Source organism: Kitasatospora sp. NPDC023118 (genome assembly GCF_055560875.1).
In genome coordinates, this window is the sequence record NZ_JBVHHW010000038.1 from 1 (window position 1) to 55092 (window position 55092).

General features: G+C 72.8%; 54 protein-coding genes and 2 pseudogenes (1 of these 56 only partly in view). 35 read left to right on the plus strand and 21 right to left on the minus strand.

What is annotated here, in order from left to right; all coding sequences use genetic code 11:
- Nucleotides 1–148: 148 nt before the first annotated feature.
- Nucleotides 149–967, minus strand: a complete 819-nt coding sequence (locus ACZ3UD_RS33230) for an anti-sigma factor family protein (protein WP_465596261.1) — start codon at nucleotides 965–967, stop codon at nucleotides 149–151.
- 7 nt (nucleotides 968–974) lie between these two features.
- On the minus strand, nucleotides 975–1577 hold the full coding sequence (locus ACZ3UD_RS33235) for a sigma-70 family RNA polymerase sigma factor (protein WP_465596264.1): 603 nt from the start codon (nucleotides 1575–1577) through the stop codon (nucleotides 975–977).
- Nucleotides 1578–1786: 209 nt separating this feature from the next.
- On the opposite strand from ACZ3UD_RS33235, the gene ACZ3UD_RS33240 reads away from it, so the two are divergent.
- The 4 genes from ACZ3UD_RS33240 (at nucleotide 1787) to ACZ3UD_RS33255 (ending at nucleotide 7362) form a co-directional block, all read left to right on the plus strand.
- A complete protein-coding gene (locus ACZ3UD_RS33240; protein ID WP_465596267.1) occupies nucleotides 1787–3070 on the plus strand; it encodes a vanadium-dependent haloperoxidase in 1284 nt (427 codons plus the stop codon).
- Between the two features lie 742 nt (nucleotides 3071–3812).
- Nucleotides 3813–4286 (plus strand): hypothetical protein, encoded by a 474-nt coding sequence (locus ACZ3UD_RS33245; RefSeq protein WP_465596270.1) that lies wholly within the window; start codon nucleotides 3813–3815, stop codon nucleotides 4284–4286.
- Nucleotides 4283–5878: a multicopper oxidase family protein gene (locus tag ACZ3UD_RS33250; protein ID WP_465596273.1), complete on the plus strand. Its 1596-nt coding sequence runs from the start codon at nucleotides 4283–4285 to the stop codon at nucleotides 5876–5878. Before ACZ3UD_RS33245 ends, ACZ3UD_RS33250 begins: the two co-directional genes overlap by 4 nt.
- Before the next feature lie 125 nt (nucleotides 5879–6003).
- On the plus strand, nucleotides 6004–7362 hold the full coding sequence (locus ACZ3UD_RS33255; RefSeq protein WP_465596276.1) for a DUF2252 domain-containing protein: 1359 nt from the start codon (nucleotides 6004–6006) through the stop codon (nucleotides 7360–7362).
- Between the two features lie 156 nt (nucleotides 7363–7518).
- Here the strand turns inward: ACZ3UD_RS33255 and ACZ3UD_RS33260 are convergent.
- Nucleotides 7519–7674, minus strand: a pseudogene (locus ACZ3UD_RS33260) (Cmx/CmrA family chloramphenicol efflux MFS transporter); the annotation flags it as partial.
- Nucleotides 7675–7836: 162 nt separating this feature from the next.
- On the opposite strand from ACZ3UD_RS33260, the pseudogene ACZ3UD_RS33265 reads away from it, so the two are divergent.
- A pseudogene (locus tag ACZ3UD_RS33265) lies at nucleotides 7837–8752 on the plus strand (DUF6891 domain-containing protein).
- Between the two features lie 207 nt (nucleotides 8753–8959).
- Here ACZ3UD_RS33265 and ACZ3UD_RS33270 read toward each other — a convergent pair.
- Together ACZ3UD_RS33270 and ACZ3UD_RS33275 are read right to left on the minus strand one after the other, a co-directional pair.
- On the minus strand, nucleotides 8960–9868 hold the full coding sequence (locus ACZ3UD_RS33270) for a diacylglycerol kinase (protein WP_465596279.1): 909 nt from the start codon (nucleotides 9866–9868) through the stop codon (nucleotides 8960–8962).
- A complete protein-coding gene (locus ACZ3UD_RS33275; protein ID WP_465596282.1) occupies nucleotides 9865–11487 on the minus strand; it encodes an FAD-binding oxidoreductase in 1623 nt (540 codons plus the stop codon). The genes ACZ3UD_RS33270 and ACZ3UD_RS33275 overlap by 4 nt, the downstream gene beginning before the upstream one ends.
- 20 nt (nucleotides 11488–11507) lie before the next feature.
- On the opposite strand from ACZ3UD_RS33275, the gene ACZ3UD_RS33280 reads away from it, so the two are divergent.
- Together ACZ3UD_RS33280 and ACZ3UD_RS33285 are read left to right on the plus strand one after the other, a co-directional pair.
- Nucleotides 11508–12107 carry a TetR/AcrR family transcriptional regulator gene (locus ACZ3UD_RS33280; RefSeq protein WP_465596285.1) on the plus strand — a complete coding sequence of 200 codons (600 nt, stop codon included), beginning with the start codon at nucleotides 11508–11510 and terminating at the stop codon, nucleotides 12105–12107.
- Nucleotides 12104–13684, plus strand: a complete 1581-nt coding sequence (locus ACZ3UD_RS33285; protein WP_465596288.1) for a glycerol-3-phosphate dehydrogenase/oxidase — start codon at nucleotides 12104–12106, stop codon at nucleotides 13682–13684. Before ACZ3UD_RS33280 ends, ACZ3UD_RS33285 begins: the two co-directional genes overlap by 4 nt.
- 487 nt (nucleotides 13685–14171) lie before the next feature.
- Here the strand turns inward: ACZ3UD_RS33285 and ACZ3UD_RS33290 are convergent, their stop codons facing one another.
- Nucleotides 14172–14465, minus strand: coding sequence for a hypothetical protein (locus tag ACZ3UD_RS33290; protein ID WP_465596291.1), 294 nt, complete (start codon nucleotides 14463–14465; stop codon nucleotides 14172–14174).
- A gap of 283 nt (nucleotides 14466–14748) precedes the next feature.
- Here ACZ3UD_RS33290 and ACZ3UD_RS33295 point away from each other — a divergent pair, with 283 nt between their 5' ends.
- Nucleotides 14749–15324: a TerD family protein gene (locus ACZ3UD_RS33295; protein ID WP_355672404.1), complete on the plus strand. Its 576-nt coding sequence runs from the start codon at nucleotides 14749–14751 to the stop codon at nucleotides 15322–15324.
- Here the strand turns inward: ACZ3UD_RS33295 and ACZ3UD_RS33300 are convergent.
- Complete coding sequence (locus ACZ3UD_RS33300; RefSeq protein ID WP_465596295.1) at nucleotides 15306–16598, minus strand: FAD binding domain-containing protein; 1293 nt, start codon at nucleotides 16596–16598, stop codon at nucleotides 15306–15308. The genes ACZ3UD_RS33295 and ACZ3UD_RS33300 overlap by 19 nt on opposite strands.
- A gap of 236 nt (nucleotides 16599–16834) precedes the next feature.
- On the opposite strand from ACZ3UD_RS33300, the gene ACZ3UD_RS33305 reads away from it, so the two are divergent.
- On the plus strand, nucleotides 16835–18877 hold the full coding sequence (locus ACZ3UD_RS33305) for an oxidoreductase (protein WP_465596297.1): 2043 nt from the start codon (nucleotides 16835–16837) through the stop codon (nucleotides 18875–18877).
- A gap of 449 nt (nucleotides 18878–19326) precedes the next feature.
- Here the strand turns inward: ACZ3UD_RS33305 and ACZ3UD_RS33310 are convergent, their stop codons facing one another.
- Complete coding sequence (locus ACZ3UD_RS33310) at nucleotides 19327–20541, minus strand: alpha/beta hydrolase family protein (RefSeq protein WP_465596299.1); 1215 nt, start codon at nucleotides 20539–20541, stop codon at nucleotides 19327–19329.
- A gap of 132 nt (nucleotides 20542–20673) precedes the next feature.
- Between ACZ3UD_RS33310 and ACZ3UD_RS33315 the strand changes: the two genes are divergently transcribed.
- A complete protein-coding gene (locus ACZ3UD_RS33315; protein WP_465596302.1) occupies nucleotides 20674–21177 on the plus strand; it encodes a P-loop nucleotide/nucleoside kinase family protein in 504 nt (167 codons plus the stop codon).
- Nucleotides 21178–21401: 224 nt separating this feature from the next.
- On the opposite strand, the gene ACZ3UD_RS33320 is transcribed toward ACZ3UD_RS33315, so the two are convergent.
- Entirely contained in the window at nucleotides 21402–24623 is a 3222-nt protein-coding gene (locus ACZ3UD_RS33320; RefSeq protein WP_465596305.1) for an EAL domain-containing protein, read from the minus strand.
- A 329-nt stretch (nucleotides 24624–24952) separates the two neighbouring features.
- Between ACZ3UD_RS33320 and ACZ3UD_RS33325 the strand changes: the two genes are divergently transcribed.
- The 4 genes from ACZ3UD_RS33325 (at nucleotide 24953) to ACZ3UD_RS33340 (ending at nucleotide 28217) form a co-directional block, all read left to right on the plus strand.
- Entirely contained in the window at nucleotides 24953–25663 is a 711-nt protein-coding gene (locus ACZ3UD_RS33325) for a transposase (protein WP_465596308.1), read from the plus strand.
- A 535-nt stretch (nucleotides 25664–26198) separates the two neighbouring features.
- Nucleotides 26199–26357 carry a hypothetical protein gene (locus tag ACZ3UD_RS33330; RefSeq protein ID WP_465596311.1) on the plus strand — a complete coding sequence of 53 codons (159 nt, stop codon included), beginning with the start codon at nucleotides 26199–26201 and terminating at the stop codon, nucleotides 26355–26357.
- Nucleotides 26336–26593 (plus strand): hypothetical protein, encoded by a 258-nt coding sequence (locus tag ACZ3UD_RS33335; protein ID WP_465596314.1) that lies wholly within the window; start codon nucleotides 26336–26338, stop codon nucleotides 26591–26593. Before ACZ3UD_RS33330 ends, ACZ3UD_RS33335 begins: the two co-directional genes overlap by 22 nt.
- A 67-nt stretch (nucleotides 26594–26660) precedes the next feature.
- Entirely contained in the window at nucleotides 26661–28217 is a 1557-nt protein-coding gene (locus tag ACZ3UD_RS33340) for a hypothetical protein (RefSeq protein ID WP_465596317.1), read from the plus strand.
- Nucleotides 28218–28292: 75 nt separating this feature from the next.
- On the opposite strand, the gene ACZ3UD_RS33345 is transcribed toward ACZ3UD_RS33340, so the two are convergent.
- Entirely contained in the window at nucleotides 28293–29522 is a 1230-nt protein-coding gene (locus ACZ3UD_RS33345) for a serine hydrolase domain-containing protein (RefSeq protein ID WP_465596320.1), read from the minus strand.
- Between the two features lie 233 nt (nucleotides 29523–29755).
- On the opposite strand from ACZ3UD_RS33345, the gene ACZ3UD_RS33350 reads away from it, so the two are divergent.
- Nucleotides 29756–30487, plus strand: a complete 732-nt coding sequence (locus ACZ3UD_RS33350; protein ID WP_465596323.1) for a GbsR/MarR family transcriptional regulator — start codon at nucleotides 29756–29758, stop codon at nucleotides 30485–30487.
- On the opposite strand, the gene ACZ3UD_RS33355 is transcribed toward ACZ3UD_RS33350, so the two are convergent.
- Nucleotides 30488–30790 carry a hypothetical protein gene (locus tag ACZ3UD_RS33355; RefSeq protein WP_465596326.1) on the minus strand — a complete coding sequence of 101 codons (303 nt, stop codon included), beginning with the start codon at nucleotides 30788–30790 and terminating at the stop codon, nucleotides 30488–30490.
- Nucleotides 30791–31006: 216 nt separating this feature from the next.
- Nucleotides 31007–31474 carry a hypothetical protein gene (locus tag ACZ3UD_RS33360; RefSeq protein ID WP_465596329.1) on the minus strand — a complete coding sequence of 156 codons (468 nt, stop codon included), beginning with the start codon at nucleotides 31472–31474 and terminating at the stop codon, nucleotides 31007–31009.
- A 368-nt stretch (nucleotides 31475–31842) separates the two neighbouring features.
- Between ACZ3UD_RS33360 and ACZ3UD_RS33365 the strand changes: the two genes are divergently transcribed.
- The 3 genes from ACZ3UD_RS33365 (at nucleotide 31843) to ACZ3UD_RS33375 (ending at nucleotide 33612) form a co-directional block, all read left to right on the plus strand.
- The gene (locus tag ACZ3UD_RS33365; RefSeq protein WP_465596332.1) at nucleotides 31843–32532 is read left to right on the plus strand and encodes an alpha/beta fold hydrolase; all 690 of its coding nucleotides are present in this window, start codon (nucleotides 31843–31845) and stop codon (nucleotides 32530–32532) included.
- Between the two features lie 147 nt (nucleotides 32533–32679).
- Complete coding sequence (locus ACZ3UD_RS33370; RefSeq protein WP_465596421.1) at nucleotides 32680–32826, plus strand: DUF397 domain-containing protein; 147 nt, start codon at nucleotides 32680–32682, stop codon at nucleotides 32824–32826.
- Between the two features lie 24 nt (nucleotides 32827–32850).
- On the plus strand, nucleotides 32851–33612 hold the full coding sequence (locus tag ACZ3UD_RS33375) for a serine hydrolase (protein WP_465596335.1): 762 nt from the start codon (nucleotides 32851–32853) through the stop codon (nucleotides 33610–33612).
- On the opposite strand, the gene ACZ3UD_RS33380 is transcribed toward ACZ3UD_RS33375, so the two are convergent.
- The 6 genes from ACZ3UD_RS33380 to ACZ3UD_RS33405 all read right to left on the minus strand — a co-directional run bounded on the left by ACZ3UD_RS33380 (nucleotide 33599) and on the right by ACZ3UD_RS33405 (nucleotide 39534).
- The gene (locus ACZ3UD_RS33380; RefSeq protein WP_465596338.1) at nucleotides 33599–34045 is read right to left on the minus strand and encodes a VOC family protein; all 447 of its coding nucleotides are present in this window, start codon (nucleotides 34043–34045) and stop codon (nucleotides 33599–33601) included. The two genes, ACZ3UD_RS33375 and ACZ3UD_RS33380, sit on opposite strands and share 14 nt — an antisense overlap.
- Nucleotides 34046–34106: 61 nt before the next feature.
- Entirely contained in the window at nucleotides 34107–35240 is a 1134-nt protein-coding gene (locus ACZ3UD_RS33385; protein ID WP_465596341.1) for an FAD-dependent monooxygenase, read from the minus strand.
- Between the two features lie 18 nt (nucleotides 35241–35258).
- The gene (locus ACZ3UD_RS33390; RefSeq protein ID WP_465596344.1) at nucleotides 35259–35861 is read right to left on the minus strand and encodes a GTP-binding protein; all 603 of its coding nucleotides are present in this window, start codon (nucleotides 35859–35861) and stop codon (nucleotides 35259–35261) included.
- A gap of 2 nt (nucleotides 35862–35863) precedes the next feature.
- Complete coding sequence (locus ACZ3UD_RS33395; RefSeq protein WP_465596424.1) at nucleotides 35864–36229, minus strand: DUF742 domain-containing protein; 366 nt, start codon at nucleotides 36227–36229, stop codon at nucleotides 35864–35866.
- A gap of 105 nt (nucleotides 36230–36334) precedes the next feature.
- The gene (locus ACZ3UD_RS33400; RefSeq protein ID WP_465596347.1) at nucleotides 36335–36781 is read right to left on the minus strand and encodes a roadblock/LC7 domain-containing protein; all 447 of its coding nucleotides are present in this window, start codon (nucleotides 36779–36781) and stop codon (nucleotides 36335–36337) included.
- Nucleotides 36778–39534 (minus strand): sensor histidine kinase, encoded by a 2757-nt coding sequence (locus tag ACZ3UD_RS33405; RefSeq protein WP_465596350.1) that lies wholly within the window; start codon nucleotides 39532–39534, stop codon nucleotides 36778–36780. Before ACZ3UD_RS33405 ends, ACZ3UD_RS33400 begins: the two co-directional genes overlap by 4 nt.
- Before the next feature lie 456 nt (nucleotides 39535–39990).
- On the opposite strand from ACZ3UD_RS33405, the gene ACZ3UD_RS33410 reads away from it, so the two are divergent.
- The 15 genes from ACZ3UD_RS33410 to ACZ3UD_RS33480 all read left to right on the plus strand — a co-directional run bounded on the left by ACZ3UD_RS33410 (nucleotide 39991) and on the right by ACZ3UD_RS33480 (nucleotide 52357).
- Complete coding sequence (locus ACZ3UD_RS33410; protein ID WP_465596353.1) at nucleotides 39991–40476, plus strand: YbaK/EbsC family protein; 486 nt, start codon at nucleotides 39991–39993, stop codon at nucleotides 40474–40476.
- A gap of 40 nt (nucleotides 40477–40516) precedes the next feature.
- Entirely contained in the window at nucleotides 40517–40771 is a 255-nt protein-coding gene (locus ACZ3UD_RS33415; RefSeq protein ID WP_465596427.1) for a DUF1330 domain-containing protein, read from the plus strand.
- A gap of 167 nt (nucleotides 40772–40938) precedes the next feature.
- Nucleotides 40939–42147 carry a hypothetical protein gene (locus ACZ3UD_RS33420; protein ID WP_465596356.1) on the plus strand — a complete coding sequence of 403 codons (1209 nt, stop codon included), beginning with the start codon at nucleotides 40939–40941 and terminating at the stop codon, nucleotides 42145–42147.
- Between the two features lie 248 nt (nucleotides 42148–42395).
- Complete coding sequence (locus ACZ3UD_RS33425) at nucleotides 42396–43154, plus strand: alpha/beta fold hydrolase (protein WP_465596359.1); 759 nt, start codon at nucleotides 42396–42398, stop codon at nucleotides 43152–43154.
- Between the two features lie 272 nt (nucleotides 43155–43426).
- Nucleotides 43427–44101, plus strand: coding sequence for an ArsR/SmtB family transcription factor (locus tag ACZ3UD_RS33430; protein WP_465596362.1), 675 nt, complete (start codon nucleotides 43427–43429; stop codon nucleotides 44099–44101).
- Nucleotides 44098–44835: an SRPBCC family protein gene (locus ACZ3UD_RS33435; RefSeq protein WP_465596365.1), complete on the plus strand. Its 738-nt coding sequence runs from the start codon at nucleotides 44098–44100 to the stop codon at nucleotides 44833–44835. The genes ACZ3UD_RS33430 and ACZ3UD_RS33435 overlap by 4 nt, the downstream gene beginning before the upstream one ends.
- A 347-nt stretch (nucleotides 44836–45182) precedes the next feature.
- Nucleotides 45183–45935, plus strand: coding sequence for a dienelactone hydrolase family protein (locus ACZ3UD_RS33440; RefSeq protein WP_465596368.1), 753 nt, complete (start codon nucleotides 45183–45185; stop codon nucleotides 45933–45935).
- A gap of 388 nt (nucleotides 45936–46323) precedes the next feature.
- Nucleotides 46324–46521: an urea transporter gene (locus tag ACZ3UD_RS33445; RefSeq protein WP_465596371.1), complete on the plus strand. Its 198-nt coding sequence runs from the start codon at nucleotides 46324–46326 to the stop codon at nucleotides 46519–46521.
- A gap of 82 nt (nucleotides 46522–46603) precedes the next feature.
- A complete protein-coding gene (locus tag ACZ3UD_RS33450) occupies nucleotides 46604–46909 on the plus strand; it encodes an urease subunit gamma (protein WP_316524538.1) in 306 nt (101 codons plus the stop codon).
- Between the two features lie 3 nt (nucleotides 46910–46912).
- Nucleotides 46913–47776, plus strand: coding sequence for a sirohydrochlorin chelatase family protein (locus ACZ3UD_RS33455; RefSeq protein WP_465596375.1), 864 nt, complete (start codon nucleotides 46913–46915; stop codon nucleotides 47774–47776).
- A 23-nt stretch (nucleotides 47777–47799) separates the two neighbouring features.
- Entirely contained in the window at nucleotides 47800–48276 is a 477-nt protein-coding gene (locus tag ACZ3UD_RS33460; protein ID WP_465596378.1) for an urease subunit beta, read from the plus strand.
- On the plus strand, nucleotides 48276–50000 hold the full coding sequence (gene ureC, locus ACZ3UD_RS33465) for an urease subunit alpha (RefSeq protein ID WP_402939342.1): 1725 nt from the start codon (nucleotides 48276–48278) through the stop codon (nucleotides 49998–50000). Before ACZ3UD_RS33460 ends, ureC begins: the two co-directional genes overlap by 1 nt.
- Nucleotides 49997–50731 carry an urease accessory protein UreF gene (locus ACZ3UD_RS33470; protein WP_465596382.1) on the plus strand — a complete coding sequence of 245 codons (735 nt, stop codon included), beginning with the start codon at nucleotides 49997–49999 and terminating at the stop codon, nucleotides 50729–50731. The genes ureC and ACZ3UD_RS33470 overlap by 4 nt, the downstream gene beginning before the upstream one ends.
- A gap of 40 nt (nucleotides 50732–50771) precedes the next feature.
- Nucleotides 50772–51392: an urease accessory protein UreG gene (ureG, locus tag ACZ3UD_RS33475; protein ID WP_465596385.1), complete on the plus strand. Its 621-nt coding sequence runs from the start codon at nucleotides 50772–50774 to the stop codon at nucleotides 51390–51392.
- Nucleotides 51389–52357 carry an urease accessory protein UreD gene (locus tag ACZ3UD_RS33480; protein WP_465596389.1) on the plus strand — a complete coding sequence of 323 codons (969 nt, stop codon included), beginning with the start codon at nucleotides 51389–51391 and terminating at the stop codon, nucleotides 52355–52357. Before ureG ends, ACZ3UD_RS33480 begins: the two co-directional genes overlap by 4 nt.
- On the opposite strand, the gene ACZ3UD_RS33485 is transcribed toward ACZ3UD_RS33480, so the two are convergent.
- Nucleotides 52354–52821, minus strand: coding sequence for a MarR family winged helix-turn-helix transcriptional regulator (locus ACZ3UD_RS33485; protein WP_387614433.1), 468 nt, complete (start codon nucleotides 52819–52821; stop codon nucleotides 52354–52356). The genes ACZ3UD_RS33480 and ACZ3UD_RS33485 overlap by 4 nt on opposite strands.
- 70 nt (nucleotides 52822–52891) lie before the next feature.
- Between ACZ3UD_RS33485 and ACZ3UD_RS33490 the strand changes: the two genes are divergently transcribed.
- Both ACZ3UD_RS33490 and ACZ3UD_RS33495 read left to right on the plus strand, forming a co-directional pair.
- Nucleotides 52892–53761 carry an NmrA family NAD(P)-binding protein gene (locus ACZ3UD_RS33490; RefSeq protein WP_465596393.1) on the plus strand — a complete coding sequence of 290 codons (870 nt, stop codon included), beginning with the start codon at nucleotides 52892–52894 and terminating at the stop codon, nucleotides 53759–53761.
- Nucleotides 53762–53925: 164 nt separating this feature from the next.
- Nucleotides 53926–54276, plus strand: a complete 351-nt coding sequence (locus tag ACZ3UD_RS33495) for a hypothetical protein (protein WP_465596396.1) — start codon at nucleotides 53926–53928, stop codon at nucleotides 54274–54276.
- An 11-nt stretch (nucleotides 54277–54287) separates the two neighbouring features.
- On the opposite strand, the gene ACZ3UD_RS33500 is transcribed toward ACZ3UD_RS33495, so the two are convergent.
- A complete protein-coding gene (locus ACZ3UD_RS33500) occupies nucleotides 54288–54734 on the minus strand; it encodes a protein-tyrosine phosphatase family protein (RefSeq protein ID WP_465596399.1) in 447 nt (148 codons plus the stop codon).
- A gap of 39 nt (nucleotides 54735–54773) precedes the next feature.
- Nucleotides 54774–55092, minus strand: partial view of a helix-turn-helix transcriptional regulator gene (locus ACZ3UD_RS33505; RefSeq protein ID WP_465596402.1) — the 3' end only. The gene runs 1013 nt beyond the window's last position; only the last 319 of its 1332 coding nucleotides appear in the window; its start codon lies off the right edge, out of view; the stop codon is at nucleotides 54774–54776.

The following is a 55092-nucleotide window of genomic DNA, read 5'->3' on the forward strand; positions in this document are numbered from 1 at the left end:
TACTGCAGGGGGGACCCTGTGGGAGAGTAGGACGCCGCCGAACAATCATTCAGAAGAACCCCCATCCGGATTCCGGATGGGGGTTCTTCGCGTTTACCGGTCGGTTGTGGAGTCGACCATCGGGTCAGGTGCCGACCAGGCCGGGGCGTCACGCCGGGACGGTTAGCAGCCTCTGGCCGTTGCCGGCGTAGATGTCGAAGTGACTGATCATTCCCGGGGACATGGGTACGGTCCCGGAGATCTTGGCGCCACCCGGGTACTCGCCGGCCTGCCAGGTGGCGGCGGTCGCTGTGGTGCCCGTGATCCCGACGGCTTGCAGGCTGCATGTGATCCCGGCGGGCGCTCCCTTTGCTGAGACCTGCAGGACGCTTCCCCAGGCGGCGGGCGAGACCTCGACCGAGGCGGACACGCCGGTGGTGGGGTCGGTTCCGGAGAAAGTGCGGACCGGGGCCGGTGACGTCGGTGCGGGCTGCGCCACCTGGCTGCTCGTGGACGCGACGGTAGCCAGCCACGTACCGCCCGACGCTGCCGCAGCGATGAGCGTCGCGGCGGCTGTGACCCCGACCAGTTGCCTCCGCACGGCCGTACGACGTCGGGACGCGGCCTGCTGGAGCAGCCGGTCGAGCCGGCTTCGCTCGGTTCGCTGCGGTACGCCCGGCACGGCAGTGGCCGCAGGCTCCGGCTGCGCTCGCTCGCGTGCGGCGGCCCGCTGTACCAACCGGTCGGCCAGTTCCTCGCTGGGCACGGGCGGTGCCTCGCCTGCGCCCTCGGCCTCGGCCTCGCTGACCCTCGCGAGTAGCGCGGGCAGTCCCGCCAGTTCAGCATGCTCGGCCTGGCACTCGGCGCATTCTGCGAGGTGGGCGCGGACCTGCTCCGTCTCTGCCGGGGACAGCCTTCCCAGCACGTATCCACCCAGGGACAACCGGATGTCGTCACGGTCGCCGTTCACGGTCCGCACCTCCTCCACGACGCTGTCACGGCTCGATACCTCGTTCCTGCAGCGCCAGCCGCAGCGCCTTCAAGGCGTAGTACGTGCGCGACTTCACGGTCCCCACCGGAATGCCGAGCACCTCCGCGGCCTCGACCATCGTCCGGCCTCTGTAGTACGTCTCCAGCAGCACGGCCCGGTGTTCCGGGGAGAGGGTCCGGATGGCCTCGGCCACCGCCCAGCTTTGCAGCGTCCGCTCGATTTCGTCTTCTCCGGGCGTCTGCTCCGCGAGCCGTTCCAGCGCCTTCCCATCGACCTCGGTCGGTCTGGCCCGGCGGGCCCGGTGGGCGTCGATGACCAGGTTCCGGGCGACCGTGCACAGCCACGCCCGGGCCGGTCCGCGCTCGGGCTCGAACGCCGCCGGGTGCTGCCAGGCCCGTAGCAGTGTCTCCTGCACGACATCCTCGGCCCATTGCCAGTCTCCTGAGGTCAGTCGCAGGACGAAATGAAGCAGCGGCCCGGCATGCTCCGCGTACAGAGTGCGGAGTAGTTCCTCGTCCGCGCGGGAGATGGTCCCCGTACCAGAGACACGGTCCCCGGAGCGATCCGGCTCACTCGATGGACCGCGTTTCCGAAGACTCCACGGCATAAGTCGATCATCGCATATGCCGCCAATCAGTGAAATCTCGCAAAAGGTGCTTACGTACCGAACCGTACAGCCGCCGGCACCCGTGGAACCTGACGAGCACCGATCCTCGGAATCCCCTCCTTCCCCCGTCCCGCAAGGAGTGAGCCGAGATGACCGAGGCCGGCAGCTGTCTGCGGGCAGCCCGCCACCAGCGAGAAGGAGCCACCGAAATGAGTGGAAAGCAGAAGACGCTCGCCGTCCTGACCGGCACCGTGCTGGCGGCCGGGCTCACCAGCCCGGCCTTCGGTTCCACCGCCATCGACGCTACGCCACCGACCACGAGCACCGCCGCCAACGCGTCCGGGACGTCGGTCGTGGCGTGGAACCGCGAGCTCATCACCATCCTGAGCGATCCGAAAGCCCAACCGTCCACCGTCCAGCCCACGCGCAGCTTCGCGCTCCTCCAGGCCGCCGAGTACGACGCGGTGGTGTCGATCACCCGGGCGGATCCCCCGTACGTGTTCTCGGTGTCGGCACCTCAGGGCGCACGTGCGGACGTCGCAGCGGACCAGGCGGCGCACGATGTGCTGGTCGCCCTGTACCCCACCAAGCGGGCAGACGTGGACCGGCAGCTGAGCAGCCAGTTGTCCGCGATCGCCGACGGCACCGGTAAGCAGGCGGGCATCGGCGTGGGAGCGGCGGTCGCGCGCCACCTGATCAGTCTGCGCTCCGATGACGGGTCCTCGGCCAAGCCGCCACCGTTCACTCCCGGCGGCCTGCCCGGCGACTACCGGCCCACGCCGCCCGACTTCCCCGCGCCGGTGTTCACCGACTGGGGCTCGGTCAAGCCGTTCGTGCTGACGAGCGGAAGCCAGTTCCGCCCGGCAGCGCCGCCGGCCGTGGGCTCCGCCGAGTACGCCGCCGCCTTGAACGAGGTCAAGGGCCTGGGGAGCAAGACCAGTACCACCCGCACTCCCGATCAGACCGCGGCCGCGAGGTTCTGGGCGGCGGCGCCCCTCTGGAACGTCTGGAACCAGGTCGCGCAGGGTCTTGTCACCTCCGAGAACGCGAGCCTGGAGAAAGCGGTGAAGGTCTTCGCCCGGCTCGACCTGTCCCTCGCCGACACCGCGATCGCGATGTACGACGCCAAGTACGCCTACCACGTGTGGCGGCCCGTGACCGCGATCCGGCTCAGTGACTCGCACGACAACGCGGGCATCGTCGGCGATCCCAACTGGACCCCCCTCCTGCCGACCGCCCCGGACCCGTCCTACCCCGGCGCTCACAGCGCTCTCAGCCAGGCGGCGGCAACGACGCTCGCCGGATTCTACGGTGCGCAGCACCGGCTCACGGTGACCTCGAAGGGCGTCACCCGAACCTTCGCCGGCTTCCAGGACGCCGCCACCGAAGCCTGGCTCAGCCGGGTCTGGTCCGGCCAGCACACCTCCATCGACAACCAGGCCGGTCAGCAACTCGGCACGCAGGTAGCCGAGTTCGTGGCGCACGGCCTCTGACCGTCCGCGCGGCGCCAGGGCGCCGAAACCAGGAGCCGGCTGCACCCGATACCTCGGGTGCAGCCGGCCGCCGATACGCGCCCGGGGTTCTTTGTGGCACCCGAATGGGGGGCAAGGTCCCCGAATACGACACCGGGCAGTAGGAGGGCCCTGCACGGGGCCTCGCACGGCGTCTGCCCGCGCCCCGAACAGTGACCCGTTCCTACGGCCGAACGTAGTAGGTACCCGGAGTGACGTAACCAGGCTCACGCTCCGAAGGCGCGGAGGGCGACGGAGCGTCGTCGACCGAACACGTCTGGTCTGGCATCGGCCGCGCAGGCTGATTCCGGGCCCGCACCCGCCGAGCCACCGACCCGGCCTGCCGCCGGGCCCCTGCGCTCGACCATCGCCAGCGGGCGGCCGGCTCCCGATCCCGGACCGCAGGCCGATCCGGTGGCCGGACAGCCCGCCGAACCCATCCCGGCCCGACCCGTTGTCCCGCCGTCCGCGGCCGACGGGGCCCAGGACGGCCCGCCCTGCCCCGGGCCCGTCCCGTCGTCCTGTCCCCGGATGTCACGGCCGCAGACGGAGCGCGGCACCGGTAGCAGATCACGCCCACCCGTACGGGTGACAAACCCCGGGGAGCTGGCGCAAACGGGGTGCTGGGCGCCGCCGAATCCCTTTGGTTCAACAGATCATGATGGTTGATCAGCTACGCTCTCGCCCGCCCCGCCCGCCCCGCCGAAGCAGAGAGTAGCCTGACATGAGCAGTCCCCCTGCCGCCGCCGCGCCCCGCTGGCCGCTGATCCTGCTGCGCATCTCCACCGCCACGCTGGCGCTGCTGTCCCTGCTCCAGGTCATGCTGGCCGGCAGCTTCCTCAACGGCACCTACGAATCCCTCAAGGACCACGAGGGCACCGCGATGACGATCGGCACCGTGGTCGTGCTCCAGCTGGCGGTGGCCGCCCTGGTGTGGCGGCCCGGCCGCGGCCCGCTCTGGCCGCTGTGGACCACCGCCGTGCTCGCCGTCGCCGTGGTCGGCCAGATCGTGGCCGGGTACACCCGGGCGGTCGGGGTGCACGTCACCCTGGGCGTGCTGCTGGTCAGCGGCGTCCTGTTCGGCCTGGTCGGCGCCTGGCGGCTGCCGCTGCCGGCCCGGGCGGGCCTGACCGAGCGCGGCGCGGACGGCAGCGGGCGGCTGCCGCGCCCCGGCGGGCCGGTGGAGGTGAGCCAGTGAACCGCCGCCGGTTCCTGGGCATCGGAGCCTCGGTGTTCGGCGCGGGCGCGCTGGCCGCCGTCGCCGTCCCCTCGGCGGCCCGGCTGCTCACCGAGGGCCGCCCCGGGCGGCTGCTCAGCAGCGAGCTCGACCTGCCGGGGCCCTTCCAGGTGACGCTGCCGGTGCCGGCCGTGCTCCAGCCGGTGCGCACCGACGGCACCAACGACTACTACGAGATCACCCAGAAGGTCGCCAAGCTGGAGATCCTGCCCGGGGTGCGGACCGAGGCCTGGACGTACGGCGGCAGCTACCCCGGGCCGACGGTGGTCACCCGGTCCGGGCGGACGGTGGTGATCAAGCACCGCAACGAGCTGCCGGTGCCGTCCGTGGTCCACCTGCACGGCGGGCACACCCCGGCGGACAGCGACGGCTACCCGGTGGACCTGCTGCTGCCGGTGGGGTCCTCCGGCGCGGCCGCGGCCGTGTCCTCGGGCCCCATGTCCCCCGGCGCCATGGACGGAATGCGGGGGATGCGGCACGCGATGGGCCGCAACGTGGTCGGCGAGCGCACCCACACCTATCCGGGCAAGCAGCGCGCCGCCACCCTCTGGTACCACGACCACCGGATGGGCTTCACCGGCCCCGGCGTCTGGCGCGGCCTGTCCGGCTTCCACCTGGTCCACGACGACGAGGAGGACGCGTTGCCGCTGCCGCGCGGCGAGCGCGACCTCCCGCTGATGCTCGCCGACCGCTCCTTCGCCGCCGACGGCTCCTTCCGATACCCGTCCACCGATGCCGCGCTCTCCGTGCCCGGTGTCACCGACGACTACATGAACGGCGTGCTCGGCGACGTCATCCTGGTCAACGGCGCCCCCTGGCCGCGCCTGGACGTCGACCGCGCGCACTACCGGCTGCGGCTGCTCAACGCCTCCAACGCCCGGCTCTACCGGCTCGAACTCGACCCCCAGCCCTCCGGCGGCGACGCGCTGGTCCAGATCGGCTCCGACGGCGGCCTGCTCGCCGCCCCGCTCGCCCACGACGCGATCGAGATCGCCCCCGCCGAACGCTTCGACGTGGTGGTCGACTTCTCCCGCTACCAGCCCGGCACCCAGGTACGGCTGCTCAACCGCTTCGGCAGCGGGCGGACGGCCGAGGTGATGCGCTTCGACGTCTCATCCCGGGCGGTGAGCGACGACGCCACGGTGCCCGACAAGCTGTCCACCATCGAGGAGTTGGACGCCTCGTCGGCCGTCACCACCCGCGACTTCAAGTTCCGCCGCAGCCGCGACGACGGCTGGACCATCAACGGCGACCCGTACGAGTCCGGGCGTAACCTCGCCACCCCCGCGCTCGGCAGCGTCGAACGGTGGCGCTTCTCCTCCGACGTGCACCACCCGGTGCACCTCCACCTCGACCACTTCCAGGTGGTCGGGCGCAACGGCGAGGACCCCGGCCCGTGGGACAGGGGCTGGAAGGACACCGTCGACCTGCGCCCGGCCGAGGCGGTGGAGGTGCTGGTGCGCTTCACCGACTACGCGGGGACGTACATGATGCACTGCCACAACCTGGAGCACGAGGACATGGCGATGATGGCCGACTTCACCGTGGGATGACCGGGCGGCCTCACCCGCTCGGCCGAGTGCCGGAGGGCGCGTGCTGCGCCCTCCGGCACTCTTGTCCTAGCGTCGCGGTCAGGTGTACTCGTTGAAGGTTGCCTGGTGACGGACGGAGCCGCCGCATGACTACCCCCGCCGAACGCCGCCGCACCGGGCGGGCCGCGCGCGAGCGCGTCTCCCGCTCCGACCACGGCCGGTGGATCCCGGCCGCGGACCGGCCCGACCCGCTCCGCGTCCTGGAGGCGCAGGGCGCCGACCGGGTCACCCGGCTGCTGCCGATCCGCTACGGGCGGATGGCCGACAGCCCGTTCAGCTACCTGCGCGGCGCCGCCGCGGTGATGGCCGCCGACCTCGCGGCCGTCCCGAACACCGGCCTGACCGTCCAACTCTGCGGCGACGCCCACCTGTTGAACTTCGGCGTGTACGCCTCGCCGGAGCGCGTGCTGCTCTTCGACGTCAACGACTTCGACGAGACCTACCCCGGGCCCTTCGAGTGGGACGTCAAGCGCCTGGCCGCCAGCGTCGCGGTCGCCGCCCGGGACAACGGCCACGGCGACGAGCGGGCCCGGCGTGCCGCGCTCACCGCCGTCCAGGGCTACGCCACCGCGATGCGCCGGCTGGCCGGGAGGGGCGAACTCGACGTCTGGTACAGCCGGATCGACGCCGCCGAGCTGCTGCCGCTGGTCGGCAGGTCCAAGCGGCGCAGCCGGGCGGAGGCCGAACTCGCCCACGCCCGGCGCCGCACCAGCCTGCAGGCCTTCGGCAAGCTCACCGAGGAGCGGGACGGGCGGCGGCGGATCATCAGCTCGCCACCGCTGATCGAGGAGCTGAAGCGGACCGAACTGCGCGGCATCGGCAAGGTGTTCAGCGACTACCGGGCCGCCCTGGCCGAGGACCGCCGGGTGCTGCTGGACCGCTACCGCTTCGTGGACGCGGCGATGAAGGTGGTCGGCGTCGGCAGTGTCGGCACTCGCTGCTTCATCCTCCTGCTGGAGGGCCGGGACACCCGCGACCCGCTGTTCCTGCAGCTCAAGGAGGCCGGCCGGTCGGTGCTCGAGGACCACCTGCCGCCCACCCGGGTGGACGCCGAGGTCGCCGCCCACCACGGCGGGCGCCGGGTGGTCACCGGGCAGCACCTGATGCAGGCCGCCAGCGACATCTTCCTCGGCTGGACCACCGACCCGGCCGGGCGCCACTTCTACGGCCGCCAACTGCGCGACATGAAGGGCTCGGTGGAGGTCGACTCGATGACCCCCTCCGGCCTGCGCGGCTACGCCGACCTGTGCGGGCGCGCCCTCGCCCGCGCCCACGCCCGCACGGGTGACCGCCTCGCCATCGTCGGCTACCTGGGCGGCGCCGACACCTTCGCCGAGGCGGTCGCCGACTTCGCGCTGAAGTACGCGGAGCGGACGACGGCCGACCACGCGGAACTGGTCGAGGCCATCCGCGCCGGGCGGGTCACCGCGACGCGGGGCGTGTGAGGGTGGGTCACCGCGACGCGGGGCGCGCGAGAGCTGGGGCCGGCGCGAACGGCGCGAACGGCGCGGTCGGCACGGAGGGCGCCACGAGGTCCGCGAGCCTTTCCAACTGCTCCTACTGGCCCGTGAGTTCCAGCGCGCCGAGCCGGCTGCTGCGCCCGGCCGGTTGCGGGCGAGCGCGGCCGTCAGCGGGGCGCCGACCACCATGCCGAGCGCGAAGGCGGAGGTGAGGGTGCCGGCCGTCCCGAGGGGGACGTCGAGATCGGCGGCGAGGTCCGGCAGCAGGCCGGCCAGCATGAACTCCGAGGTGCCCATGGCGAACACGGCCAGGGCGAGCAGGTAGAGCGGGAGGGCATCGAGATGATCCGCCGCTGGCGGGGGTCCGACCTCGCCCCCTGGGCCGTGATGACGGCAGCACCGGGCCTGACCTGCCCGGGCCCGGCGTCGATTGTCACAGGGGTGTGCAAGGGTGACGGCATGCTGGCGATCGCGGTGCAGACGAACGAGACGCGGCACCTGAGGGTGACCGCGGACGAACTGGCGGGGCTGGTCCGGCGCGTCGGCGCGGGGGCCGACTCCTTCCTCGTCGTGCAGCGGATACCCGACCTGCCGGACGTGTACATCCAGGTGTGGCACGCCGACGGCGACGACTACGTCCTCGAACACCGCGACGGCTCCGCCGCCCGGCACTTCGAGGTGCGGCTCGACGGGCCCGGGCCGGTGATCGCGGCGATGACCGGGTGGGCGCGCCGCGAGCCGGGCTGGGGCGGCGGTCTGGACTGGCAGCCGCTCGACCTGGGGCCTGCGCCGGAGCCCGTGCCCCCGCTGGCGCTGGAGGCCGAGGAGCACCGGGAGTTGGAGGAGCGGTTGCGGCTGACCCTGGCCTGCGGCTACACCGACCGCGCCCGGCTCGCCGAGGAGGCGGAGGAGTACCTGGTGTCGGCCGAGCGCCGCCCGGTCTCCCGCCCGCAGGCCGAGCAACTGGCCGACCGGCTCTGGCTGGCGGGTCGGCGAGCAGAGCGGCTGGGTCGGCGAGACGGACCCGGAGCGCCTCGCCCGTGCGTTCGCCGCCCTGGAGGAGAGCGGCATCACCGCGCGGGAGCACTTCACCTGCTGCCGTTCCTGCGGCGAGGCCGAGATCGGCGCGGCCGGGGAGCCGGAGGCCCGCGGCTTCGTCTACTTCCACCTCCAGTGCACCGAGTCCGCTGCTGGCGGGCATGGCCTCGCGCTGCTCTACGGCGGCTTCGACGGTTCGGCGGCGACCACCACGGCGGTCGGTGAGGAGGTGGTCGCCGCCCTCACGGCCGTCGGCCTGCCGACGGTGTGGAGCGGGGACCCGTCCGACGCGGTCGAGATACGCCCGCTGCTGTGGCGTCGCCGCCTGGTGGGGTGAAGCCGGGGCCGCCGGGGTACTGGCGTCGGCGGCGTGATCGGGGGAGGGGTGGGTCTCGTGGTGAAGCCGGGGCAGGTGCCGCGGAGCAACGCCCGGGAGTTGTGGCGGGGGTTGCCGAGGAAGGTCCGGCGGCAGGTGATCGCGGCGGCCAGGCGGGGGCGCACCTGTGAGCCCCCGGGCGACCGCCGCCCGGGGAGGCCGGGTCGCTCACGGCACGAGCAGCCGCAGTGCCTCCCGTACGACGGTGACCTCGACCGGCAGGGCTGCGATGAACTCCCCGTCGGCGTAGGCGGTGATGCCGGGGGACTCGATCCGCAGGGACTGCGTGCGCAGCGTGGTGACCTCCGGGTGGCTGATGTGGGTGCCCTTGAAGAGGGTGGGGAAGAAGCGGGCGATCCGCAGTCGGGGCATGGCGTCGACCAGGGTGACGTCGAGCTGGCCGTCGTCCGGGAGAGCGGAGGGGCAGATCAGCATGCCGCCGCCGTAGCTGCGGGTGTTGCCGACGGCGGCCAGCGTCAGGTCGCGTTCGATGACGGTGCCGTCGGCGAGGGTGATCCGGAACGGCAGCGGGCGCAGGTTGGCGAATTCGGCGAGGATGGCGAGGTTGTAGCGCATCCGGCCACGCGGCCAGCGCAGCCGGTTGGCGCGGTCGCTGACCAGCGAGTCGAAGCCGGTGGCGAGGACGGAGCCGTACCAGCGGACGGCGCCGTCCGGGCCGGTGATCCGGCCGAGGTCGACGCCGCGCACCCGTCCGGCGGCGATGACGTCGGCGGCGGCCTCGGGGGCGGCGATCGGCAGGCCGTACTCGCGGGCGTGGTCGTTGCCGGTGCCGGCCGGTATCACGCCGAGCGGGACGGGGGTGCCGGCCAGGGCCTGGAGGGCGAGGTTGAGCATGCCGTCGCCGCCGACCACGACCACCGCGTCCACGCCGTCCGCCGCGGCCTCGCGGGCCAGGCGGACGGCGTCCTCGGCGGAGCGCCCGGCCTGCGGTTCGACCTCGACGCCGAGGGCGCGCAGGCGGGCGACGGCCCGGCGGGCGGCGGGTTCGGCGTGGCCGACGCCCGCCGCCGGGTTGGTGAGAACGGCGACCCTGCGGACGGTTCTCAGGCCGGTCATGGGATCAGCTTGCAAGGGTTGAGGATGCCTGCCGGGTCGAGTTCGGCCTTGACGGCGCGCAGGATGCGCACGCCCAGGTCGCCGATCTCCTCGGTCATCCAGGGCCGGTGGTCGGCGCCGACCGCGTGGTGGTGGGTGATGGTGCCGCCCGCGCCGAGGATCGCGTCCCCGGCGGCGCGCTTGGCGACGCCCCAGCGGCTCAGCGGGTCCTCGCCGAGGGCGGCGACGACGGTGAAGTAGAGCGAGGCGCCGGTCGGGTAGACGTGCGAGATGTGGCAGAGCACGAGCGCGCCGGGCAGGGCGCCGGTCAGTGCCTCGGTGACGGCCGTCCGGAGGTGGGGCAGCGCGCTCCAGCCTGCCGCGGTCTCCAGGGTCTCGCACAGCGCGCCCGCGTTGAGCAGGGAGTCGCGCAGGTAGGGGGCGTTGAACCGGCCGTGTTCCCAGGCCCGGGCGGGCTCCTCGCCGAGCGAGGTGCCGCCGGCGGCGAGCAGAACCTCGCGGGTGAGCTGCTGCCGGGCGGCAACCTGGGCGGCGTCGCCCTCGAAGACGGTGACGGCCAGGCAGCCGCTGACCGCCGGGGCGCCGCCGATCTGCTCGGTCATGGCGAGGTTGACCATGGTCTCGGCCTCGTCGGAGAGCCGGATCACGGTCGGGCTGGTGCCCTGCTGCTCGACGGCGCGCAGCGCGGCCGTGCCGGTGGCGAAGTCGGGGAAGCTCCACGCCTCGTACGCCTTGACGGCGGGCAGCGGGTGCACGCGCAGCCGGACGGCGGTGATCACGCCGAGGGTGCCCTCGGAGCCGAGGAAGAGCTGGCGCAGGTCGGGGCCGGCGGCGGAGGCGGGGGCGCGGCCGAGGTCCAGCACGCCGACGGGGGTGATCACGCGCAGGCCGCGGACCATCTCGTCGAAGCGCCCGTACCCGGCGGAGTCCTGGCCGGAGGAGCGGGTGGCCGCGAAGCCGCCGATGGTGGCGTAGCGGAAGCTCTGCGGGTAGTGACCGAGCTCCCAGCCGCGCTCGGCGAGCAGGGCCTCGGCCGCCGGGCCGGTGAGGCCGGCGCCGAGGACGGCCTCGCCGGAGGTCTCGTCCAGGTCGATCAGCCGGTCGAAGCGGCGCAGGTCGAGCGAGACGACGGCCTGGAGGGCGCCGCGCTCGGGGTCGAGGCCGCCGACCACGCTGGTGCCGCCGCCGAACGGGACGACGGCGATGCGGCGTTCGGCGCAGACGGCCAGGACGGCAGCGATCTCCTGCTCGTTGCCGGGCACCACCACGGCGTCGGGGGCGTCCTGCGGTTCGCGGCTGCGGCGGCGCAGCAGGTCGGGGGTGGACTTGCCGCCGGCGCGCGGCAGGCGGTCGGCGTCGGCGGCGCTGACGTGCGTCTCGCCGACGGCGGCGGCCAGCGCCTTGAGGTCCTCGGCGGTGATCCGGGAGGGACGCAGTACGACCTCCTCGGCGCCGGGACCGGGGGCGGCGTCGCCGGTGACCCCGAGGGCGGCGGCGAGCAGTCCCTTGATGTCCGCGGACAGCTCCTTGGCGAGGGTCGGGTCGCCCCAGGCGTCCCACTTCATCGGGGGGAGCGGCAGCGCGGCGTTCGCCGGTCCCGCTTGCGTCTCAGGTGCCATGCGTTACAGTTTCACACATCATGTCAAGTAGTAACGTCGAGCCCGCCGAGGCCCAGCAACCCCGCAGCACCGACGACGCGATCCTGGACGCCGCCGCCGACCTGATCGTCCACCTCGGCGTCCGCCGGACCCAGCTGGCGGAGATCGCGCGCCGCGCCGGGGTCAGCCGCCCGACCGTCTACCGGCGCTGGCGGGACGTGCGGGCGGTGATCGGGGCGCTGCTCACCCGGGAGATCCTGGCCACCCTGGAGGGCGCCGCGCTGGACGTCCACGACCGGGAGACCCTGGTGGAGCGGGTGGTCGAGGTCGCCGTCCGGCTGCGCGACCACCCGGTGCTCGGCGCCCTGCTCCACTCCGACGACTCCGACCTGCTGCTCCAGTACGTGGTCGAGCGGCTTGGCGCCAGCCAGCGCGGCCTGCTGGAGGCGCTGCGCACCGGCATCGAGCGCGGGCAGGCCGGCGGCTCGATCCGGGCCGGTGAGCCGACCGAACTGGCGGCCATGGTCCTGCTGATCGCCCAGTCCACCGTCCAGTCGCACCGCATGGTCGCCTCCCTGCTGCCCGAGGCGGCCTGGCGGCGCGAACTGGCCAGAGCACTGAACGGATACCTCGCGCCTTGACGCCCACCGCCGGTTCGTCCACCGGTCCATCCACCGGCCCCTTCGCCGGAACCAGCCGACTCAACGCCGCCCGCCGGACGTTCGAGCTCCACGCGCTCGCCGACGACCCGCACATCGACCTGCTGGTGATCGGCGCCGGCGTCACCGGGGCCGGGGCGGCCCTGGACGCCGCCTCGCGCGGCCTGCGCACCGTGCTGGTCGAGTCCCGCGACCTCGCCTTCGGCACGAGCCGCTGGAGCTCCAAGCTGGTGCACGGCGGCCTGCGCTACCTCGCCTCCGGCCGGATCAAGGTGGCCCGGGAGAGCGCGGTCGAGCGCGGCGTGCTGATGACCCGCACCGCCCCGCACCTGGTCCGCGCCCTGCCCCAACTCGTGCCGCTGCTCCCGGACCTGCTGAGCCCCGGCCAGGGCGCGCTGATCCGCGCGGGCTTCCACGCCGGGGACGCGCTGCGGCTCAGCGCCGGGACACCGGGCGCCCTGCTGCCCCGGGTCCGCCGGGTCGACGCCGCCCGTACCCGCCAGCTGGTGCCCGGCGTGCGGACCTCGGGACTGCGCGGCGCGCTGGTCGCGCACGACGGCCAACTCGTCGACGACGCGAGGCTGGTGGTCGCCCTGGCGCGCACCGCCGCGCAGTACGGGGCGAGCGTGCTGACCCGGGTGCGGGCCGAGTCCGTCACCGGGACCTCGGCCCGGCTGGTGGACACGCTGACCGGCCAGGAGCTGACCGTCACCGCGGGCGCGGTCATCAACGCCACCGGCGTCTGGGCGGGCGAGGTGGACACCTCGATCAAGCTGCGGCCCAGCCGGGGGACCCACCTGCTGGTCGACGCCGCGACCCTGGGGTACCCGGCCGCCGCGCTCACCGTGCCGGTGCCCGGCTCCATTAGCCGCTTCGTCTTCGCCCTGCCGCAACAGCTCGGCCGGGTCGCGATCGGCCTGACCGACGAGGATGCCCCGGGCCCGATCCCGGACGAGCCGCAGCCCACCGAGGGCGAGCTGACCTTCCTCCTCGACACCGTCAACGCCGCCCTCGCCACCGAGCTGACCAGGGCGGACGTGCGCGGCGCCTACGCCGGGCTGCGCCCGCTGATCGACACCGGGGGCGGGAACACCGCCGACATCTCCCGGGAGCACGCGGTGCTGGAGTCCCCGTCCGGGGTGGTCACCGTGGTCGGCGGCAAGCTCACCACCTACCGGCGGATGGCCGAGGACGCGGTGGACGCCGCCGTCCGGCTGCGCGGCCTGCCCGCCCGTACCTGCTGGACGGCCCGCCTCCCGCTGGTCGGCGCCCCCGGCCACCGCGACAGCCGCCCGGCCCCGGCCGCCCCGGTGCCCGCCTCGCTGCTCGCCCGCCACGGCGGCCTGGCCCACGAGGTGCTGGCGGCGGGGGAGTCGACACCGGTGGTCGACGGACTCGACGTGACCCGTGCCGAGATCGCGTACGCGGTCACCCATGAGGGCGCGCTGGACGTGGCCGATGTGCTCGACCGCCGGACCCGGATCGGGCTGGTGGCGGAGGATGCCGACCGGGCCCGGAAGACGGTCGAGGAAGTCCTCGGGGAGATCGCCGCAAGGTAGGAGATCGCCCCGGGAGCAGCGGACCGCCGCGCAGTAGCGGATCGCCACTGCGCGGCGGATCGCCACGGAGGGTCAGTCGGCCCGGACCACAGGGCGGTCGGCGGTCGGCGAGCGGCGAACGCTTCGAAGTCCGGTGCGCCCTCGGCGTGGTGGGCCACCAGCTCGACCCAGGCCCGGGTCATGGTGGCGTGGAACTTCTGTGGCGCCCCGGCCTTGGTGGCGGTGCGCCGGATGCCCTCGCTGACCAGGTCGAGCGCGGCGGTGGCGTCGTGGCGGCGTACGGCGAGCCAGGTGGGCCGGACGTGCTGGCGGTGGCCGAAGCGCTCGGCGTCGGCCATCACCTCGCGCGGCAGCTCGTCGAAGGCGTCGGGGGTGGTGGGGGAAGTGGGGGAGGTCGTGCGGAGGCCTTCGGGCGGGGAGGGGCGGAAGCGGACGGAGGATCGTAGGTTTCGCGTCATTCGTCCGCAAACCACTCCCGCGAGCGGTTTCAGCGCGCCGTGTGCTCCGGCATCGGCTGCTCGGCGCCCGCGACCGCCAGCACGCAGGCGAGCGGGTGCTCCGCCCGGCCCGTACGGTCGAGCGTCACCACGAGCGGCTGCGGCGGATCCCCGGGCAGCTGGCCGGAGAGCGTCAGCGGGTAGCTGCCGTGGCTGTGGACGCGGTGGAAGGCGCACTCCCTGCCGTCCACCAGCAGCTCGGTCTCGGTGATCCGGCCGGAGCGGACGTTGACGGTGATCGAGTGCCCGGCCCGGTCGACGTGGAAGCTGTACCGCTGGCGCATGGGAACCTCCCGCGAGGGCCTCGCATCAGGATCGGGGCGAACCCGCCAAGGCGAACCCCGGGCAGAGCGGCCAGAGCCAGTCTAGGTCGGCCCTGCGGCCCCGGCGCCCCGGCAGGTACTGTGCCAGGGGCGCTGCGGATCAGCATCGACGACGTGGGGTGAGGCGGCGGTTCCCGTTCGCGTCCCTGAGAAGTTCCCGGGGTGGGGCCCGCCTGCAGGCGGATTCTCGCGATCTCTACAGTGCTGTAGATTCGTCCGCAGGGAGAGATCCGAGGAGGGCATTGTGGGAGTTTCGCTGGCCAAGGGCGGCAACGTCTCGCTGAGCAAGGAGGCGCCCGGTCTGAGCGCCGTGATCGTGGGTCTCGGCTGGGATGTGCGCACCACCACCGGGGCCGACTACGACCTGGACGCCAGTGCGCTGCTGTGCAACGCGCTCGGCAAGGTGGTCTCGGACCAGCACTTCGTCTTCTTCAACAACCTGCGCAGCCCCGAGGGTTCGGTCGAGCACAGCGGCGACAACCTGACCGGTGGCGGCGACGGCGACGACGAGCAGATCAAGGTCGACCTGGCCCGGGTGCCGGCGGACGTCGCCAAGGTCGTCTTCCCGGTGTCGATCTACGACGCCGACGCCCGGCTGCAGAACTTCGGCCAGGTCCGCAACGCCTTCATCCGGATCGTCAACCAGGCCAACGGCCAGGAGATCGCCCGCTACGACCTGAGCGAGGACGCCTCCACCGAGACCGCGATGGTCTTCGGCGAGCTGTACCGCAACGGCGCCGAGTGGAAGTTCCGCGCCATAGGCCAGGGCTACGCCTCCGGCCTGCGCGGTATCGCCACCGACTACGGCGTGAACGTCTGATCCGCGCAGTGATCTGACGGGGGTTCGGCGGCCGTCCGGCCGAGCGCGAGGCCGCCGAAACCCCCGCTGCCGGTGAGCTGTTCCCGCCACCAGGCGGTCATCGCCGGCTCGTCCATGGTCGACCAGTCCGGTGCCTCGGTGACCTGTGCCCGGCCGAGCGTGCGGCCCAGGTCCACCAACGCCAGCCCGGCCGCGCTGGTTTCACGGTCGTACTCGGCCAGCAGTGACGACCAGGACCCGTCGTCGAGCCGTCGCCCGGCCTGCTCGAAGGCGTGCGCGTCCTGCAGCGCCTTCACCGCGCCGCTGGTGTTGTGCGGGCGGACGACGGTCGCCGCGTCCCCGCCGACGAGCAGTCGGCCGGCCGTACGGCGCGGGGTCGCCAGGTCGTAGACGGGCTGCAGCAGGGTTTGTTCGCGCGGAGTCAGCGCGACCACGCCGGCCCAGTACGGCGGCAGGTGCCGCCGTGCGAACCGCCGGAGCCCGTCCAGCTGTCCGTCGGCGAGGGCGCCCGCCGCGACGGCGGTCGGGCCGTCCAGGCGGAGCCAGTCCGGGGTGGGCGTGTAGAAGACCCAGTTCACCTGAGTGCTCCCGGGAGCGAGTCCGGGGATGCGGTAGATCACGACCTGGCCGCCGCGGTAGCAGACGGTGATGCACTCCTCCTCCGGCCAGATCCCGGCCCCGCCGGGCAGTTCGGCCAGCAGCGCGGAGTCGTAGCTGCCGCGCCAGCACACGTACCCGGCGTATTCGGGCACGGCCTGCGGGCAGACGGCCGCGCGGACCACCGACCGGTAACCGTCCGCACCGATCACCAGGTCGTACGGGGTACGGGTGCCGTCCGCCGATTCGACCCACCCGCCGGCGTGGTCGCCGCCGACCGCCGCGACGGTGGCGTCCAGCCGGTACTCCACCGTGTCGGGTGTCCGTTCCCGCAGGGCCTGCCAGAGCACGGCCCAGTGGTGGGAGTGGAACGGGAACGGTTGGGCCCAGAGCAGTCGCCCGCGCCCGTGCGGGCCGTCGCCCCCGCCGGCAGGCTCCCGGGTGACCCAGCTGCGCACGGTGAGGCGGTGGCGGCGGGTGTCCGGGGCGAGGTATCCGGCGTCGACCAGTTCGGCGAAGCGGTCGTTGTGGGTGCAGATTCCCAGGCCGCGGTCCTCCAGCCGGCCGCGGCTGCGCTCCAGCACCACGACCCGTTCCGCGCCCAGCCGGGCGGCGGCCCCGGCGAACGCGCTTCCGGCGATGCTGCCCCCGACCACGGCCACCGAGCCACCCCGCACGATCGCCTCCTCTCACGAGTCCCGCGACGTCGGGACACGACGATACGCCGCCAGGCGGGGACGCGGGGGCGGTACGGCTCCTCCCGCGCTTCCTCCCGCGCTTCCTCCCGTGCTTACTCCTGTGCTTTCCCCCGTGCTTCCTCTTGCGCCCTGCTATGCAACTAGTTGCATAGCACCTCGAACGTCCCCTACTCTGCGGTAACAATCCCCACTGGCCGCCCCTTCAGGAGACGTCGATGAGCTCCACGCCCGGCAGCAGCCGCTACCCGCACCTGCTCAGCCCGCTCGACCTCGGCTTCACCACCCTGCCCAACCGCGTGATCATGGGTTCGATGCACGTCGGCCTGGAGGAGGCCCCCGGCGGCTACGAGCGGATGGCCGCCTTCTACGCCGAGCGCGCCCGAGGCGGCGTCGGCCTGATCGTCACCGGTGGCATCGCCCCCAACGAGGCCGGGCGCCCCTGGGAGGGCGGCGCGATGCTGACCACCGAGGAGGAGGCCAACAAGCACCGGGTGGTCACCGACGCCGTACACGCGGCCGGCGGGCGGATAGCCCTGCAGATCCTGCACTTCGGCCGCTACGCCTACCACCGCGACCTGGTCGCCCCCAGCGCCCTGCAGGCCCCGATCAGCCCCTTCGTACCCAACGAGCTCACTGCCGAGCAGGTCGAGCAGACCGTCGAGGACTTCGCCCGCTGCGCCGAACTCGCCCGGCGGGCCGGCTACGACGGCGTTGAGATCATGGGCTCCGAGGGCTACCTCATCAACGAGTTCATCGTCGCCGCCACCAACCGCCGCGAGGACGAGTGGGGTGGCCCGTACGAGCGCCGGATGCGCTTCCCGGTGGAGATCGTCCGCCGGGTCCGCGAGCGGGTCGGCGAGGACTTCATCATCGTCTACCGGCTCTCCATGCTCGACCTGGTACCCGGCGGCTCCACCCTGGACGAGGTGGTTCAGCTCGCCCAGGCCGTCGAGGCGGCCGGCGCGACCGTCATCAACACCGGCATCGGCTGGCACGAGGCCCGCATCCCCACCATCGCGACCTCCGTGCCGCGCGGCGCCTTCGCCTGGGTCACCAAGCGGGTCATGGGCAAGGTCGGCATCCCGCTGGTCACCACCAACCGCATCAACACCCCCGAGATCGCGGAGCAGTTGCTCGCCGACGGCTGCGCCGACCTGGTCTCGATGGCCCGTCCGCTGCTCGCCGACGCCGAGTTCGTCAACAAGGCGCAGGGCGGCCGCGCCGACTCCATCAACACCTGCATCGGCTGCAACCAGGCCTGCCTGGACCACACCTTCAGCCTCCAGATCACGTCCTGCCTGGTCAACCCGCGCGCCTGCCACGAGACCGAACTCGTGCTCTCGCCCACCGAGCTGCGCAAGCGCATCGGCGTCGTCGGGGCCGGACCGGCCGGGCTCGCGTTCGCCGTCTCCGCCGCCGAACGCGGCCACGACGTCACCCTGTTCGACGCCGCCGACGCGATCGGCGGGCAGCTGAACATCGCCCGGCGCATCCCGGGCAAGGAGGAGTTCGACGAGACGCTGCGCTACTACCGCACCCGGCTGGCCGAGTTGGCCGTCACCCAGCGCCTCGGCGCCGTCGTGACCGCCGAGCAGCTCACCGCCGAGGGCTTCGACGAGATCGTCCTCGCGACCGGCGTCACGCCCCGAACCCCCGTCGACATCCCGGGAATCGACCACCCCAGCGTGCTCGGCTACCTGGACGTGCTGCGCGACGGCGCGGCCGTCGGCGAGCGGGTCGCCATTCTCGGCGCGGGCGGGATCGGCTTCGACGTGGCCGAGTTCCTCACCGACCAGGGCGACCAGGCCAGCCTCAACCCGTCGGTGTTCCAGGCCAAGTGGGGCATCGACCCGGAGTACCACGAGCGCGGCGGACTGCGCGCCCCCGAGCGGCCGAAGCCCCCGCGCAGCGTCCACCTGCTGCAGCGCAAGACCACCAAGGTCGGCGCCGGGCTCGGCAAGACCACCGGCTGGATCCACCGCACCGAGCTCAAGCACCGCGGCGTCACCATGGTCGCCGGCGCCGGCTACGACCTGATCGACGACGCCGGGCTGCACTTCACCGTGGACGGCGAGCGTCAACTCCTGCCCGTGGACACCGTGGTGCTCTGCACCGGCCAGGAGCCGCGCCGCGACCTGTACGAGGCGCTGCGCGAGAACGGCGTGACCGCGCACCTGATCGGCGGCGCGGACGTGGCGGCGGAGCTGGACGCCAAGCGGGCCATCAAGCAGGGCACCGAGCTGGCCGCGAGCATCTGACGTCGGGTGGTCGGGGGGCTACCCGGCGCACGAGGCCCGCGGCGCGCCGCGTCGCGGGCCCTCGGCGTACCTCGGCGTACAACGGAGAACCCCGGCCCTACCCCGTCCTGGGCTGGGGCGACATCCCCCCGCGCGCCCCGCCCGGCCCCCGGTGGGACACTGGATGCCTTGTCCCTGCCCGAACTCCCGACCGGGGGCCAGCCATGTCCTCGCTGGCCGCCGGCGACCTCGCCGAGCGGGCGCAGCTGACCACCGGGGCGGTGACCGGCGCGCTCAACCGGCTGGTTCACCCGGGCGCGGGTCGCCCTGGCCGAGACGCCGGACGAGATCCGCGCCGGGATCTCCTAGCGGCGCGAAGCGCGGAAAGCCCCGGCACTCGGCCGCCGCCGAGTACCAGGGGCTCTCCCGTACGTCCCGCGACCAGGCTACGGATCGGGCTACGGACCGGGCTACGGAAGGAACTTCACCTCCGGGAAGCGCGGCGAAGGCCCGTCCAGCAGGTGTCCGCGCCGGTGCCGCAGGTGCTGGTCGAAGAAGGCGAGCGGGTAGGCCTGCTGGATGAGGATCCCGCGCTCGGGATCGAGGGTGCCGACCTGCTGCTGGATCTGCTGCTCGCTCATCCCGAGCAGCTTGCCCGCCTGCGGGATCAGCGTCATGTTGTCCCCGTACGAGGAGTGGACGGCGCCGTCGGCCTGGACGTTGAGCCGCCAGCCGCGCAGGTGGGTCCAGAAGGTCTCGGCGGCCGAGTCCGGGGTGCGGGGCCAGTCGGCGGTCATCATCAGGAACGGCCGGTCGAGGTCGGTGGTGATGGTCGGGATCATCGGTCCGTCGAGGCTCAGCCCGGCCCGGACACGCGGGTCGACGACCGTCGTCTGGGCGGTGACGCTGCCGCCCTTCGACCAGCCGAACATGCCGATGCGCTGCGGGTCGGGGGCGCCGAGCAGGCCCTCGGGCAGCTCGCGCCGGTCGGCGTCGGGGTTGCGGCCGGCGGCGAGTTCCTCGACGCAGTCGAGCACGAAGCGGAAGTCCGGGACGTAGGCGCGCACACCCGTGTCGACGTTCGGGCTCCTGGACGGGGTGACCGGAGGGCGGCCGGGGAACTGGGTGAAGGCGTCGTGGGGGAGGTCGACGGTGACCACGAGGTAGCCGTGGCTGGCGAGCTCCTGGACGATGACCGTGTGGTCGCCCCGGTGGCTGTGTGCGCCGTGCGCGTAGACGACGACGGGCAGCCGGTGGCCGCTGCGGTGGACGGGCGCGCCCACGTGCCCGGAGGTGAGCGGGGCGAGGGAGAGCGGGAGCGGGAAGCCGGCATCGTCGAGGAAGAGCTGCATCGGGCCGTCGGCCAGCCAGGGGGCGAGCGGGAGTCCGTCCGCCTGCCGGGCCGGGTACCAGACGCTCGCCATCAGCTCGCGGTACTGGCCGGCCCCGGCGTCCGGGTCCGGCCGGGAGGTGTCGCGCAGGTGCAGGGCGACGGTGCCGACGGGGTGCGGGCCGGTGGGCGCGGGCAGGGTGAGCCGGCCGGTCACGCTCCCGGAGGCGGAAGGCGAGGAAGCCCAGGAGGTGGAGGCCAGGCCGAGCGGGGCGGCGGCGCCCAAGACCAGGGCGGTGCCCAGCATGCGACGGCGCGTCAGTCCGTTTGAGCCGGTGAACGGCGTGGTGTCCATGCGCGGAACGGTGTCACGCGGGCCGGGCGGGCGGCATCGGTCCACCGATTGATCTCCCGGCCGCGCGCATTGGCCCACGGGTTTACATCCCCAGGCTGATGCGGGGGCCGGGCCAACGGCTAACCTCCGGGCATGACAGAGCGATTGAGCACCGTGGTGCTGATGTGCGGACTCCCGGGCGCCGGCAAGACCACCTACGCCAAGGAGTTGGAACGGCGCGGCTACGTCCGGCTCTCCATCGACGAGGTGGTCTGGCAGCGGATCGGGCGGCGCGACGCCGGCCGGGTGCTGGAGCCGGCGGCCTTCGACCGGCTGAAGGATCGGATCCGCAGTGAGCAGCGCCTGGAACTCGTCGAGTTGATGCGGGTCGGGCGGGATGTCGTGGTGGACTACAGCTTCTGGAGCCGGGCCGCCCGGGACGACTACAAGGCGCTGGTGGAGAGCCACGGCTGCCGCTGGGAACTGGTCCACCTCAAGGCCGACCGGTCGACCCTGGAGGCCCGCCTCGCGGTGCGCAACGAGCAGCAGGGCGCCAACGCCGTCACCGTGGACGACGAGCTGTTCGGCCGCTACTTCGCCAAGTTCGAGGAGCCGGTGGGGGAGGGCGAGCAGGTCCTCGTCCAGCCCCGGGCGTAGCCGGCCCCGGTTTCGCGGCGGCACACCCTCGTCGCCCTGCCGCCCCACCCGTCGCCTCCACCCGTCGCCTCCGCCCTGCCGCTCCGCCCGCCGCACCGACCTCGGCACCCGCTTCCCGGGCCTCCTCGCCCTCCTGCGCGCCGACTCCTGAGTTATGGAATTTGATGAAATCGCGTCTATAGCCATGGCTTTGCCTGTGCCTTGCGCGGCGGGCCGGCTGCGGCTCAGGCCGCTTCGAACGTCGCCCGCCGCACCAGCGCCCGCGCCTGCGGCCCGTCCATCGGGTGCGCGAACAGGTACCCCTGCCCCAGCGGGCAGCCCATGGCCGCGAGCAGGTCGCGCTGGTCGGGGTGTTCGATGCCTTCGGCGATGACCTGGACGTTGAGGGTGTCGGCGATCCGGGTGATGCCCTCGACCAGGGCGTACTGCTGGGGGGAGTGGTCGAGGCCGTCGATGAAGGACTTGTCGATCTTGAGGATGGAGATCGGGAACTCGCGAAGGTACGACAGCGACGAGTAGCCGGTGCCGAAGTCGTCGATGGCGAGGCCGACGCCGAGGTCGCCGAGGGTGGCCATGTCGGCGCGCAGGCGGTCGTCACGGCGCATCAGGACCGACTCGGTGAGCTCCAGGACCAGGGTGCGCGGGTCGATGGCCGAGGAGTCCAGGGCGTGGCGGACGACGTCCATGAAGCCGGCGTCGCGGAACTGGCGGGCGGAGACGTTGACGTTGACCCGCAGCGGGGGCCGTCCGGCGGCGGCGCGGGGGGCGGAGCTGGTGGCGTGCCAGGCGGCGGCCTCCTGGGCGGCGCGTTCCAGGATCCAGGCGCCGAGCGGGACGATCTGGCCGCTCTCCTCGGCGAGGGCGATGAACTCGTCGGGCAGCACCATGCCGCGCCGGTCGTGCGGCCAGCGGACCAGGGCCTCGAAGCCGACCAGGTCGCCCGTGCGCAGGTCGACGATCGGCTGGTAGTACAGCTGGAAGGCCGATTCCGCGATCGCCAAGTCCAGGTTCTCGTTCAGCTCGTGCCGTTCCACCAGCCCGGCCTGCAGGGCCGGCCGGTAGTGGCACCACTGGCGGCGCCCGGCCGCCTTGGCCGAGTAGAGCGCGAGGTCGGCGTGGGTGAGCAGTTCGGCCGCGTCCACGCTGTCCTCGGTGGTCGCCACACCGATGCTGGCGCTGACCCGGACCGCGCCCGCGCTCAGCTTGAACGGTTCGGCGAACACCGCCAGCACGGTGCCCGCGAGGGTGTCCACGTCGCTGGGGCGGAGCGCGTCCTCGACCAGCACCGCGAACTCGTCGCCGCCGAGCCGGGCGGCGGTGTCCGAGCTGCGCAGCGCGGTGGAGATCCGCAACGAGACGGCGACCAGCAGTTCGTCGCCGACCGCGTGGCCCTGGGTGTCGTTGACCACCTTGAAGTCGTCCAGGTCGATGAAGAGCACCCCGGCGACGGCGCCGCTGCGCTCGCCGCGGGAGAGGGCGTGGCCGACCCGGTCCTGGAACAGCACCCGGTTGGCAAGGCCGGTCAGTGAGTCGTGGAAGGCCCGGTGGGTGAGCTCGCGCTCCATCCGGCGTTGCTCGGTCACGTCGCGCAGGGTGAGCACCAGGCCGCCGACGGTCGGGTCCTCGCGCAGGTCGGTGTAGCGGACCTCGGCCTCGATCGGGGTGTGGTCCTGGCGCAGCAGCCGCCAGTGCTCGCGCGGCTGGTCGCCGTGCGGTGGGTCGGCCGGGCCGCGCATCCGGGCCAGCGCCTTGCCGACGGCCCGGATGTCCTCGGGCGGGACGAGGTCGGTGAGCAGGGTGCCGTCCAGGCTCGGGTAGCCGAGCACCCGCTGGGCGGAGGAGGAGGCGTAGCGCACGCCGTCGTCGGCGTCGAGGATCAGGATGACGTCGCTGGCGTTCTGCACCAGGGCGCGGAAGTACAGCTCGTTGTTGCGCCGGGTGACCTCCTGGCTCAGCACCACCCGCTCGACGGCCAGTGCCGCCTGCGCGGCCAGGATCTCCAGCGAGCCCCAGAGGCTGGTCAGCTCCTGCTCGGTGCCGGTGACCACCAGCGCGCCGATCACCGGGTCGCCGGAGGGGCGTTCGGCCAGGGTGAGCGGGCAGACCAGGGCGGAGGGCATCCGGACCAGGCCGGCGGGCAGGTTGACGGAGCCGACGGGCAGCAGCCGGGTCTCCCGGTCGGCGGCGAGGGCGAGCACCTCGTTGTCGGCGTACGCGTCGTCGGGGACCGGGCTGCCGACGTTCGGGCCGTCGGCGGCCGACGGCGCGGGGCGGTGCTGCGCCGGGTTCGGCCCGGCGCGCCGGACGTGCAGCACGCCCGACTCGCGCCCCGACTCGCCCTTTGACCCGGCGCCGGTCTCGGCGACCGCGAGCAGGGCGAGGTGCCCGGGCTCGGCGGGCATCAGGGCGGAGGCGGCGGACTGGACGGCGTCCGCGACCTCCGCCACGGTGACGGCCGCGGTCAGCCGGGCGCCCGCCTCGCGCAGCGCCCGTTCCCTGGCCACCACCTGGCGTCTGGCGACCACGACGACGGCCAGCCGGGCCAGCACGAGCAGGTAGAGCAGGGCGGAGAAGGCACCGATCACGCCCGCGTTGCTGGTGTTCCCGGCCAGCGACTCGATGATCAGGATGGCGGGCGCGATGAGCGAGGCGAGGGTGAGCAGGACGAGCCGGGTGGCGGAGAGGTCCGGCTGCTGGGTGGGGACAGGTCTGGTCAGCTCGACCATCGAGGGGTGCAGCGCGGCCGCGCCCCAGGCGGTGTAGAAGGCGGCCCAGCCGAGTTCCACGCCGGTGCCGGTCTGCCAGGTGCCGTGCAGCTGGATCAGCCCGTAGAGGATGTCGGAGGTGAGCAGGCCGAGGGCGCCGGCGGTGAGCAGTCGCAGGGAGCGGGAGTTGCCACCGCGCGGGGTCAAGAGTCGCAGCAGCAGGGCGAGCACGACCACGTCGCCGAGCGGGTAGGCGATCGAGACGGCCTTCTGGAGCCAGGTGAGGTCCGGGTTCCGGGCGTACGGGAGGATCAGGTAGATCCAGGCCAGCAGGGCCAGGCCGAGGGTGATGATCAGTGCGTCCAGCAACCCGGCGCGGTCCTGACGGGCCGTTCGCCAGCGGATGAAGCCGAGCAGGCCGAGCGCGTAGAGCAGGAACTCGGCGAGGTAGAAGCCGTCGGCGATGGACGGGAACGGGTTGTCGAGGTGCAGGATGTCGAGTTGGAGGGCCTGGATCGCCTGGCCCGTGGTGAAGCTCAGGTTGGCGAGCGCCAGCAGGTACCAGAACAGCGGATGGCGCGGGCGGCCGAGCCGGACGCCGATCACGATGGCGGCGACGCCGCCGAGGCCGATGCCCGTCCACCAGATGACCCGCAACCCGGGGTTGGCGAAGTAGATGCCGGTGAACAGCACCATCCAGAGCAGGTAGCAGGCCATCAGGCGTTGTCGCCGGCGAGTCAACGAGGCTACCTCCTCCACGACATCACCCCGTCGGTCGGCCGGGGGAGTGCGGGCGAGGGCGGGCTGTGCCGCTGTACGGGGGGCAGTGCGCGCTGGTCGGCGCGGTGGTTGGCGGTATCGATGCGGTATTGACGGGGGATCGACGCGGTATCGACGGGGCGGATCGGCGTACAGGCCACCGGCGTCCGGCGTTGTCCGCGACGGACGGTGTCGGTGTGCCGTGGGTGCGTATAGTCGAGAATGCCGCATCTCCCAGCATTCTGCCGCTTCAGCACGAGGTCAAGCCGGTGGACGACGCAGCCGACAGCGCACAGGGCGTACGAACGGATGTGAGCTCCCGAAGTCACGCCGTGGTGCGCAACGACGACGGTCAGTACGCGATCTGGCCCGGGGACGCCGTCCACGTCGCGGTCCTGACCGCGCTCAAGAGCCTCGCCCGGCGCGTCAAGGAACTCACCGCCGAGCACGAGGCCCTCACGAAGGCCCTCGACGCCGAGGTCACCGCCCACAACCCCGGCCTGCGGGCCGCCTACGGCGTCGGTCCCGACACCGCCGCCCAGCTGCTGGTCACGGCCGGAGGCAACCCCGAACGCATGCGCACCGAGGCGGCCTTCGCCGCGCTCTGTGGGGCCGCACCGGTCCCCGCCTCCAGCGGCAGGACCAACCGGCACCGCCTCTCACGAGGCGGCGACAGGGCCGCCAACGCCGCCCTCTACCGGATAGCCCTCTGCCGGATGTCCAGCGACCGGCGCACCCGCGACTACGTCGTGCGCCAGACCGAGGCCGGGCGGACGAAGAAGGAGATCATCCGGCTCCTGAAACGGGCCATCGCCCGGGAGATCTTCCGCTGCCTGACCACGACCGTCGCAGTCCCGGGCATCGCCGACCTACGGCCTCTGCGACAGGCCAAGAACATCACCCTCACCGCCGTGGCCGGGCACTTCGGAGTCTGGCCCGCCACCATCTCCACCCTCGAACGCGGAATCCGCCGAGACGACGACCTCGCCAACGCCTACCGCGAATGGCTCACCGCCGCTTGACAGCCCATAGGAGCATCAACGGCCCCCGTCCAAACCTCCGAAGAGCGCTCCGCCGCTTCGCGACTCCGATCCAAGGACCCTCCCGTACCCTCAGGGCGGGGCCCCCGTCTCCCCTGGCTGAAGCCAGGGCATCCCGGGAGAACAAAGGTGACCGCCTTCGACCCGCTCGCTGCTCGATCGGCCGCCCGACTGGCCTCCCGACTCGGCTCCCAACTGGCCTCTGGGGACGGGCCGGTGGCCTTCGGCGGCACGCTCGGGCCGGGGGAGCTGCTGGCGGCGTACCGGTGCGGGCTGTTCCCGCTGCCGGCGGCGGACGTGTACACCAGCGCGTACAACGAGGCGATGTACGGGGACGCGGTCGAGTCCGGCGAGGTGCCGGTGCTCCCGGGCGGGGAGGACCCGTACGCGCTGGCGTGGTGGTCGCCGGACCCGCGGCCGGTGCTGCGCCCGGACTCGGTACGGCTGCCGCGCCGGCTCGCCCGGCGGCTGCGGGGCGCGGTGCGGTGGTCGCACGGCCGACCGGGCCTTCGGCGCGGTGCTCGACGCCTGCGCCGACAGGCGTCAACCATCATGGCTCACAGTGGAGTTGATCGCGGCACTGACGGAGCTGAACGTGCAGGGCGCGGCGCACAGCGTGGAGGTGTGGGAGGGGGATGAGCTGGTCGGCGGTGGGTGGCCGTCGGGTCGGTGCTGAGCCTGGACTCGATGTTCCACCGTCGCCCGGACGCCGCCCGGGTCGCGGTGGCCGACCTCGGGGTCCGGTTCGGGGCTGCGGGCGGGCGGCTGCTGGACGCCCAGTGGGACGGGCCGTACGTCCGCAGTCTCGGGGCGGTACCGATGGAGCGCTCCCGGTACCTCGCCGAGCTGGCCGGGGCCGTTTCGACGGGCCCGCTGAGGGGCGATCGACTGCCCGTCGCGCGGCTGGTCTGACCTACGCTTTCGCGGCGCCTTGGCCTGTCTTCGACAAAATTATTCCTCGTCAGTAACATTGCGCTGCGTGTTCAAACCCTCGATAGGCAGGGCCGCGCCCGCCGCCCTGCTCACCCTCATCCTCGCCGGGACGGCCGCGTGCGGGCCGACCAGCCCCGGCAGCAGCCCGCAGGCCGCCGTCGAACCGGCCGCCGCCACCTCCAGCACCGCCGCCGACACCGGCGCGGCCGCCGCCGGGGGCAGCCCGGCCGCCGCCGCAGCGGCCGGTGGCACCCCGCGCGCCCGCGCCGGAGCACCGGCCTCGGCCTCGGCCCGTCCGTCCGCGGGCACCGCGCAGGTCACCACCGCGCCGGCCGGCGACACGCAGGCCGCGATCGGCAGCCCCGGCAAGGACGGCGGCGCGGTCACGGCCGCGACCAAGGCCCTCCAGCTCACCGCCTACGACCCGGGGAAGGGCACGGCCGTCCTGACGGCCTCGGGCCCGACGGCCTCCCCGACGGCCTCGCCCTCGGCCGCTCCCTCGGCGTCCGCCACCGCGGCTCCCAGCGCCAGTGCCGCCGCCGCGGCCGCCGCCGTCCAGCCCGGCCAGCTGATCGCCAGCCCGCCCACCGCCGCCGCGCCACAGGGCGCGCTGGTCGCCGTCACCGGCGTCAACCAGGGCGCGGGCAACACCCTCAACCTGACCACCCGCCCGGCCACCCTCTCCGAACTCCTCGGCGGTACCGAGGCGGACGGCCAGATCCCGGTCGACCCGCACGGCATCACGGTCACGCCGCTGGTCAAGGACCTCAAGGCGACCGTCGGCGCCGACCTGGGCGGTGTGAAGGCGGACGCCTCCGGCACCCTGGAGGTCAACGTCAAGGCCCCCGTGCCGCTGCCCGAGGGCGCGAGCCTGGACGCCTCCGGCTCCCTCCAACTGCACCCGGCCGTCCACTTCGCCTACCACGGCGCGCAGGCCACCAGCCCGCGCACCGCGTCCATCGGCTTCGACCTGGGCGCCCACGCGCAGTGGAAGGTCACCGGCGACGTCGCCCGCAACACCGGCGCCGCGCCGATCCGGGTGCCCTTCGCCAAGCTGCAGGCCAGCCCGGTGCTGACCGTCGCGGGCCTGCCCGTGGTGGTCAACCTCGGCCTCACCTGCTACCTGGAGGTCAGCGCCGACGGCCAGGTCCACCTGGAGACCGAGCAGGACGCCGCCGGCACCTGGACCGTCCGCGCCGACTACACCGGCGGCAAGGGTTGGACCTCGTCCACCAACGCCGACACCAGGGTCTCCCCGGTCCACGTCCGCCTCAACGGCAAGGCCGCCGTCCGAGCCGCTCTCGGCGCCGAGGTCAGCGTCGGCCTGTACGACACCGTCGGCGTCGAGGCCACCGTCGCCCCCTACCTGAGCGCCAAGGCCGAGGGCTCCCTCGCCGTCGACCTCCCCGGCAACGGTCCGCAGGTCCAGGGCAGTTGGGCCCTGGTCGGCGGCATCGACCTGAACGGCGCACTGACCGCCCACCTGAAGATCTTCGGCACCCCGATCATCGAGGGCAAGCTGCCGCTGCCGCCGTTCCACACGGAAGCCCCCGTCCCCACGGGCGCGGGGCCCCCCCCGACCCCGCGCCCCAGCCCACCCTAATCGTTAACCCGCGCCGGAGGCGTGGGTAGGCCGCCGGCCCGACTCCCCACTCCTCTCGTTTTCACGGGGGCGGTGTCAGTCCTCGATCGCCTGGTAGACCGTGGTCCAGAAGTCGTGGATCAGCCGCGCCGAGTGCGGGACGGACATCCCGACCTGGGTGAGCACCATGCCGACGAGCCCGTTCTCCGGGTCGGCGTAAGTCGAGGTGCCGCTCCCGCCGTCCCAGCCGAACTGGCCGACGGGCGCGTAGTCGCCGCGGTAGGTGCGTACCGTCATCCCGAAGCCCCAACCGCCCTGCTGGCCCTGGCCGTACGAGAGATGGACGTACTCGCGGGCCAGGGCGGCGCGGGCGGCGGTCAGCTCGGGCGTGAGGCGGTTGGTGGTCATCAGCTCGACGGCGGGCCGCGACAGGATCCGCCCGCTCTCGTGCATGCCGTGGTTCAGCAGCATCCGGAAGTAGGCGTGGTAGTCATCGACGGTGGAGACCAGCCCACCGCCGCCGCCCGGGAACGCCGGGGGCCTGCTCCAGAGTCCGTCCGCGGGCTCGTCCCCGACGGTGAAGGCCCCGGTCTGCGGGTCGGGGGCGTAGAGGGGAGGCAGCCGGTCGATCTTCTCGGCGGGCACGTGGAAGCCGGTGTCCTTCATCCCCAGCGGCTCGAAGACCCGCTCGCGCAGGAAGGTCTCGAACGGTCGGCCCGTGACCCTCGCGACGAGCACGCCGAGGAGGTCGCTGGCGATGTGGTACTGCCAGAACTCCCCGGGCTGGTGCGACAGCGGAAGCGTGCCGAGACGGCGCATCCACTCGTCCGGCTCGGGCATCGGCGTCGGCAGATTGGGCGTCAGCCCCTGTTCGAAGACCGCGTTCATGATCGGGGTGCCCAGCGCCGTGATGTCCATGCCGAGCCCGAAGGTGCTGGTCAGCACGTCCCGTACGGTGATCGGCCGTTTCGCCGGCACGGTGTCGTCCAGCGGGCCGTCGATCCGCTTCAGCACCCGCCGGTCGGCGAGCTCCGGCAGCCACTGCTCCACCAGGTCGTCCAGCCGCAGCCCGCATTCGTCCAGCAGGACCATCGCGGCCGCTACCGAGACCGGCTTGGACGTCGAGGCCATCCGGAAGATCGTGTCCCGGCGCATCGGTGCGCCACCGTCGTGGCTCATCGTCCCGATTGCTTCGACGTACGTCTCGTCGCCCCTGCTGACGAGGGCGACGACCCCGGGGATCCTCCCGGAGTCGACGTGTCGCGTCAGCACGTCGCGCACCTTGCGCAGTCCTGCTTCCGAGAAGCCGCCGTTGCTCTTTCCCATCATGGATCTCCCCCTGTGTGAGTGTTCGGCAATCGCTGAACGCTGGAGAAGCTACATTGCGTTTATGAATCCGTCAATGTGTGGCTAGTGCTTCTATGGCCTGTCAACTAAGGAGACTTGGCCTTCTATTGCAATGAGTATGGCGCTGAATGCAATGGTCGATCGAAGCTCATGTTGCAATGAGACGCGAGTGAACGCATACTGCGAAGACCGACAGGGAGGGGTGAGTGCCGATGCCCGGAGGCAGACTCACCGGTGAGGACCGCCGGCTCATCGCCGAGGGACTGGCCGAGGGGCTCGGCTACACCGAGATCGGCCGACGCCTGGGGCGGCCCGCCTCGACCGTCATGCGGGAGGTCACCCGCAACGGCGGGCCCGAGGAGTACCGGGCGAACCGGGCGCAGGAAGCCACGCGGCAACGCGCGCGCCGCCGGAGGCAGGACCGGCCTCCGGCGTCGACCGTTCCCGCCGGCGGCGACGGGCGGGACCCCCAACAGGTCCAGGAGTTCATGGAGTTCTTCACGGTCCTCGTCGAACAGCAGGGGCTGCCCAGGATGGCGGCCAGGGTGCTGATGTGCCTGTGCATCACCGACTCCGGCACCCTCACCGCGGCCGACCTGGTCCAGCGCCTCCAGGTCAGCCCGGCGTCCGTCTCACAGGCCGTCAACGTCCTGGAACAGCAGGGAATCGTCCGGCGCGAGCGGGCACCCGGCGAGCGCCGCGAGCGCTACGTCATCGACGACGACGTCTGGCTCCGCTCCACCCTCGCCGCGCTGCGGATGAACGACGCGCTGATCGCCGCATCGCGGCGCGGGGCGGAGATCCTCGGCGCCACCACCCCGGCCGGTGCCCGCTTCGAATCCTCCGCGGAGTTCCTCCTCACCATGAGCGAGGCCCTCCAGCAGGTGATGGACCGGTGGCGGCAGCGGGTGGCCGGGCGGGAGCAGGGCGCTGCGCCCTCCTGATCACCCGCCCGGTCCGGACCCGCCGTCGCGGGTCGGCCGGTCCACTGGCCCGGCGAGCGCTCGACGCTTCCCCCGGGCCCGAACGGCGGCGGCGAGGGCGAGGGTGATGGGGGCGATTCCCGAGGCGGCCAGCACCTGTCGGGGCCCGATCGCGGCGGTGAGGGGGCCGCCGAGGGCGGTGCCCGTGGGCGCGGCAGTGAGAAGGGCGGCGCTTCGGGTGGCCAGGACGGTGGTCAGCCAGGCTGCCGGGGTGCGGTCCTGGAACAGGGTGAACGACAGCGTGGTGAAGGGTCCGTAGATCATGCCGCCCACTGCGAAGCAGGTGACGGAGACGGATGTCGGCACCCCCAGGCCGAAAGGCACGAGGGCCAGACCCCAGCCGGCGACGATGCGGCCCAAGCACGCTTGAGGTCAAGCGACTTCCGCGTGGCAGCGGACCGGGTCAATGGAGAGGAGTGGGAAGTCGGTGTGGCCGACTTCCCACTCCTCAGTCGTTACGCCTCATGGATTGACACTTGATCAGCAGGTCTCGGCCATGACGAGGATTCCGCCGACGGCTGCGATTCCGCCGAGAATGCCGTCGACAATTACACCTGCCAGGATGGAGAACGCGCCGATGGCGCACATTGTGCCGTCGTTCTCGTCAGCGGGAGACTTCAAGCGCGTGATCCGGTTCTGAAGAAGCGGAACGACGCCGCCGTCGGCCTTCACCAGCGCGTCGATGGACGTCTGCACGGCGAGTGGGGTGAATCCGTTCACCGCCTGCCTGAGCGTGTCGGCTCCGAGCCGGTCGATGAAGCCGAGCGCGAAGTCCACGTCGAGCTGACCTCTGGCCTGTGCGCTCCTGTCGAGCAGACGTTGCCTCGCGGCCTCGTCCGGCGGACCCTCTAGGAGGGCCGCCTCGGCGGTGAGGGCGTTCAGCGCGTCCTGGAGCATCTTCGTCCAGCGTTGGCGCTCGTCGTCCGTGAGCGGCGGATTGCTCGTCATTCTCTCCTCCATGGGTAGCGGATCCGGGCTGCCCGGGCGCTGCACCCCGACAGCCGGCCTCTACGCAGCACCGCTGCCGACGCTAACCACCGCCCGCCCAGACCACCTGCCGGCGGGACCCGTGCGAGTGACGCGCGGAGCCCGTTCAGGGTGTGGACGCGGCGTGAAGGGCATCCGTGGTTCGGAGAGTCCCCTTCCGGGTCGCGCGCCCTCCGAAAGGGCGAGCCACTTCGTCTTCTGAGCCGGCCGAGCGGCTGAGGAGTGGGAAGTCGGCGGATCCGACTTCCCACTCCGCGTCTTCCTGGGCGCTGGCCGGGTTCGGTCGCCTAGCCTGCCTGATGGACCAACGACCTTGAGGGGACTGGCCGGTGGCGACCTACGTACTGATCCATGGCGGGGCTGCTGACTCCTGGTGCTGGGGGCCGCTGGCCGCCGAGTTGCGCGACCGGGGCCACGAGGTGGTCGCGCCCGACCTGCCGTGCGACGACGAATCGGCCGGGCTCGCGGAGTACGCGGACGCGGTGGTCGAGGCGATCGGCGATCGCGGTGAACTCGTCGTCGTTGCCCACTCGTTCGGCGGATTCACCGGCCCCCTGGTGTGCGACCGGGTGCCGGCGGACCTGCTGGTGATGCTCCAGGCCCAGGTGCCGGCCCCGGGCGAGTCGCCGGCCGAGTGGTGGGACAACACGGGGTACGGGCCGGCGCGGCGGGAAGCCGATCTGCGCAGGGGAATCACGGAAGGCACCGAGGAGGACCCCCTCTCGCTCTTCCTGCACGACACTCCGGCCGCCCTGGCCGCCGAGTTGCTGGCCGAGCACCAGCGGCAGCAGGCGGCGACGCCGTTCGGGGAGCCGTGGCGCTTGGAGGCGTGGCCGAAGGTGCCTACCAGGTTCCTGATGTCGGCCGGGGACCGCTTCTTCCCTCCGGAGTTCATGCGGAGGGTGGTCGTCGAACGGCTCGGCTTCCAGCCGGATGAGATGCCCGGCGATCACCTCCCGATGCTCGGCCACCCGAAGGAACTGGCCGAGCGCCTGGAGGCGTACCGCGCCGCGTTGTGAGCGGCCCGGCGGGTGCGGTCGGGCTCGCGGCGGCAGAGCTCTGCGGGCGTCCGGATCAGCTATGCGCCGGTCGGGCGGTGCGGCGGCGGCGTCGGGCGTAGGCGGCCGTGATGACGGCGAGTAGCGGCCCCACAGCAGGAGCGGCGCATAGCAAGCGGTCAGTGCGTCGAGGTCGCCGAAACCCCTGGCGTTGTCCACGTGCGTGACTCCAAGGACAAGAGCGGCCCCCAACTCTCGTTCGACCTCGCTGCCTGGGAGGCGTTCGTGTCGTTCGCCGCAAAGACCGAGGTCTGACCGGATCTCCTCTATCCTGCCGCCATGTTGTCCGTGGTGGTGGCCCCCTGGGCCAGCAATGCCGAGCCGGTGTTCACGTATGCGCCGGACGAACTGCACGATGCTGCAAGCACGATGAAGATCGCGGTGCTCGCCGCACTCACCCGCAGTGGGGCGAACCTCGATGCCGAGGTGCCGGTCGTCAACCATTTCGAGTCCGTCGTGGGTGGGGAGTTCAGCAACGATCCGGAGTGGGACAGCGATCCGCTGCCCTGGGAGCTCCTCGGCACCCATGTCCCACTCCGCCTGCTCGCCGAGCGGATGATCACCCACTCCTCGAACCTCGCCACCAACCTCTGCCTGGCCCGCACCGACCAGCGAGCCGTCGCCGAGGTCTGGCGCCAGGCGGGAGCCACCCGCAGCGCGAGCCCGCGCGGGATCGAGGACTACGCGGCGCGCAACGCGGGTGTGCACAACCAAGTCAGCGCCCGCGATCTCGTTCGACTCCTGCACTCGCTCGCGGACGAGCCGGAGCTCCTCGCCCTGCTGGAGCGCAACGACTTCCGGGTGGACCTCGCCGCCGGGTTGCCGCCGGGCACCCGAATCGCGTTCAAGAACGGCTGGATCCCCGGTGCCCGGCACTGTGTCGGGCTGGTCCACCCGTACGACTGCCCGCCGTACCTGATCGCGGTCTGCTACACCGGCCCGCTCGCCTCCGGAGCGGACCGGGGCGACCCGGCGGCCCGCCTGCTGGCCCGCGTCTCGGCGGCGGTGTGGAAGCGCCGCAAGGAGATCACTCCTCGCTGATCGCGGGCATCGCTGCGCCGTCTGGGTTCCAGGCGGCCAGGAAGTCCGACTGCCGCGCCAGGTCCACGAGTTCGACCTGCGCGCCGATGCTGTCCAGCCGGTGGTAGACGAAGGGGCGACCGTATGGGCAGCCCGAGAACGCCTCCGGGAACCCGGCTGCGTCGAGCCGAGCCGCGCCCGCCGTGACGTCCGAGGACCAGAAACCCAGGTGATGGAAGCGGGCCCCCGAGGCGTCACCCCAGGGCCCGCCCGCCGGCGCCTCGATCAGCTCGATGTACGGGGCGTCCCCGGCGGTGAACACGATTCGGTAGTCCCACTCGCCGATCCGCCCGGCCACCGGCTCGCGCCAATCCACCCCCGCCGCAGTGGTGAGGTCGGCCATGGCGGCCGAGAGGTCCGGGACAGTGAAGCAGACGTGGTAGAAGGCGGTCATGATCGTCAGCCTGCAACGCGGTCCCGCGCGGGCACAACCCCGCGCGGGACCGGATACCGCCTCAGTACGGCTTGACCAGGACGTGGGCCGCGCCCGGGATGCCGACCCTCAGCAGCTCGTCCTCCTCGGCCGTCGTCTCCGTCCCCGTCTCCTGCTTGAGGATCGCCCGGGACATCGCCTGCACCCACATGGCGCGCGGCCGACGCCGCTCCTCCCACGCCGCGAGTGCGGCCGGGACGTCGGCGGCGGCCTCCAGGCTCTCGGCCAGCACCAGGGCGTCCTCGACGGCCATCGCGGCGCCCTGGGCGAGGTGCGGGGTGGAGGCATGGGCGGCGTCGCCGGCCAGGGCGATCCGGCCGACGTGCCAGGGTTCCTCGACGGTGACCTGGGAGATCCGCGAGTAGACGACCGCCTCCGGGTCGGTGACCTCGGCGAGGGCCTCGGCGATCGGGCCGCTGAAACCGGCCAGCCGCTCCCGCAGCTGCTCATGGGCGGTCGACGGATCCGGGCGGAAGTCCTCGGCCTCGGCGAACACCGCGCCCAGGTACATGAGTTCGTCGCTGATCGGGGTGAGCAGCGCCTTGGCCTTGAGGTTGCCGGCCGACATCACCACGCCCTGGACCTCGGGCGAACGGGGCAGCGTGACACGCCAGTTGGCGAAGCCGGTGTACTCGGGGGCGTACTTCTCCCCGTAGAGGTGCCTGCGCAGCGGCGAGCCGATGCCGTCGAAGCCGACGACCAGGTCGTAGCGGCCGCCGTGCCCGTCGGTGAGGGTGACGGCGACTCCCGCGCCGTCGTCCTTCACCGAAGCGATCGTCGTCCCGAAGCGGACGACGGCGCCCGCGGAGGTCGCGGCAGCGGCGAGCACCCGTGCCAGGGCGGGGCGCGGGATGCCGTTGTTGGAGGGGGCGTCGCCCATCCGGGGCTGGGGGATACGGGCGAGGGTGGCGCCGGCCGGGTCGCAGATGGTCAGCACCTCCCACTCGAAGCCGACGGCCAGGCACTCGTCCAGCACGCCGATCTCGCGCATCACGTGCAGGGCGTTGGAGGGCTGGATGATGCCGACGCCGAGCGCCTCCAACTGGTCGCGCAGTTCGGCGACCTCGACGTGGTGGCCGCGGCGGGCGAGGGCGGTGGCGAGGGTGAGGCCGCCGATGCCGCCGCCGTGGACGAGGACGCGCAGGGGTGTGGTCACGAGGGGCTCCAAAACGGCTCAGCCGACGGGGGCGACGGCGGCGAGGTCCATCAGGTGGTCGACCAGGGCGAGCAGCAGGTCGCGGCCGAAGGCGCGCTCGCGGACGTCGCCGATCAGCATCGGGACCTGCGGGTCGAGGTCGAGCGCGGCCCGGATCTCGTCCGGGGTGCGGGTGTTGTGGTTGTGGAAGCAGTTGATCGCGACCACGAACGGGATGCCCCGGCTCTCGAAGAAGTCGATGGACGCGAAGCTGGTCTCCAGCCGCCGGGTGTCGGCGATGACGATCCCGCCGAGGGCGCCGTTGACCAGGTCGTTCCACATGAACCAGAAACGTTCCTGCCCGGGCGTGCCGAACAGGTAGACCACCAGCTCGGGGCTGACGGTGATCCGGCCGAAGTCCAGGGCGACGGTGGTGGTGTCCTTCTGGTCGACGCCGGCCAGGTCGTCCACGCCGACGCTGGCCGTGGTCAGGTACTCCTCGGTGCGCAGCGGGGTGACCTCGCTGACCGAACCGACCAGGGTGGTCTTGCCGACGCCGAAGCCGCCCGCGATCAGGATCTTGACGGCGGCCGGGGCGGCGGCGAGTCCGTCAACGGAACCGCTGGAATGGGGTGTTGCCATGTTCAGAGTCTCCGGAGTCCTTCGCGTACGGCCGTGAGCAGGCCGAGGTCCACGCCCCCGGCGGCGCGGGCCACCGAGAGCGGTGCCCGGGCCTTCAGCAGGCCCTGGGCGACCAGGTCGCCCAGCAGGATCTTGGTGACCGAGACCGGGAGGTCCAGGTCGGCCGCCACCTCGGCGACGGCTGCCGGGCGCCGGCAGCGGTCGAGGATCAGCCGGTGCTCGGGCTGGAGGCCGCGGGCACCGGCGCGGCTGCCCCGCGCCAGGGCCGCGTCGGCCTCCTCGTCGATCGTGGTGAGCACGGTGATCAGGGTGAGGTCGTCGCGCTCGGGCGCGGTCCGGCCGCGGGTGATGGTGTACGGGCGCACCATGACGCCCGTCTCGTCCTCCGCCTCCGGCTCCTCCAGCTCGCTCCAGTGCGGCACCCGGCCGCGCGCCCAGCCGGCCCCCGGCTCGCTGTACGGGCCCACCCGGCGTCAGCCCCGGTTCCGGCTGGCGGAGACGTCGAACGACGCCGGCGCGGCCTCGGCCCGGTTCGGGGTGGTGAGCTTCTGGCCGACCTGCTGCACCAGGGTGTGCATCGCGACGGACATCACCTCGGCGTCCACCTCCTGGGCGGCGACCACGGCCAGGTGGGTGCCCTGGGCGGCGGCGATGACGAACAGCCAGCACTCGGCGAGCTCGACGATCACCTGGTGCACCGGCCCGCCGTCGAAGAGCTGGCCGACGCCCCGGGCGAGCGACTGCTGGCCGGTGGCGACGGCGGCCAGGCGCTCGGCGTCGGCCCGCTCGATGGTGCGGGAGTGGCTGACCACGAGGCCGTCGTCGGAGAGCAGGACGGCGTTGCGGGTCCCGGGCACCGAGTCGACGAGTCCGTCCAGCAGCCAGTCCAGGTCCTGGTGGGTGGCGATCGTGCGGTTCATGGCCTGTCATCCGTTCGTGTGGTTCGGGGTTCCGCGGCCGACAGGGCCCAGGGGGACGCGGCGGACGCGGAGGCGGGGGGACCGGCGGGCGTGCTGGGGGGAGCCGGCGGGGTGGCGGCGGCCCGGGGCAGCGGGTGTTCGCCGCTGTCCTGGGCCCGGGCGGCGCGGGACTGGCGCTGGAAGGCGCCGATGGTCGCGCCGGAGCGGCGGACCGGACGCCCGGAGCGGTCCGGCCGGTCCGGCTGGTCGGATCGGCCGGGCTGGTCGAGCCGGTGGAACGGGCCGCCGACGGGCTGCCCGCCGTCCGGCTGCCCGTCGGCCGGATCGACCCACTGCTGCCGGGTCGGCGGCGGCACCCGCAGCTCGGCGGCCAGGCTGGCCTGGCGGACCCGCTGCGGCAGCGGGGGCTGCCCGCCCTCGACCGGGCTCACCGGCACGGTGGAGGGGTACTCGCGGGGCTGCCGCCGCTCGGCCAGCCGGTAGTGGTCGGCCGGGCGGTACTGCTCGTCGGCGTACGGGGCCTCGGCCTCGGTGACCCGGGCGTAGGCGATGTCCGGGTAGGCGGGGGCGTCGTGCGCGGGCGGGGTGTCGTGCGCGGCCTGGGCCTGGGCCTGGGCCTGGTACGCCGGGGACGGGTCGGCGGGGGAGCTGTGCTCGATGGGCTGCTCGTTCGCCTGCTCCTGCTGCGCCGCCTGTCCCCGCACCGCCTGCTGCTGGAAGGCGGTCTCCTGGAACGTCGGCTCCTGGAACGCGGGCGCGACCGCCGCGACGGGCCCGAAGGAGTCCACCGGGGCGACCGGCGGCCCCACCGGTACGGCGGGCTGCGGCGGCTCGTCGGAGGCGGAGCGCACCGCCCGGCGGGAGCGCCGGACCAGCGGGATCGGCTCGGCGGGCGCGGTGTCCGGCAGCAGCCCGGCGTCGCCGTCGATGACCAGTTCGTCCGGGACGAGCACGACCACCCGGGTGCCGCCGAAGGCCGACGGCCGGAACTCGATCTTCAGCCCGGTCAGCGTGGCGAGGCGGGCGACCACGTAGAAGCCGAGCCGGATGTCGTCGGCGCGGGCCAGCACGTCGGTGCGCGGCGGGCGGCTCATCAGCTCGTTGGCCGCGTCGTACTGCTCCGGGTCCATGCCCAGGCCCCGGTCCTCGATCTCGACCGCGAGTCCGCGTCCGACCGTGGCGGCCCGGACCTCGACCGGGGTGGGCGGCTTGGAGAAGGTGGTGGCGTTCTCCATCAGCTCGGCCAGCACGTGCGCGACCGGCCCGACGGCCCGCTCGGAGAGCCACGGGTGGCCCTCGACGTCGATCATGATCCGGCGGTAGTCCTGCACCTCGCCCTGGGCGGAGCGCAGCACGTCCAGCAGCGGGACGGGCTTGCGCCAGCGCCGCTGCGGCTGGCCGCCGGCCATGATGACGAGGTTCTCCTCGTAGCGGCGCAGGCGGGCGGTGAGGTGGTCGAGGTCGAACAGGCCCTCCAGGACGTCCGGGTCCTCGTGCTTGCGCTCCAGCTCGTCCAGCTTGCGCAGCTGGCGCCCGATCAGCAGCTGGGTGCGGCGGGCGATGCGCTGGAGGAGTCGCTCGAAGCCACGGTGCTGCTCGGCCTGCCGGACGGCGGCCTCCAGCGCGGCGGAGCGGGCCAGGTTGAGCGCCTGACCGAGGCGGGCGAGCTCGTCCGCACCGTTGCCGTGCGCCCCGGTGGTGACGGCGCGGGTCTCGGCCTCGACGTCGACCCGCTCGCCGCGGCCGAGGCGGTCGACCACCTCGGGCAGGGTGCGTTCCATCTCCTCGGCCTGGGTCTGCACCTCCTTGATCCGGCGGCGCAGCGAGCGGCTGATCCGCCAGGAGGCGATGACGACGGCGACCACGGTGATCAGGCCGATGACGGTGGTGAGCACGACCCGGGTGAGCAGGTCGAGGATGGTGCCCTTGCCGACCGCGACGATGGCGCTGGTGCGGGCCTCGATGGCCTTGACGAGCTGCGGGTTGAGCTGGTCGACGGCCTGGCGCCACTGGTCCTGGGCGGGCGGCAGTCTGACGGTGCCGTTGGAGTCGGCGGCGGTCGGCTTGGTGAGCTGCTGCTCGACGGCGGTCTTGGCCTGCCAGGCCGGACCGTTCATCAGGTCGTGCCAGGCGCCGGCCTCGCCGGCCGGGATGTACGGGACGACCTGGACGGTGAACAGGTGCTCCTGGGTGCCGATCAGCTGCTGGACCTGCTGGTAGTCGGCGGTGCTGAGACGCCCGCCGGGCCAGCCCCGGGCCAGGATGGCGTCCTCGCGGGCCAGCATTTCCTTGGCCCAGAAGGAGTTGACCAGGGTCTTGGACACCCAGGTGACCTCGCCCGCGTCGACGTGGCTGAGCGCGGTGAACAGCCGCAGGTCGACGGAGATCAGGTCGGTGTAGTAGGCGAAGACCGTCTGCTGGTCGGCCGAGCCCTTGTCCACGGCGGCGCGCTCGTCGGCCAGCTTTCCCATCGCCTGCCGGGCCTCGGCGACGGCGGTGCGGACGTCCTCGGGGGCGTTGTCGGCGGTCTCGCCGGACAGCGCCTGGAACTGGCGCACCGCGTCGTCGGTCAACTGCCGCTGGTGGCGCAGTTGGTCGGTGTTGGCGCCCGGTCTGGCGAGCGCCTCGGCGCTGAGCCGGCGCTCCTCCTGGAGGTTGTAGTAGACGATGTTGGACGGCTGGCCGGCCTTCTGGGCCAGCATGCCCTGGGCGGCCTGGCGCTGGAAGTCGAAGACGGTCTCACCACTGGTCACCGCCCAGAGGGCGATCAGGGCCAGGCTGGGGACGACGGCCAGGACGAGCAGCGCCGCCCGCAGGGACAGGCGTGGCCGCCTGCGGGGGGCCTTCGGCGCCGGGGGTCGCCGATTCGCACGCGCGCGCAGAGCAGACTCCTTGGGGCTGGCGGCCGGCCGGTGAGTGGCGGGCCGTCCGGGCACGGGTTTTGACGAGGCGATACTAGTCATATCGTGTGATTGGAGTGAATGCCCGTTCGCTGCCTGAGCGGTGCTTGCTCACCAGTTGGGCACAATGTCACCCGCGCGTTGACCGTTTGTATTCGAAGCAGTCCGATCGGCAGTGCTCGACACAGTGTCAACGACGCTCGCTGACGCCGGATGGCCGTCGTGTGAAAACTGTGTGACGCCCCGTCCGGGGCGCCGCTGCTGCGGGCTGTGCTGCGGCCATTGGTTCGGGCGCGGCATGGTGTGGCGATGACCTCCTCCCTCCCTACCCGAAGCCTCGCGGTCGCCGAGGCGCTGGCGGCGGCCGGCGTTGCCGGTGAGATCGTCGTCCTGCCCGACTCCGCCCGGACGGCCGCCGAGGCCGCCGCCGCCCTCGGCTGTGAGGTCGGCGCGATCGCCAACAGCCTGGTGTTCAGCTGCGACGGCGAACCGCTGCTGGTGATGACCAGCGGCGCCCACCGGGTCGACACCGCCTATCTGGCCGCGCAGTTGGGCGCCTCCGAGATCAGTCGCGCCTCCGCCGCCCAGGTCCGCGAGGCCACCGGCCAGGCCATCGGCGGCGTCGCCCCCGCCGGCCACCCGGCGCCGCTGCGCACCGTCGTCGACACCGCGCTGCAGCGGTACGAGGTGCTGTGGGCGGCCGCCGGACACCCGCACACCGTCGTGCCGATGACGTACGGGGAACTGCTGCGGGTGACGGCCGGCACCCCGAGCGCCGTCGTGGCGGCGGACTGACGGACTGACGGACTGACACAGGAGGAGGGCGGCCCGTCGCCTGGACGCCTACCGCCAGGCCGCCGGCCCCGTCCTGCTCGGCCCGGACGCCGGCGAACTCCTCGCCAGCACCGACCGGACCGTCCACCTCCACGAGGGCGGCCGACCGTCCGGTGGCACCCACACCGTCGTGCTGCGCTTCGCCGACGCCGAACAGGCCCGCGCCGTCTACGAGTCCGAGGACTACCGGGCGCTGCTGGAGGAGCGCCTCGCGGCCACCGTCCCGCACACCGCGATGATCGTGCCCACCCTCTAGGCCGGACCTCGGCGGCGGCCGCCCGGGCCGAACCCGGCCTCGACGCCCCTGGATCCACCTCCCGGGGTGTCGAGCCGGTGAGGTCCACTGTCGTCGAATTGGCCGTTGAAAGATCCACCCCCCAGGGCCGATCGTTGATGCTTCGGGTACGTCAATGGGAGTGGCACATGGGCATATTCGGCCGGAAGAAGAACCAGCCATCGGCGGCCGGGCTCGACATCGGTGGCGGCACGCGCCTGCACATCGAGGCCTCGCCGGCGGAGATCAAGCGGATCGCCAAGGACATGCGACGCCGGGCCGAGGCCGGGGACGTCGAGGCGATGGGCCATCTGGCGCGGATCCTCGAATACCAGGGCAAGGTGGCGGAGGCCATGCTCTGGCACCGGCAGGCCGCCGTCGGCGGGGAGGTGGAATCGGCGGTCTGGCTCGCCGGCCGGCTGGTCGCCCAGGGGCAGCCCCAGCAGGCCGTCGAGTACCTGCGCATCGCCGTCCACGGCGGCTACCTCCCGGCCGCCTTCAACCTCGGCGCCCTGCTGCTCGCCCAGGACGAGCACAGCGAGGAGGGCGCCCGCTGGATGCTGCGGGCCGCCGAGTCGGGCCACCAGAAGGCGATCGAGTACCTGGGCCTCGACATGGCGAAGCTCCGTGCCGCACGGGCGTCCGTCGCGTCGGACGTGGCCAAGGCGGAGCGGGGCGACGCGGCCGCCGCGCACCGGGCGGCGATGAATCTGCTGGACCTCGCCGAGGGCGAGGAGACCGAGCGCTGGCTGGAGGTCGCCGCGAGGGGCGGGATCGCCGACGCCGCCTGGGAGTTGGCGCTGCGGCTGCGCGACCGGGGTGAGACCGGGCGGGCCCTGGAGCTGCTGGAGCAGGCCGGCCGGGGCGGCCGTGAGGGGGTCGCCAAGCTCGCCGGGCTCTGGCTGTACGAGGACGGCGACCCGGCGGGCGCGGTCCCGCTGCTGCGCCGGGCGGTGGAGGAGGGGGAGGAGCTGATCACCCCGATCCTCGGCGCCGCGCTCAGTGCCGCAGGCGACCTGGACGGCGCGGAGGCGGTGCTGCGCCCGGCCGCCGAGGCGGGCGACTGGCAGGCGCAGTTCAACCTGCTGTCCGTCCTCCAGCAGCAGGCGGCCCGTACCGGGGCTCAGCCGTCGCAGGAGATGTGGGACCTGCTCGGGCGGGCCTCACTCGGTGTGCACGCGGATGCGCAGGGACGGCTCGACGCCGGAAAGCCCGAGCAGGCCGCCGCGCTGCTGCGCGTGGCCGCCCGGGCCGGTGACCCGGCGGCGCAGCGGTCGCTGGCGAAGCTGCTGCTGGCGATGGACCCGAACGATCCCGAGGGGCGGGAGTGGCGGCGGCGCTCCGGCGGCCGGTCCTGACCGGCTGAATCGCTGCTCACCGGCCACCCTGGCGGCGGCTGCCGACAATCCGCTCAGCTGGTCGCGAAGGCGATGAACGCCCGCCAGGCGCGGACGGTTCGACGCTACGCGGCCCACCCCGAACGGCTCCGCCAGCAGAGTCGCCCTACCGACTTCCCACTCGCACGTCCGAGCAAGGGGAGTGCTCCCGCCGCCGCCGATCCGTAACCGCCTCGCGCCCGGCTGCCGCGCTCGTTACGATCCGCCGAATGATCATCTCTCATGACGTATCAGGAACCGGACCCGCCGTTGTCCTCCTGCACTCCTCGGTGTGCGACCGACGGATGTGGGACCCGCAGTGGCAGGCCCTGCTCGACGCCGGCCACCGGGTGGTCCGCTGCGACTTCCGCGGCTTCGGCGACACGCCCCTCGCCGATGCCCCCTACAGTGTCGCAGCCGACGTCCTGGCCCTGCTCGACCACCTCGACATCGAGACCACCGCCCTCATCGGCGCCTCCTACGGCGGCCGCATCGCCCTGACGGTCGCGGCCCTCCGCCCGACGGCGGTGACCGCGCTCGCCCTCCTCGGCGCGGCCAAGCCCGGACACGAGCCGACCGACACCCTCCTCGCCTTCGACGCCCAGGAGGAGGAACTGCTCACGACGGGCGACATCGAGGGCGCCGTCGAACTCAACGTCCGGACCTGGCTGGGCCCGGAGGCCGACGAGGCGACCCGCGCGCTGGTCCGCCGGATGCAGCGGCACAACTTCGAGGTGCAGCTGACGGCACAGGTCGGCCCGCAGAAGGAGGACGTCGACCTCACCCGCATCACCGCTCCCACCCTGGCCCTCTCCGGAGCCCACGACCTCCCCGACTTCCGCCAGATCGCCGCCTCCCTGCCGACCCTGCTGCCGAACGCCCGCCACCGCGAACTGCCCTGGGCCGGCCACCTCCCCAACCTTGAGCGCCCGGCCGAGGTGACGGCGCTGCTCACCGACTTCCTGCGGGAGTCGCTGGCAGGCCGGTAGGGGCGGGCCGGAGCAGGAAGTCGATCCGGCCGACTTCCTGCTCCGGACGCTCCGGAGGCTCCGGATACTTCGGCTGACGAGTCGGGGTGGGGCGTAGGGGCCTGCCGCTCGCGGCTACTTGAGGTCGGCGAGGAGTGCGCCGGGAATCTTGGCCAGAGCCTCGGAGTTGGTCACCGATTCGAGACCGGGCCTTCGGGCGGGCTGTCGACGGCGCTTCGACCGACAAGAATTCTGTCCTTGACAAATTTTCTTGTCGGTGTAACTCTGGAACCATGCTGGACGTCGCCGTGATCGAAGAACCCGCCGCGGCCGAGGCCTCCCTGGATCCGATACGGGCCCGGATCCTCGCCGCCCTGGCCGAACCCGGTTCGGCCGCCATGCTGGCCTCCCGCCTGGGGCTGCCCCGGCAGAAGGTCAACTACCACCTGAAGGAGTTGGAGCGGCACGAACTCGTCGAACTCGCCGAGGAACGGCGCAAGGGCAACGTCACCGAACGGGTGTACCGCGCCACCGCCGCCTCGTACGTGATCTCGCCGAGCGTCCTGGCCGCCGTGAGCCCGGACCCCTCGCGCTCGCCGGACCAGCTCTCCGCCCGCTGGCTGCTGGCGCTGGGGTCGCGGCTGGTGCAGGAGGTCGGGGCGCTGTTGACCGGGGCCTCCCGGGCCAGGAAGCGGGTCGCCACCTTCGGGATCGACGCGCAGGTGCGGTTCGCCTCGGCGGCCGACCGGGCGGCCTTCGCCGAGGAGCTGTCCCAGGCAGTGGCGACGCTGGTCAGCCGCTACCACGATGAGTCCGCCCCCGGGGGCCGTAGCCACCGGGTGGTCGTCGGGCTCCACCAGATCCCCGCGGCGTCACCCGCGTCGCCCGACGCCGCGTCCCCCGACGCGGTGGCCGCCGACCCGGCCGAGGACGCCGGGACCGAACCGGAACAGGAGAACCCCCGATGACCCACCCGTTCGAGATCGAGCTGAAGACGACCCTGCCGGCGAGCCCGGAGGAGGTCTGGGAGGCGATCGCCACCGGACCGGGACTCGACTCCTGGTTCATGGGCCGCAACGAACTCGACCCGCGTGAGGGCGGGGTCGCCGTCATGGACATCGGGGGCCACCGCGAGCAGGCGGTGATCACCGCCTACGAACCCGGCAAGCGCCTGGCCACCCGTACGGCCACCGGCGAGGACGGCCGGTTCATGGCCTTCGAGTACCTGGTCGAGGGGCGGGACGGCGGCAGCACCGTGCTCCGCGTCGTCCACAGCGGACTGCTCGGCGACGACTGGCAGGACGAGTACGACGCGCTGCGCCGCGGCTGGCCGTTCCACCTCAACACGCTCCGCGAGTACCTCGCCCACTTCCAAGGGCGCACCGCCGTACCGGTGTTCGCCGCCGCGCCGTCCGGCGGGCGGGCGGAACCGGAGGTGCGGGCGGCGCTCGCCGACGCCCTCGCGCTGCCGCTCCCGCTCACCGTGGGCGCGCCGGTCCACGCCGCGCCAGCCGGCCTGCCGCCGCTGGACGGCGAGGTGGTCTGGGCGGACGACGAGCGTTTCGAGGTCCGCTCCGCGGACGCGATTCACACCTTCCACCACGGCGGCGGCATGGTCCTGATGTTCCATCACCTGTTCGGTCCGGCGCCGGAAGGCATCGACGCGTCCTGGCAGCAGTGGCTGGCCGGGCTCCTCACCTGATTCCACCCGCCACCCTGAACCAGGCCCTCTCGGGCGCGGGCCTGATCGACCACTCTCACGCACGGCCGACTGGATGCCACCCGATCGAGCTGACGAACACTCCTGTGCACTTCCGCGCAAGCAGCTCACAACCCCTGCTGCTCGGCGCCGGCGAGCGCCTGTTCAGCAGCACGGGCAAGGACACCCAGAAGCTGAAGCCGCTGACGAGACCCGAAGGCGACACCCGAAGACGCGGCCCGAAGCAGCCTTCCCCGCCCCGGCCCCCGATGCGCCCACCGCGTGGTGACTATTGGCCAGGGCGGTGAAAGGGCAGGACTCGAACGTTTGTCGGGCACCATCATGAGGGGATGCACCTCACCTCTCACGCCTCCTCGAACGGCGTCACCCAGCACCGCTTCACCGTCGACGGCGTACCGGGCGTGCTCTGGCAGCCGGACGGATCCGCCCTGGACGCAAGGCCGTTGGTGCTGCTCGGGCACGGCGGCGGGCAGCACAGGCTGGGGCCGGGGGTGGTGGAGCGGGCCCGCAGATGCGTGACGCGGTACGGGTGGGCGGCGGTGTCGCTGGACGCCCCCGGGCACGGCGAGCGGGAGCGCACCGCGCAGGACGAGCGATTCGCCACGGAGATCGGGGAGTTGCTGGCGGCCGGGCGGCCGATCAGCGCGTGGGTGGCGCGGCACGCGGCGGTGCTCGCGGAGCGGGCCGTGCCCGAGTGGCGGGCGGTGCTGGACGCGCTCGACAAGGCCGCCGGCGGTCTCGGCCCGGTCGGCTACTGGGGGTTGTCGCTGGGCAGCGTGATCGGCATCCCGCTGGTCGCGGCCGAACCCCGCATCACCGCGGCGGTGTTCGGGCTGACCGGGCATGCGTCCCAGCTGGAGGCGGCGCGGCGGGTCGGGGTGCCGGTGCGGTTCGTGCTGCAGTGGGACGACGAACTCGTGCCGCGCGAGGGAGCGTTGGCGGTGTACGGCGCGCTGGGTTCGGCGGAGCGGACGCTGCACGCCAATCCCGGGGGCCACCTGGCGGTGCCCGACTTCGAGCTGGACTCCTCGGAGCGGTTCCTGCTCCGGAAGCTCGGCGCGCAGGCACCTGCAGCCGCCTGACGGAAACCGGCGCGAGTGCATCCAGGATCGAACACGTTTTCGCCACATCGGCATCTCGCTTCACAGGAGTGACGCGGCTTGGGGTGTCCGTATTGCCGGGGCGGGGGGAATTTGTCGCGAATTGGTTGGCGTGGGCACATTCCGAGGTCCGTTACCGGCAAGTAAAACTTCGCAAAGAATTGCCCCCTTCAGCCACTCACTGGGGGCGAATCTTCAACAGAATGTTGCAGCTCAGCGGCCCATCGGTCACTCACGGTTGATTTGGCGTAACGCCATGCGTCTATCCCGCTCGGCAATCCGCAGGAGTACGGTTCCCAACGAATCGCCGAACGGGCTCCCGAGCAATCTCCCGAGCCCCCCTCGGCCGTATCGGGAATTGGTGCGCTGCATGGCTCAACAAAGGGGTGGGGAAGGTGGGAGCGCGGCCTTCGCCGCACTCGGCGCGGCCGCCGCGACCGTGCTGACCCCGGCGCTCGGCGCGATCTCCGCCCCCTTCGGCGGCCACGCCTTCACCTGGCCGTTCGTCCTGACCACCATGCTGTTCCTGGCAGCGGTACCGGCGATTCCCCGGCTGCGTCGGGTCTGAGCGCGGTAGGCGCCGAACCCGGTCCTCCGCCGTCCAACTCCCTTGCATTTCATCGGATTCTCGGAAAGGACGAGTGATTCCCGTGAATCTCTCCCCGCGTGAGATGGACAAGCTCTACATCTACGTCGTGGCCGATCTGGCCCGTAAACGCCGCGACCGCGGCGTCAAGCTCAACTACAGCGAGGCCTGCGCGCTGATCAGCGAGGCGATCATGGAGGGCGCCCGGGACGGCCGCACGGTCGCCGAGTGCATGGAGATCGGCAAGCAGGTCGTCAGCGGCGCGGACGTCATGCCCGGCGTGCGCGAGATGCTGCCGCTGCTCCAGGTCGAGGCGGCGTTCCTGGACGGCACCAAGCTGGTCTCCTGCCACGACCCGGTGGGTGCCTGAGCCATGACCGCACGACAGGCCGCCGGGATCGGGCCCGCCACCGTCGTGCTGGCCGGCGGCCACGAGAGCGACGGCGGCCGCGACCTGGCCGCCCTGGTGGAGCACCGATCCACGGCGAACGGGCCCACCGTGCGCGCCGTCGCCGCCGCGGGCCGACCACTCGCCGAGGCCGTACGGTCGGCGCTGGCGGCCACCGACGGACCGGTGTGCGTCGTGCCGATGACGCTCGGGCGCGACCCCGAGCTGGTCGCCGACACCGCCCGCGCCCTGCGCTGGCTGGCGGTCGACCAGGGCCGGGGACGGCTCGCCCTCACCGCCCCCTTCGGCGCCGCCGAGCACCTGATCGGCTGGCTGCGCGCCGCGGCCGGAGCCGGCGGCGAGGGCGCCGTACTGGTCACCGCCCCGGCGGCCGGCCCCTTCGAGGACGCCGAACTGTTCCGGATCGCCCGCCTGGTCCGCCAGTACGGTCGCCACCGCTGGGTCGAGGTGGCCCTCGCGAGCGGCGACCCGGACCCCGCCGAGGGCGCCGAGCGCTGCCGGCTGCTCGGGGCGGCCGAGGTGACGGCCGTCCCGGCCTCCTTCGGTCCGGCGCTGCGCACCGCCCTGCCCGGCGTACGGGACGGCGGTCCGCTGCTGCGGCCGTCCGCGATCGCCGGGGTGGTCGCGGCCCGGACGGCGGCGGCGCTGCACCTGCTGGGCCACGGCGAGGACGGCATCGCGGCCGGCCTCGACGCCGAGCACGGGCACGGCTACGCCCACAGTCACGGGCCCGGCGAGGCGCACTCCCACGGCCACCGCCACAGCCACCCCCACACGGACCAACACCCCCACACCCCCGCACACACCCCCGCACACACCCCCCACTGAACCGGCAGAGAGGAAGGCCAACCATGGCTGGTGGCGCCAAATACCTGTACGGCGACGACCCGGTGGAGATCAACGCCGGCCGCGCCAAGGCCGTCATCACGGTCAGCAACACGGGTGACCGGGCGATCCAGGTCGGTTCCCACTACCACTTCTTCGAGGCCAACCGCGCCCTCGACTTCGACCGCAACGCGGCCTTCGGCAAGCACCTGGACATCCCGGCGGGCACCGCCGTCCGCTTCGAGCCCGGCGTCACCTTGGACGTCACGCTGGCCGAGTTCGGCGGCCACCGCCGCCTGGTCGGCTTCAGCAACCTCGTGGACGGCGGCACCACCGCGCCCGCCACCCGCGCCCGCGCCATCGACCGGGCGATCGCCCTCGGCTTCAAGGGCACCAACCTCGACCTCAAGGAAGACCACCCCCGCGCGGACTTCCACACCGAGAGCCGCGAGGACCGCGCGAACCTCGCGAACCGCGAGAACCGCAAGGAAGGCGACCGCTGATGGCCATCCTGTCCCGCAAGCAGTACACCGACCTCTTCGGCCCCACCGTCGGCGACCGCTTCCACCTCGCCGACACCAACCTCGTGGTCGAGATCGAGCAGGACCACAACCAGGGCCACTACGGCGACGAGGCCGTCTACGGCGGCGGCAAGGGCATCCGCGACGGCATGGCCCAGGACCCGGCCGCCACCTCCGTGCAGGGCGCGCTCGACCTGGTCATCACCAACGTGATCGTCATGGACCCGGTGCTCGGCGTCGTCAAGGGCGACATCGGCGTCAAGGACGGCTTCATCACCGCCGTCGGCAAGGCCGGCAACCCGCACACCCAGAGCGGGGTGCACCCCCGGCTGGTGATCGGCCCCGGCACCGAGGTGATCTCCGGCGAGCACCTGATCGCCACCGCCGGCGGCATCGACACCCACATCCACTTCATCGCCCCGCAGCAGGTCCAGGAGGCGCTGAGCAACGGCATCACCACCCTGATCGGCGGCGGCACCGGCCCGTCCGACGGCACCAACGGGACCACCTGCACCCCCGGCCCGTGGAACATCGGGCGGATGTACCAGGCGGTCGAGGACCTCCCGGTCAACGTCGGTCTGCTCGGCAAGGGCAACGGCTCGCTGCCGGGCGCGCTGCGCGAGCAGGTCGAGGCGGGCGTGTGCGGCCTCAAGGTGCACGAGGACTGGGGCAGCACCCCGGCCGCGATCGACAGTGCGCTGGGCGTCGCCGACGAGTACGACGTGCAGGTGGCCATCCACACCGACACCCTGAACGAGTCCGGCTACTTCGAGGACACCCTCTCCGCGATCGACGGCCGCACCATCCACACCTTCCACACCGAGGGCGCGGGCGGCGGCCACGCCCCCGACATCATGCGGATCGCCGGCGAGCCCAACGTGCTGCCGTCCTCCACCAACCCGACGCTGCCCTACACCGTCAACTCGGTGGACGAGCTGCTGGACATGGTGATGGTCTGCCACCACCTCAGCCACGACATCCCCGAGGACGTCTCCTTCGCCGACTCCCGGGTGCGCGCCGAGACCATCGCCGCCGAGACCGTGCTGCACGACGAGGGCGTGATCTCGATCTTCTCCTCCGACTCGCAGGCCATGGGCCGGATCGGGGAGTCCTTCACCCGCGCCTTCCAGACCGCCCACCACTGCAAGGAGCAGCGCGGCAAGCTGGCCGGCGACACCGAGCGCAACGACAACTTCCGCGTCCTGCGCTACCTCGCCAAGCTCACCATCAACCCGGCCGTCGCCTCCGGCACCGCCGACCACATCGGCTCGCTGGAGCCCGGCAAGCTGGCCGACATCGTGCTCTGGCCGATCAACTCCTTCGCCGCCAAGCCCAAGATGGTCATCAAGGGCGGCGTGATCAACTGGGCCCTGATGGGCGACCCGAACGCCTCGCTGCCCACCCCGCAGCCGGTCTACTACCGCCCGATGTTCGGCGCGTACGGGCGGGCCAAGCAGGCCACCCGGGTCTCGTTCATGTCCCAGGCCGCCGTGGACCTCGGCGTCCCGGCCCAACTCGGGCTGGACAGCCGGGTGTTGCCGGTGCGGCGGTGCCGCTCGGTGGGCAAGCAGCACATGGTGCGCAACGACGCGCTGCCGAAGATCGCGGTCGACCCGGAGACGTACAAGGTCACCCTGGATGGCGAACCGGCCACCATCGAGCCCGCCCGTGAGCTGCCGCTCAACCACCTGTTCTACCTCGCGTGAGCATCGCCTCGGGCACGGCCTCGGGCTCGGGCTCGGACTCGGGCAACGGCCTGGACGCCCTGCTGGTCAGCCTCCAACTGACCGACTCCGCCTTTCCCAGCGGCTTCTACACCCTCTCGCACGGTCTGGAGGGCTACGCCCAGGCCAAGGCCGTCACCCCGGACACCATGCCCGAGCTGCTCGCCGACCTGCTGCGGCACAGCGTCGGACCGTCCGACGCCACGGCGCTGGCGCTGGCCCACCGGGCCGCCTCGGCCGGGGACTGGCGGCTGCTGGCCGAGACCGACCAGCGGCTGCACGCCACCAAGCTCAACCGCGAACTGAGGCTGGCCGCCACCCGTACCGGGCGCCAACTCCTGGACATCGCCCGGGAGTCGGTGGGCGGCGAGCCGCTGGAGCGGTACGCCGAACTGGTGGCCGCCAGGCGGGCCCCCGGCTGCCAGGCGGTGGCGGCCGGGGTCGCCTACGCCTCGGCCGCCGTCCCCGTCGAACAGGCCGTCGCCAGCGATCTGTTCGCCTTCTGCACCAGCTTCGTCGGCGCCGCCCTGCGGCTGCGGCTGACCGACCACCGCAAGGCGCAGGTGGCGCTGCGGGCCGTGGCGCCGGTGATCCGGGAGGTGGTGGCGGCTGCCCTGGTGCGGGAGTCGGCCGACCTCGGCGGCTGCGTGCCGGTCGCGGACGCGATGTCCGGGCGGCACGAGCGGGCCGAGGCCCGGCTGTTCGCGAGCTGAACCCCCTTCGTACGCAAGCAAGCAGAGGAGACCAGACAGCATGACCGAGAACGTGCTCCGGGTGGGCATCGGCGGCCCGGTCGGCTCCGGCAAGACGGCGCTGATCGAGGCGCTCGTCCCGGTGCTGATCGCGCGCGGCCACCGCCCGGCGGTCATCACCAACGACATCTACACCCAGGAGGACGCCCAGCACGTGCGCCGCACCCTTGCCGGGGTGCTCGACCCGGAGCGGGTGGTCGGCGTGGAGACCGGCGCCTGCCCGCACACCGCCGTACGGGACGACCCGACGATGAACCTGGCGGCCGGGGCCGAGATGCTGGAGCGATTCCCGGACGTCGACACCCTGCTGTACGAGTCCGGCGGCGACAACCTGACCCTGACCTTCAGCCCGGTGCTGGTCGACCTCTTCCTGTTCGTCCTGGACACCGCCGAGGGCGAGAAGATGCCCCGCAAGCGCGGCCCGGGCATCACCGAGTCCGAGCTGCTGGTCATCAACAAGATCGACATCGCCCAGTACGTCCGCGCCGATCTCGGCATCATGGAGTCCGACGCCCGGCGGGTCCGGGAGGGCGGGCCGGTGGTGCTCACCAACTGCCTGACGGGGGAGGGTCTGGAGGAGATCGCGAGCTTCCTGGAGACCTTCCGGAAGGTCCCGGCGTGACCGTCCTGGCGCAGGGGTCGGTGCCCCCGCAGGGGTCGGTGCCCCGGCTCGACCCCCGGCACTACGAGCCGGCCCGCGTCCCGTACGAGGTCCGCCGGCACGCCGGGACGCCCGACACCCTCGCGGTCGGGCGCCCCGGCAAGGTCGGGCTGCTGGAGCTGGCCTTCGAGCGGATCGGCGGGCGCACCGAACTCACCGGCCACTACCAGAAGTCGCCGCTGCAGATCATGCGCCCGCTCTACTTCGACCCGGCCCGCCCGGACCTCGCCGTCACCTTCCTGATGTCCACCGGCGGCGGCATCCTTCAAGCCGACCGGCTGCGCACGGACATCCGCTGCGGCGCCGACACGGCGGTGCACCTGACCACCCAGGCGGCCACCAAGGTCTACCGGATGGAGCACGACTACGCGACCCAGCTCGTCAACCTCTCGGCCGGGCCGGGCTCCTACGTCGAGTACCTGCCCGAGCCGGTGATCCCCTTCGTCGACTCGCGGTTCTACCAGCGGACGGTGCTGACCGTGGACGCCGGTGCGACCGTGGTCGCCGGGGAGACCCTGCTCGCCGGCCGGCTCGCCCGGGGCGAGCGGAACGCCTACCGGGTGTTCGCCTCGGACCTCGAAGTGCGGCGCCCCGACGGGGAGCTGGTGGCCCTGGATACGGTGCGGCTGGAGCCCGCGGGCGGTGGCGTCGCCGGTCCGGCCGTGCTCGGCGGGTACGACGTGATGTCCAGCCTGTACGTGCTCAGCCCGCTCGCCCCGGCGGCGCGGATCGCGGACGTGCTGCACGAGGCGCTGGCCGACCGCGGCCTGCTGTGCGGGGTCAGCGTGCTGCCGCAGGACGGCGGCGCCTGGCTGCGACTGCTCGGCTCGGACTCCCGGGCCTGCGCGGCCGCGCTGCGGACGGCGTGGGACGCGGTGCGGCGGCTGCTGATCGGGGTTCCGGCGCCGGACCTGCGGAAGACCTAGAGGTCCTTGTCGGCGAGGCGGGCGATCTGCCGGTGGCTGAGGTCCACCGTGCGGTTCATGTGCTTGAGCAGGAAGGCGAGTTCGTCCTCGCTGTCCTCGGCGAAGATCGCCACCCAGTCGGTGCTGAGGGCGCGCCACACCTCCCCGAAGCGCTCCAGCGCCTCGGGGAGGACGGCCACCAGCACCCGGCGGCGGTCCGCCTCGTCCCGCTGCCGGGCCACCAGGCCCGCCTTCTCCAGCCGGTCGACCAGCCGGGTCGCCGAGCCGCTGGTGAGGCCGGTCAGCTCGGCGATCCGACCGGTGGTGACCGGGCCGTCCTCCAGGGTGAGCAGGTTCAGGCACTGGACGTCGGTCGGGTGCATGCCGAGGTGGTCGGCGACGGCCTGGTTGAACAGCACGTAGGAGGCCAGGTAACGGCGCGAGACCGGCCACAGCTGCGCCATCAGTTCGTCGCGGGTGGTCATGGGGGGAAGGGTAGTCGGGTTCCCGATAAATAGTTGTGCGGCGCAGGTGTTTTTCTCTATTTTTATCTGCATGACGCAGATAACTGAGTTTCCTGTCGCCGTCACGGGTGCCACCGGCGCCCAGGGCGGAGCCACCGCCCGCGCACTGCTGAGCGCGGGCCGTCCCGTCCGGGCGCTGACCCGTGCCGTCGACTCCCCGGCCGCCCGTGAACTCTCCGCCCTCGGCGCCGACTTGGTGCGCGCCGACTTCGACAACCCGGCCTCGCTGGCCGCCGCGCTGGACGGCGCGGGCGCGCTGTTCGCGATGTCCACCCCGTTCGGGACGGACCTCGACACCGAGGTCCGCCAGGGCATCGCCCTGCTCGACGCGGCGGCCGCCGCCGGCGTACGGCACGTGGTCTTCACCTCCGCCACCAACGCCGACCGCTCCACCGGCATCCCGCACTTCGACACCAAGCAGCGCATCGAACAGCACCTCGCCGGCCTGGACCTGCCCTGGACCGTCATCGGCCCGGCCGCCTTCCTGGACAACTACGCCAACGACTGGACCCTCCAGTCCCTGCGTGAGGGCGTCTTCCACCTCCCCATGCCGCCCGGCGTCCCCCTCCCGGTGATCTCGGCCGAAACCATCGGCGCCTTCGCCGCCCACGTCCTCACCCACCCCGGGGCCTACCCGGGCCGCCGCATCGACATCGCCTCTCAGTGGTGCACCGGCGAACAGATCGCCGCCGCCATCGCCGCCGCGAGCGGACGCCCGATCCGCTGCGAGGAGGTGCCGCTGACCGTCGTCGAGATCTACTCCGAGGATCTGGCCGCGATGTTCCGCTACTTCCAGGAGCCCGGCCTCGACGTCGACACCGCCGCCCTGCACGCCGCCCACCCTGGAATCCACTGGCAGACGGTGGAGGAGTGGGCGGCCGGGCAGCCCTGGGAGCTGTGAACGGACGGCGAGGTCGAGCCTCGTCCGGTGAAGGGGGTGGCCACCATACGGCCTCCACGCGCAGCACACGCCCGACAGCCCTGGCGGATCCACGAGTTCGCCGGGGACGTCCGGATCGAGGACGTCTGGTCCTGCCGACGGTGCCGCGGGCGTATCGTCGCGGGGTGGCGCAGAGGACACCGCGCAGCATCCACGTCGACGGCCGTGACTACCGCTGGGTGGTCCGCTTCCGCGACGGCGCGCACGTGGACGTGCGCGTCTGGCTCGACGCCGAGGGCGGGCCGTTCCGGCCACTCGTCGTGACGCGGCGCTTCGACGACCCCTGGCCGCACTACGGGGTGCTGCTGACGGCTCCGCCCGAGCGGATCGCCGAGGTGTTCCAGCTGGAACCCGTCACCCCGGCGCTCATCGCCGACCTCGTCCGGGCGGGCCTGGCCGCCGGGTGGCGGCCGGAGGAGACGGGGGCGCAGCTGCGCTTCACGATGACGGGGTACTCGCTCGTCCGGGAGCCGTGAGCGGGCCCGGGTCAGCCGGTCCAGCGCTCCACGAACTTGCGTTGCCAGGGCGTCTCCACCGCGTGCGGGCTGTAGTGCTCCCGGACGTACGCGACGGCCTCCGCCGCCGGGACGCCGTCCAGCACCGCGACGCAGGCGAGGGCGGTGCCGGTACGGCCGCGCCCGCCCGCACAGGCGAGTTCGACGCGCTCGACGGCGCAGCGCTCCCAGGCCTCGCGGAAGGCGTCGGCCGCGTCGGCGCGGTCGGCGGGCAGCCGGAAGTCCGGCCAGCGCACCCAGCGGGCCTCCCAACCGGAGGTCTTCGGCGGGCGGCCCAACAGGTAGACCCCGAAGGTGGGCCGAGGACCGGGCGGCAGAGGCGTCAGCACTCCGCGGCCGCGCAGCAGCCGCCCGGAGGGCAGGCGGAGCACGCCAGGGGCGGCGGGATCCCAGGTGGTCGGCAGTGGGTGGTCGGTCATGCCGTCTGATCTATCAGATTCCGGCGCGTCCCACGAGCTTCACGATGCCACGTGCAGCTGCGGCGCCCCCGGCAGGCCCGCCCGGTGGGCGAGGGCAGCCGCCTCGCCGCGGGAGGCGACGCCCAACTTGGCCAGGATGTTGGCCACATGGAACTTCACCGTGGACTCGCTGATGTGCAGTGCGGTGGCGATGTCCCGGTTGCGGCGGCCCTGGGCGAGCTGGTCGAGGACCTCCAGCTCGCGCGGCTGGAGCCCGTCCAGCGGGTCGGTGACCGTCGCGGGCGAGGGCAGGGCGAGCGGCAGGTCGACGGTGACGGTGGTGCCCCAGCCGGGGACGGCCTCGACGGTGTAGCGGCCG

What these genes read in the sequence shown, in the direction of transcription:
- ACZ3UD_RS33440 (WP_465596368.1), top strand. Translation starts at nt 45,183, where the DNA reads ATGCACCTCACCTCTCACGCCTCCTCGAACGGCGTCACCCAGCACCGC.
- ACZ3UD_RS33490 (WP_465596393.1), top strand. Translation starts at nt 52,892, where the DNA reads ATGACGCAGATAACTGAGTTTCCTGTCGCCGTCACGGGTGCCACCGGC.
- ACZ3UD_RS33240 (WP_465596267.1), top strand. Translation starts at nt 1,787, where the DNA reads ATGAGTGGAAAGCAGAAGACGCTCGCCGTCCTGACCGGCACCGTGCTG.
- ACZ3UD_RS33290 (WP_465596291.1), bottom strand. Translation starts at nt 14,465, where the DNA reads ATGCGCCAGCGGTACAGCTTCCACGTCGACCGGGCCGGGCACTCGATC.
- ACZ3UD_RS33445 (WP_465596371.1), top strand. Translation starts at nt 46,324, where the DNA reads ATGGCTCAACAAAGGGGTGGGGAAGGTGGGAGCGCGGCCTTCGCCGCA.
- ACZ3UD_RS33245 (WP_465596270.1), top strand. Translation starts at nt 3,813, where the DNA reads ATGAGCAGTCCCCCTGCCGCCGCCGCGCCCCGCTGGCCGCTGATCCTG.
- ACZ3UD_RS33425 (WP_465596359.1), top strand. Translation starts at nt 42,396, where the DNA reads ATGATCATCTCTCATGACGTATCAGGAACCGGACCCGCCGTTGTCCTC.
- ACZ3UD_RS33360 (WP_465596329.1), bottom strand. Translation starts at nt 31,474, where the DNA reads ATGACGAGCAATCCGCCGCTCACGGACGACGAGCGCCAACGCTGGACG.
- ACZ3UD_RS33485 (WP_387614433.1), bottom strand. Translation starts at nt 52,821, where the DNA reads ATGACCACCCGCGACGAACTGATGGCGCAGCTGTGGCCGGTCTCGCGC.
- ACZ3UD_RS33305 (WP_465596297.1), top strand. Translation starts at nt 16,835, where the DNA reads ATGAGCTCCACGCCCGGCAGCAGCCGCTACCCGCACCTGCTCAGCCCG.
- ACZ3UD_RS33280 (WP_465596285.1), top strand. Translation starts at nt 11,508, where the DNA reads ATGTCAAGTAGTAACGTCGAGCCCGCCGAGGCCCAGCAACCCCGCAGC.
- ACZ3UD_RS33390 (WP_465596344.1), bottom strand. Translation starts at nt 35,861, where the DNA reads ATGGCAACACCCCATTCCAGCGGTTCCGTTGACGGACTCGCCGCCGCC.
- ACZ3UD_RS33345 (WP_465596320.1), bottom strand. Translation starts at nt 29,522, where the DNA reads ATGGGAAAGAGCAACGGCGGCTTCTCGGAAGCAGGACTGCGCAAGGTG.
- ACZ3UD_RS33380 (WP_465596338.1), bottom strand. Translation starts at nt 34,045, where the DNA reads ATGACCGCCTTCTACCACGTCTGCTTCACTGTCCCGGACCTCTCGGCC.
- ACZ3UD_RS33310 (WP_465596299.1), bottom strand. Translation starts at nt 20,541, where the DNA reads ATGGACACCACGCCGTTCACCGGCTCAAACGGACTGACGCGCCGTCGC.
- ACZ3UD_RS33400 (WP_465596347.1), bottom strand. Translation starts at nt 36,781, where the DNA reads ATGAACCGCACGATCGCCACCCACCAGGACCTGGACTGGCTGCTGGAC.
- ureC (WP_402939342.1), top strand. Translation starts at nt 48,276, where the DNA reads ATGGCCATCCTGTCCCGCAAGCAGTACACCGACCTCTTCGGCCCCACC.
- ACZ3UD_RS33355 (WP_465596326.1), bottom strand. Translation starts at nt 30,790, where the DNA reads ATGATCTACGGACCCTTCACCACGCTGTCGTTCACCCTGTTCCAGGAC.
- ACZ3UD_RS33500 (WP_465596399.1), bottom strand. Translation starts at nt 54,734, where the DNA reads ATGACCGACCACCCACTGCCGACCACCTGGGATCCCGCCGCCCCTGGC.
- ACZ3UD_RS33430 (WP_465596362.1), top strand. Translation starts at nt 43,427, where the DNA reads ATGCTGGACGTCGCCGTGATCGAAGAACCCGCCGCGGCCGAGGCCTCC.
- ACZ3UD_RS33460 (WP_465596378.1), top strand. Translation starts at nt 47,800, where the DNA reads ATGGCTGGTGGCGCCAAATACCTGTACGGCGACGACCCGGTGGAGATC.
- ACZ3UD_RS33275 (WP_465596282.1), bottom strand. Translation starts at nt 11,487, where the DNA reads ATGGCACCTGAGACGCAAGCGGGACCGGCGAACGCCGCGCTGCCGCTC.
- ACZ3UD_RS33270 (WP_465596279.1), bottom strand. Translation starts at nt 9,868, where the DNA reads ATGACCGGCCTGAGAACCGTCCGCAGGGTCGCCGTTCTCACCAACCCG.
- ACZ3UD_RS33350 (WP_465596323.1), top strand. Translation starts at nt 29,756, where the DNA reads ATGCCCGGAGGCAGACTCACCGGTGAGGACCGCCGGCTCATCGCCGAG.
- ACZ3UD_RS33255 (WP_465596276.1), top strand. Translation starts at nt 6,004, where the DNA reads ATGACTACCCCCGCCGAACGCCGCCGCACCGGGCGGGCCGCGCGCGAG.
- ACZ3UD_RS33395 (WP_465596424.1), bottom strand. Translation starts at nt 36,229, where the DNA reads ATGGTGCGCCCGTACACCATCACCCGCGGCCGGACCGCGCCCGAGCGC.
- ACZ3UD_RS33410 (WP_465596353.1), top strand. Translation starts at nt 39,991, where the DNA reads ATGACCTCCTCCCTCCCTACCCGAAGCCTCGCGGTCGCCGAGGCGCTG.
- ACZ3UD_RS33375 (WP_465596335.1), top strand. Translation starts at nt 32,851, where the DNA reads ATGTTGTCCGTGGTGGTGGCCCCCTGGGCCAGCAATGCCGAGCCGGTG.
- ureG (WP_465596385.1), top strand. Translation starts at nt 50,772, where the DNA reads ATGACCGAGAACGTGCTCCGGGTGGGCATCGGCGGCCCGGTCGGCTCC.
- ACZ3UD_RS33420 (WP_465596356.1), top strand. Translation starts at nt 40,939, where the DNA reads ATGGGCATATTCGGCCGGAAGAAGAACCAGCCATCGGCGGCCGGGCTC.
- ACZ3UD_RS33235 (WP_465596264.1), bottom strand. Translation starts at nt 1,577, where the DNA reads ATGCCGTGGAGTCTTCGGAAACGCGGTCCATCGAGTGAGCCGGATCGC.
- ACZ3UD_RS33315 (WP_465596302.1), top strand. Translation starts at nt 20,674, where the DNA reads ATGACAGAGCGATTGAGCACCGTGGTGCTGATGTGCGGACTCCCGGGC.
- ACZ3UD_RS33455 (WP_465596375.1), top strand. Translation starts at nt 46,913, where the DNA reads ATGACCGCACGACAGGCCGCCGGGATCGGGCCCGCCACCGTCGTGCTG.
- ACZ3UD_RS33435 (WP_465596365.1), top strand. Translation starts at nt 44,098, where the DNA reads ATGACCCACCCGTTCGAGATCGAGCTGAAGACGACCCTGCCGGCGAGC.